This is a genomic window from Azospirillum oleiclasticum (genome assembly GCF_013423485.1).
GTDB classification, from domain to species: domain Bacteria; phylum Pseudomonadota; class Alphaproteobacteria; order Azospirillales; family Azospirillaceae; genus Azospirillum; species Azospirillum oleiclasticum.
The window spans coordinates 448,636-503,633 of record NZ_JABFFR010000001.1 but is presented as its reverse complement, the minus strand read 5'-3'; the positions used below and the strand labels follow the sequence as shown (position 1 = coordinate 503,633).

56 protein-coding genes and 1 tRNA gene (2 of these 57 only partly in view) are annotated in these 54,998 nt (G+C 68.7%); 15 read left to right on the top strand and 42 right to left on the bottom strand.

Translation table 11 applies throughout. From position 1 onward, the window contains the following. The 6 genes from HL658_RS02420 to HL658_RS02395 all read right to left on the bottom strand — a co-directional run. Positions 1 to 516, bottom strand: partial view of a protein phosphatase CheZ gene (locus HL658_RS02420; protein WP_180280284.1) — the 5' portion only. Its footprint begins 480 nt before the window's first position; the window shows 516 of its 996 coding nt (coding positions 1-516); its start codon is at positions 514 to 516; its stop codon lies beyond the left edge, outside the window. An 18-nt stretch (positions 517 to 534) separates the two neighbouring features. Continuing rightward, positions 535 to 900 (bottom strand): chemotaxis response regulator CheY, encoded by a 366-nt coding sequence (locus tag HL658_RS02415; RefSeq protein WP_180280283.1) that lies wholly within the window; start codon positions 898 to 900, stop codon positions 535 to 537. 283 nt (positions 901 to 1,183) lie between these two features. Continuing rightward, positions 1,184 to 3,220 carry a M24 family metallopeptidase gene (locus HL658_RS02410; RefSeq protein ID WP_180280282.1) on the bottom strand — a complete coding sequence of 679 codons (2,037 nt, stop codon included), beginning with the start codon at positions 3,218 to 3,220 and terminating at the stop codon, positions 1,184 to 1,186. Between the two features lie 115 nt (positions 3,221 to 3,335). After that, positions 3,336 to 4,229, bottom strand: coding sequence for a 50S ribosomal protein L11 methyltransferase (locus tag HL658_RS02405; RefSeq protein WP_246337240.1), 894 nt, complete (start codon positions 4,227 to 4,229; stop codon positions 3,336 to 3,338). Positions 4,230 to 4,346: 117 nt separating this feature from the next. After that, the gene (locus tag HL658_RS02400; RefSeq protein ID WP_180280280.1) at positions 4,347 to 5,744 is read right to left on the bottom strand and encodes a hypothetical protein; all 1,398 of its coding nucleotides are present in this window, start codon (positions 5,742 to 5,744) and stop codon (positions 4,347 to 4,349) included. A gap of 61 nt (positions 5,745 to 5,805) precedes the next feature. Next, positions 5,806 to 8,097 carry an ATP-dependent helicase gene (locus tag HL658_RS02395; protein ID WP_180280279.1) on the bottom strand — a complete coding sequence of 764 codons (2,292 nt, stop codon included), beginning with the start codon at positions 8,095 to 8,097 and terminating at the stop codon, positions 5,806 to 5,808. 507 nt (positions 8,098 to 8,604) lie between these two features. Here HL658_RS02395 and HL658_RS02390 point away from each other — a divergent pair. Beyond that, positions 8,605 to 9,291, top strand: a complete 687-nt coding sequence (locus HL658_RS02390) for a LuxR C-terminal-related transcriptional regulator (protein WP_180280278.1) — start codon at positions 8,605 to 8,607, stop codon at positions 9,289 to 9,291. 108 nt (positions 9,292 to 9,399) lie between these two features. Then, a complete protein-coding gene (locus HL658_RS02385) occupies positions 9,400 to 10,551 on the top strand; it encodes an EAL domain-containing protein (protein WP_180280277.1) in 1,152 nt (383 codons plus the stop codon). A 25-nt stretch (positions 10,552 to 10,576) separates the two neighbouring features. Here the strand turns inward: HL658_RS02385 and HL658_RS02380 are convergent, their stop codons facing one another. Beyond that, positions 10,577 to 11,137 (bottom strand): hypothetical protein, encoded by a 561-nt coding sequence (locus HL658_RS02380; RefSeq protein ID WP_180280276.1) that lies wholly within the window; start codon positions 11,135 to 11,137, stop codon positions 10,577 to 10,579. A gap of 191 nt (positions 11,138 to 11,328) precedes the next feature. Between HL658_RS02380 and HL658_RS02375 the strand changes: the two genes are divergently transcribed. Then, complete coding sequence (locus tag HL658_RS02375; RefSeq protein ID WP_180280275.1) at positions 11,329 to 11,769, top strand: YccF domain-containing protein; 441 nt, start codon at positions 11,329 to 11,331, stop codon at positions 11,767 to 11,769. A 59-nt stretch (positions 11,770 to 11,828) separates the two neighbouring features. Here the strand turns inward: HL658_RS02375 and HL658_RS02370 are convergent, their stop codons facing one another. Continuing rightward, on the bottom strand, positions 11,829 to 12,266 hold the full coding sequence (locus HL658_RS02370) for a CBS domain-containing protein (protein WP_180280274.1): 438 nt from the start codon (positions 12,264 to 12,266) through the stop codon (positions 11,829 to 11,831). Positions 12,267 to 12,678: 412 nt separating this feature from the next. On the opposite strand from HL658_RS02370, the gene HL658_RS02365 reads away from it, so the two are divergent. Further along, complete coding sequence (locus HL658_RS02365; RefSeq protein WP_180280273.1) at positions 12,679 to 13,038, top strand: hypothetical protein; 360 nt, start codon at positions 12,679 to 12,681, stop codon at positions 13,036 to 13,038. Between the two features lie 101 nt (positions 13,039 to 13,139). On the opposite strand, the gene HL658_RS02360 is transcribed toward HL658_RS02365, so the two are convergent. The 3 genes from HL658_RS02360 to HL658_RS02350 all read right to left on the bottom strand — a co-directional run bounded on the left by HL658_RS02360 (position 13,140) and on the right by HL658_RS02350 (position 15,177). Further along, a complete protein-coding gene (locus HL658_RS02360) occupies positions 13,140 to 13,553 on the bottom strand; it encodes a DUF3574 domain-containing protein (protein ID WP_180280272.1) in 414 nt (137 codons plus the stop codon). A 13-nt stretch (positions 13,554 to 13,566) separates the two neighbouring features. Next, positions 13,567 to 15,024, bottom strand: a complete 1,458-nt coding sequence (locus HL658_RS02355) for an NAD(P)H-hydrate dehydratase (protein ID WP_425485311.1) — start codon at positions 15,022 to 15,024, stop codon at positions 13,567 to 13,569. Between the two features lie 77 nt (positions 15,025 to 15,101). Continuing rightward, positions 15,102 to 15,177: transfer RNA gene (locus HL658_RS02350), tRNA-His, on the bottom strand. A gap of 281 nt (positions 15,178 to 15,458) precedes the next feature. Between HL658_RS02350 and HL658_RS02345 the strand changes: the two genes are divergently transcribed. The 3 genes from HL658_RS02345 to HL658_RS02335 all read left to right on the top strand — a co-directional run bounded on the left by HL658_RS02345 (position 15,459) and on the right by HL658_RS02335 (position 18,342). Next, on the top strand, positions 15,459 to 15,797 hold the full coding sequence (locus tag HL658_RS02345; RefSeq protein ID WP_029008550.1) for a P-II family nitrogen regulator: 339 nt from the start codon (positions 15,459 to 15,461) through the stop codon (positions 15,795 to 15,797). A 238-nt stretch (positions 15,798 to 16,035) separates the two neighbouring features. Further along, positions 16,036 to 17,445, top strand: coding sequence for a type I glutamate--ammonia ligase (gene glnA, locus HL658_RS02340; RefSeq protein WP_180280270.1), 1,410 nt, complete (start codon positions 16,036 to 16,038; stop codon positions 17,443 to 17,445). 99 nt (positions 17,446 to 17,544) lie between these two features. Then, positions 17,545 to 18,342 (top strand): hypothetical protein, encoded by a 798-nt coding sequence (locus tag HL658_RS02335; RefSeq protein WP_180280269.1) that lies wholly within the window; start codon positions 17,545 to 17,547, stop codon positions 18,340 to 18,342. Positions 18,343 to 18,382: 40 nt separating this feature from the next. Here HL658_RS02335 and HL658_RS02330 read toward each other — a convergent pair whose 3' ends face one another. Next, positions 18,383 to 19,033 carry a ribonuclease T2 family protein gene (locus HL658_RS02330; RefSeq protein ID WP_180280268.1) on the bottom strand — a complete coding sequence of 217 codons (651 nt, stop codon included), beginning with the start codon at positions 19,031 to 19,033 and terminating at the stop codon, positions 18,383 to 18,385. Between the two features lie 66 nt (positions 19,034 to 19,099). After that, a complete protein-coding gene (locus tag HL658_RS02325; protein WP_180280267.1) occupies positions 19,100 to 20,629 on the bottom strand; it encodes a sensor histidine kinase in 1,530 nt (509 codons plus the stop codon). Between the two features lie 146 nt (positions 20,630 to 20,775). Between HL658_RS02325 and aat the strand changes: the two genes are divergently transcribed. Continuing rightward, the gene (gene aat, locus HL658_RS02320) at positions 20,776 to 21,450 is read left to right on the top strand and encodes a leucyl/phenylalanyl-tRNA--protein transferase (RefSeq protein WP_180280266.1); all 675 of its coding nucleotides are present in this window, start codon (positions 20,776 to 20,778) and stop codon (positions 21,448 to 21,450) included. Here aat and HL658_RS02315 read toward each other — a convergent pair. The 10 genes from HL658_RS02315 to HL658_RS02270 all read right to left on the bottom strand — a co-directional run bounded on the left by HL658_RS02315 (position 21,414) and on the right by HL658_RS02270 (position 29,115). Further along, the gene (locus tag HL658_RS02315) at positions 21,414 to 21,806 is read right to left on the bottom strand and encodes a DUF2155 domain-containing protein (protein WP_211109638.1); all 393 of its coding nucleotides are present in this window, start codon (positions 21,804 to 21,806) and stop codon (positions 21,414 to 21,416) included. The genes aat and HL658_RS02315 overlap by 37 nt on opposite strands. Before the next feature lie 123 nt (positions 21,807 to 21,929). After that, the gene (locus HL658_RS02310) at positions 21,930 to 22,172 is read right to left on the bottom strand and encodes a hypothetical protein (protein WP_180280265.1); all 243 of its coding nucleotides are present in this window, start codon (positions 22,170 to 22,172) and stop codon (positions 21,930 to 21,932) included. A gap of 138 nt (positions 22,173 to 22,310) precedes the next feature. Further along, positions 22,311 to 22,811, bottom strand: a complete 501-nt coding sequence (gene mlaD, locus HL658_RS02305; protein ID WP_180280264.1) for an outer membrane lipid asymmetry maintenance protein MlaD — start codon at positions 22,809 to 22,811, stop codon at positions 22,311 to 22,313. A gap of 48 nt (positions 22,812 to 22,859) precedes the next feature. Further along, positions 22,860 to 23,252: an NADH:ubiquinone oxidoreductase subunit NDUFA12 gene (locus HL658_RS02300; RefSeq protein WP_180280263.1), complete on the bottom strand. Its 393-nt coding sequence runs from the start codon at positions 23,250 to 23,252 to the stop codon at positions 22,860 to 22,862. Between the two features lie 96 nt (positions 23,253 to 23,348). Beyond that, a complete protein-coding gene (locus HL658_RS02295) occupies positions 23,349 to 24,002 on the bottom strand; it encodes a LysE family translocator (RefSeq protein WP_180280262.1) in 654 nt (217 codons plus the stop codon). Then, entirely contained in the window at positions 23,999 to 24,925 is a 927-nt protein-coding gene (locus HL658_RS02290) for an LpxL/LpxP family acyltransferase (RefSeq protein WP_180280261.1), read from the bottom strand. Before HL658_RS02290 ends, HL658_RS02295 begins: the two co-directional genes overlap by 4 nt. Continuing rightward, entirely contained in the window at positions 24,925 to 25,908 is a 984-nt protein-coding gene (gene lpxK, locus HL658_RS02285) for a tetraacyldisaccharide 4'-kinase (protein ID WP_180280260.1), read from the bottom strand. Before lpxK ends, HL658_RS02290 begins: the two co-directional genes overlap by 1 nt. Beyond that, complete coding sequence (locus tag HL658_RS02280; RefSeq protein WP_180280259.1) at positions 25,905 to 27,185, bottom strand: 3-deoxy-D-manno-octulosonic acid transferase; 1,281 nt, start codon at positions 27,183 to 27,185, stop codon at positions 25,905 to 25,907. The genes lpxK and HL658_RS02280 overlap by 4 nt, the downstream gene beginning before the upstream one ends. A 125-nt stretch (positions 27,186 to 27,310) precedes the next feature. Further along, positions 27,311 to 28,309 (bottom strand): glycosyltransferase, encoded by a 999-nt coding sequence (locus HL658_RS02275; RefSeq protein ID WP_180280258.1) that lies wholly within the window; start codon positions 28,307 to 28,309, stop codon positions 27,311 to 27,313. Next, positions 28,306 to 29,115 carry a UDP-2,3-diacylglucosamine diphosphatase gene (locus HL658_RS02270; RefSeq protein ID WP_180280257.1) on the bottom strand — a complete coding sequence of 270 codons (810 nt, stop codon included), beginning with the start codon at positions 29,113 to 29,115 and terminating at the stop codon, positions 28,306 to 28,308. The genes HL658_RS02275 and HL658_RS02270 overlap by 4 nt, the downstream gene beginning before the upstream one ends. Positions 29,116 to 29,314: 199 nt before the next feature. Here HL658_RS02270 and HL658_RS02265 point away from each other — a divergent pair, with 199 nt between their 5' ends. Continuing rightward, positions 29,315 to 30,259, top strand: coding sequence for a diacylglycerol/lipid kinase family protein (locus tag HL658_RS02265; protein ID WP_246337239.1), 945 nt, complete (start codon positions 29,315 to 29,317; stop codon positions 30,257 to 30,259). A gap of 70 nt (positions 30,260 to 30,329) precedes the next feature. Next, positions 30,330 to 32,393: a M3 family metallopeptidase gene (locus tag HL658_RS02260; RefSeq protein ID WP_246337238.1), complete on the top strand. Its 2,064-nt coding sequence runs from the start codon at positions 30,330 to 30,332 to the stop codon at positions 32,391 to 32,393. A 37-nt stretch (positions 32,394 to 32,430) separates the two neighbouring features. On the opposite strand, the gene HL658_RS02255 is transcribed toward HL658_RS02260, so the two are convergent. The 5 genes from HL658_RS02255 to HL658_RS02235 form a co-directional block, all read right to left on the bottom strand. Further along, positions 32,431 to 32,715, bottom strand: a complete 285-nt coding sequence (locus HL658_RS02255; RefSeq protein ID WP_180280256.1) for a hypothetical protein — start codon at positions 32,713 to 32,715, stop codon at positions 32,431 to 32,433. A gap of 58 nt (positions 32,716 to 32,773) precedes the next feature. Further along, positions 32,774 to 34,114, bottom strand: coding sequence for an acetyl-CoA carboxylase biotin carboxylase subunit (gene accC, locus HL658_RS02250; RefSeq protein ID WP_180280255.1), 1,341 nt, complete (start codon positions 34,112 to 34,114; stop codon positions 32,774 to 32,776). An 18-nt stretch (positions 34,115 to 34,132) separates the two neighbouring features. Next, positions 34,133 to 34,573: an acetyl-CoA carboxylase biotin carboxyl carrier protein gene (gene accB, locus HL658_RS02245; RefSeq protein WP_180280254.1), complete on the bottom strand. Its 441-nt coding sequence runs from the start codon at positions 34,571 to 34,573 to the stop codon at positions 34,133 to 34,135. A 22-nt stretch (positions 34,574 to 34,595) separates the two neighbouring features. Beyond that, on the bottom strand, positions 34,596 to 35,066 hold the full coding sequence (gene aroQ / locus HL658_RS02240; protein WP_196242054.1) for a type II 3-dehydroquinate dehydratase: 471 nt from the start codon (positions 35,064 to 35,066) through the stop codon (positions 34,596 to 34,598). A gap of 66 nt (positions 35,067 to 35,132) precedes the next feature. Next, complete coding sequence (locus HL658_RS02235) at positions 35,133 to 35,924, bottom strand: substrate-binding periplasmic protein (RefSeq protein WP_180280253.1); 792 nt, start codon at positions 35,922 to 35,924, stop codon at positions 35,133 to 35,135. 157 nt (positions 35,925 to 36,081) lie between these two features. Here HL658_RS02235 and HL658_RS02230 point away from each other — a divergent pair, with 157 nt between their 5' ends. After that, the gene (locus HL658_RS02230; protein ID WP_180280252.1) at positions 36,082 to 37,614 is read left to right on the top strand and encodes a helicase HerA-like domain-containing protein; all 1,533 of its coding nucleotides are present in this window, start codon (positions 36,082 to 36,084) and stop codon (positions 37,612 to 37,614) included. Between the two features lie 35 nt (positions 37,615 to 37,649). Here HL658_RS02230 and HL658_RS02225 read toward each other — a convergent pair whose 3' ends face one another. From HL658_RS02225 to HL658_RS02215, 3 genes are all read right to left on the bottom strand, one after another. Beyond that, positions 37,650 to 38,165: a hypothetical protein gene (locus HL658_RS02225; RefSeq protein ID WP_180279853.1), complete on the bottom strand. Its 516-nt coding sequence runs from the start codon at positions 38,163 to 38,165 to the stop codon at positions 37,650 to 37,652. A gap of 64 nt (positions 38,166 to 38,229) precedes the next feature. After that, positions 38,230 to 38,442, bottom strand: coding sequence for a hypothetical protein (locus HL658_RS02220; RefSeq protein ID WP_180280251.1), 213 nt, complete (start codon positions 38,440 to 38,442; stop codon positions 38,230 to 38,232). Between the two features lie 211 nt (positions 38,443 to 38,653). Beyond that, complete coding sequence (locus tag HL658_RS02215) at positions 38,654 to 39,319, bottom strand: LuxR C-terminal-related transcriptional regulator (RefSeq protein WP_180280250.1); 666 nt, start codon at positions 39,317 to 39,319, stop codon at positions 38,654 to 38,656. Positions 39,320 to 39,711: 392 nt separating this feature from the next. On the opposite strand from HL658_RS02215, the gene HL658_RS02210 reads away from it, so the two are divergent. The 3 genes from HL658_RS02210 to HL658_RS02200 all read left to right on the top strand — a co-directional run bounded on the left by HL658_RS02210 (position 39,712) and on the right by HL658_RS02200 (position 41,953). Next, positions 39,712 to 40,362, top strand: coding sequence for a LuxR C-terminal-related transcriptional regulator (locus tag HL658_RS02210; RefSeq protein WP_246337237.1), 651 nt, complete (start codon positions 39,712 to 39,714; stop codon positions 40,360 to 40,362). Positions 40,363 to 40,449: 87 nt separating this feature from the next. Then, positions 40,450 to 40,884, top strand: coding sequence for a CBS domain-containing protein (locus HL658_RS02205; protein WP_180280248.1), 435 nt, complete (start codon positions 40,450 to 40,452; stop codon positions 40,882 to 40,884). A gap of 196 nt (positions 40,885 to 41,080) precedes the next feature. Continuing rightward, entirely contained in the window at positions 41,081 to 41,953 is an 873-nt protein-coding gene (locus HL658_RS02200; protein ID WP_180280247.1) for a calcium-binding protein, read from the top strand. Positions 41,954 to 41,956: 3 nt separating this feature from the next. Here the strand turns inward: HL658_RS02200 and HL658_RS02195 are convergent, their stop codons facing one another. From HL658_RS02195 to HL658_RS02155, 9 genes are all read right to left on the bottom strand, one after another. Then, positions 41,957 to 42,817, bottom strand: coding sequence for an IclR family transcriptional regulator (locus tag HL658_RS02195; RefSeq protein WP_180280246.1), 861 nt, complete (start codon positions 42,815 to 42,817; stop codon positions 41,957 to 41,959). A gap of 72 nt (positions 42,818 to 42,889) precedes the next feature. Further along, on the bottom strand, positions 42,890 to 43,267 hold the full coding sequence (gene hpxZ, locus HL658_RS02190) for an oxalurate catabolism protein HpxZ (protein ID WP_180280245.1): 378 nt from the start codon (positions 43,265 to 43,267) through the stop codon (positions 42,890 to 42,892). Then, entirely contained in the window at positions 43,260 to 44,663 is a 1,404-nt protein-coding gene (locus HL658_RS02185) for an AtzE family amidohydrolase (RefSeq protein WP_180280244.1), read from the bottom strand. Before HL658_RS02185 ends, hpxZ begins: the two co-directional genes overlap by 8 nt. Continuing rightward, complete coding sequence (locus tag HL658_RS02180) at positions 44,660 to 44,842, bottom strand: DUF4089 domain-containing protein (protein WP_180280243.1); 183 nt, start codon at positions 44,840 to 44,842, stop codon at positions 44,660 to 44,662. Before HL658_RS02180 ends, HL658_RS02185 begins: the two co-directional genes overlap by 4 nt. 50 nt (positions 44,843 to 44,892) lie before the next feature. After that, complete coding sequence (locus HL658_RS02175; protein ID WP_180280242.1) at positions 44,893 to 45,864, bottom strand: ABC transporter ATP-binding protein; 972 nt, start codon at positions 45,862 to 45,864, stop codon at positions 44,893 to 44,895. A gap of 12 nt (positions 45,865 to 45,876) precedes the next feature. Next, positions 45,877 to 46,860: an ABC transporter ATP-binding protein gene (locus tag HL658_RS02170; RefSeq protein WP_180280241.1), complete on the bottom strand. Its 984-nt coding sequence runs from the start codon at positions 46,858 to 46,860 to the stop codon at positions 45,877 to 45,879. Next, positions 46,857 to 47,756 (bottom strand): ABC transporter permease, encoded by a 900-nt coding sequence (locus tag HL658_RS02165; RefSeq protein WP_180280240.1) that lies wholly within the window; start codon positions 47,754 to 47,756, stop codon positions 46,857 to 46,859. Before HL658_RS02165 ends, HL658_RS02170 begins: the two co-directional genes overlap by 4 nt. Next, positions 47,753 to 48,766 (bottom strand): ABC transporter permease, encoded by a 1,014-nt coding sequence (locus HL658_RS02160; protein ID WP_180280239.1) that lies wholly within the window; start codon positions 48,764 to 48,766, stop codon positions 47,753 to 47,755. Before HL658_RS02160 ends, HL658_RS02165 begins: the two co-directional genes overlap by 4 nt. A gap of 51 nt (positions 48,767 to 48,817) precedes the next feature. Further along, complete coding sequence (locus HL658_RS02155) at positions 48,818 to 50,419, bottom strand: ABC transporter substrate-binding protein (protein WP_180280238.1); 1,602 nt, start codon at positions 50,417 to 50,419, stop codon at positions 48,818 to 48,820. Positions 50,420 to 50,792: 373 nt separating this feature from the next. Here HL658_RS02155 and atzF point away from each other — a divergent pair, with 373 nt between their 5' ends. Beyond that, positions 50,793 to 52,637, top strand: coding sequence for an allophanate hydrolase (gene atzF / locus HL658_RS02150; protein WP_180280237.1), 1,845 nt, complete (start codon positions 50,793 to 50,795; stop codon positions 52,635 to 52,637). 10 nt (positions 52,638 to 52,647) lie between these two features. Here the strand turns inward: atzF and pdxR are convergent, their stop codons facing one another. Beyond that, on the bottom strand, positions 52,648 to 54,126 hold the full coding sequence (gene pdxR / locus HL658_RS02145) for a MocR-like pyridoxine biosynthesis transcription factor PdxR (protein WP_180280236.1): 1,479 nt from the start codon (positions 54,124 to 54,126) through the stop codon (positions 52,648 to 52,650). Positions 54,127 to 54,201: 75 nt separating this feature from the next. Beyond that, positions 54,202 to 54,998, bottom strand: partial view of an ABC transporter permease subunit gene (locus tag HL658_RS02140; RefSeq protein WP_180280235.1) — the 3' portion only. Its footprint extends 70 nt past the window's final position; the window shows 797 of its 867 coding nt (coding positions 71-867); its start codon lies off the right edge, out of view — the gene reads right to left on this strand; the stop codon is at positions 54,202 to 54,204.

Here is a 54,998-nt window from a genome sequence, read left to right as displayed (position 1 = left end):
GCTCGTCCGCTGACCGGTCAGATCCTGGAAGGAGCAGGCGGTGAAGATGTTCGTCACCTCCGACTCGATGTCCGCGCACAACTCGTTCGCGGCACCGTCCGCCCGCAGGCGCCCGGCCAAATCCATCAACGCCTCAGCGGCGTTCAGGATCTCGAACGACGCTCGTTCCGTCGAGATGACGATCGCGTCGAGCTCGTTGGTGGCCGACAGGATCTTGTTGGACGCGCCGTCCGGCGGGCGCAACGCGGCAACCTCGCGCCGCGCCTGCTCGATGGAGGCCGCCATTTCCAAGAGTTCGCGCCGCAGCACATCCACATGCTTGGCCGCTTCCACCGTCTCCGTCTGGACCTTCCAGGACTGACGGAACTCGACGAGCATGGTGCGGACCTCTTCAGCGGCGGCACCGAGAGACCGCCTGTGGTAGCGCCTCAGAAAGGCGCGACCCTTGGCGGTCCGGGCTATCGCTTCCTCGATCTGCTCAAACTCTTCGTCCGTGAGCTGCGGCAGCGCGTCCAATACCGAGAACTCCCAATATCAGCCGCCGATCACGGACTGGATCTTCTGCTTCAGGGTATCGGCGTTGAACGGCTTGACAATGTAGTTGTTGACGCCCGCCTGCTTGGCGGCGATCACGTTCTCGGTCTTGCTTTCGGCGGTGACCATGATGAACGGGGTCGGGGCGAGCTTGGCATCCGCCCGGATTTCCTTGAGGAGCTGGAGGCCGGTCATCGGCTCCATGTTCCAGTCGGAGATCACCAGCCCGAACTTGCTCTCGCGAAGCTTCGTGAGCGCGGTGACGCCGTCGCCTGCCTCGTCGATGTCGGTGTAGCCGATCTGGGTCAGAAGGTTGCGGACGATGCGCCGCATGGTGGCGTAGTCGTCGACGACCAGGATCTTCATAGAAACGTCTCCGCATTCATCGGTTGCTATGGCCCATCCCCGCTTGCGGCGGCCCGGGCGCGAGAGCGATGCCGCATGGAAATCGACCGGATTGTGATGCCTCAACTCTTAACAAAAGTCATCCATTAGAGAGTTTCGACGCGAGTCCGTGAAGATCGCGTTATCCTGGCACGGCGTTCCGCCCTGTCACCGAATGGTCACCCGCCGGCACGCCGGCTCCACCACGAACGGATAGCAAAGCCGATCCAAGATTGCCAGAAACCCGCCACCGACGCACGCGCCTTCATCCGCCGCGTCGAGCCTGGTCCAGCGGTGCCGTGACCCGCCCCAGCCACGCCGCGGTATCGCCATCGACGAGCGGTGTCAGCTCATCCCGGACCCGCGCGTGGTAGGCGTCGATCCATGCAACCTCGACAGGAGAAAGCAAGGTCACATCGATCAGAGCGCGATCGATCGGCGCCAGCGTCAGCACCTCGAACCCCATCATCGGGCGCTCCGCGCCCACCGGATCCGGCGCCGGCTGCACGACCACCAGATTCTCGATGCGGATGCCGAAGGCGCCCGTCTTGTAGTAGCCCGGCTCGTTGGACAGGATCATGCCGGGCTGGAGCGCTATGGAATTCGGGATCTTGGCGATTCGCTGAGGCCCTTCGTGCACCGACAGGTAGCTCCCCACCCCGTGCCCGGTGCCATGGTCGAAGTCCAGCCCGGCCTGCCAAAGCGGAAGCCGGGCCAGCGTGTCGAGCTGCGACCCGGTCGTGCCCTTCGGGAAACGGGCGGTGGAGAGCGCGATGTGGCCCTTGAGCACCAGCGTGAAGCGCTGGCTCATCTCCGCCGTCGGGGTGCCGACCGCGACCGTCCGTGTGATGTCGGTGGTGCCGTCCAGATACTGCGCGCCACTGTCCACCAGATAGAGCGTCCCCGGCTCCAGAAGCCGGTCGGTCGCCTCCGACACCCGGTAATGGACGATGGCGCCGTTGGGGCCGGCCCCGGAGATCGTCTCGAAGGACAGGCCGCGGAAATGCTCGCCGCTCCGGCGGCTGGCGAGCAATGCCTCGGCGGCCGCGGTCTCCGTCACGCGCCCGCCCGGCGTCTCCTCGGACAGCCATTTCAGGAACCGCACAACCGCCGCCCCGTCGCGCCGATGGGCGGCGCGGGTGCCGTCCAGCTCCGTCGGGTTCTTGCAGGCCTTGGGCAGTGCGCAGGGGTCGCCATCACGCACCACCAGGGCGCCGGCCAGATGCAGACGGTCGAAGATGGCTGCCGCGGCGCTCGTCGGATCAGCCAGCACGCGCCGCCCGCCGCGGCCGAGTTCGTCCAGCGCCCCGGCGAAGGACTCCGGGGCGTGGACCGAGACCTGGTTGCCCAGATGCTCGTCCAACCCTGGCACCAGCTTGCGCCGGTCGATGAACAGGTCGACGCGCGCCTCGTCGTCCACGATCGCGAAGGCCAGCGGCAACGGCGTGCAGGCCACATCGCCGCCGCGGATGTTGAGCAGCCAGGCGATCGAGTCGGGGGCCGTCAGCACCGCCGCACCGATGCCGTTCCGCTTCAGGCGCTCCGCGATGTCGGCGCGCTTCTCGGCGGGGCTGCGGCCGGCGAAACACAGCGGGTGCGCCACGACGGGGGCCAGCGGCACCGGCGGCTGGTCCGTCCACACCGCATCCACCGGGTTGTCGGGACAGGGCACCAGCGCGATGCCGGCGCGCTCAAGCTGCCCGCGCAGCTTTTCCACCCAGCCAGGGGTGTGCAGCCAGGGATCGTAGCCGAAACGGCCCCCGGTCGGCAGCGCCTGGACGATCCAGTCGCCCAGCGGATCGTCGGTCAGGCTCCGGTAATCGTACAGCGCCTGCGGCACCTCGGCCCGCACCTGGATCGTGTAACGCCCGTCCACGAACATCGCCGCCCGCTCGTCCGTGACGGCGGCGAATCCGGCCGAACCGGTGAAACCGGTCAGCCAGGCGAGGCGCTGGGCACGCGGCGGAACATACTCGCCCTGATGCTCGTCCGCCCGCGGCACGACGAACCCGTCGAGCCCCACGCGCTTCAGCCTGGCGCGGAGCGCGCCAAGCCGGCCCACCGGATCGGGAGCGGAGACCGCCGCTCCGGCGGTGAGCGCGTCCTTCTCCTGCCTCAAGGTGTCGGCGAGCGGGGTGGCCGGGTCCACGCCCAGCAGGGCGAGCCACCCATCGGGATCCTCTCCCGGCGGGGCCGCCAGCACACCCTTCAGCAGCTCGCGCAACGCGGCCGGCGTCACCGAGATGCCAGCCTCCTCCAGCAGCGCGGTCAGGCGGCGGTCACCCTGGTCAGCCTTGGACACGGCTCAATCCCCAAGCAGTTCGATCGCCCACAGGCTAAGACGGCGGCGCCGCGAATCGCAAGCGCCGCACCCGGTCCACGGCCGAACGGGCGAGGACGCCCTCAGCGCACGCGGGTCAGCGCCCGATCACCAGCGTCGTCCAGTCGCCCACCGGGATGCGGGCGATCAGCCGCAGGCCCTGGGCGCGGTGGGCCTGGAGCACATGCCGCTCCTGCCGCGCCAGCAGCCCGGCCAGCACCGCCACCCCGCCCTTCGCCAGATGGCGGCGGAGCTGCGGCGCCATGCGGGCCAGCGGACGGGCCAGGATGTTGGCGGTGATCAGACGGTAGGGCTTGTGGCGGGCGACCAACGGTGTGCGGTAGCCGTCACCGCCCTGCGCGCGGATCCGTGCCGCGACCCCGTTCAGCCCGGCGTTCACCTTGGTGACGCGCACCGCCTCCGGGTCGATGTCGACGGCGGATACCGGAACCCGCCACGCCTTGGCGACCGCCAGCGCCAGGATCCCCGAGCCGCAGCCCATGTCGAGCGCGCCGCCACGCGGCCCGCGGCGCAGACGGTGCCGGCGCACCAGCCGGTCGAGCGCCAGCAGGCATCCCTTGGTGGAGCCATGCTCCCCCGTGCCGAAGGCGGTGGCGGCGTCCACCAGAAGCGCCACGGCCCCGCCGGGCACCTGCCCTTCGTGATGCGAGCCGTGCACGAAGAAACGGCCGGCGCGGATCGGCGGGAAGCCCTGGTAGCTGTGCGACACCCAGTCGATGGGCGGCAGCTCCTCCACGATCAGCAGCGGCTCCCCGATGCCCACCGCCCCCGCCAGCACCGCGACGCGGGCGGCAAGGCGGGCGCGATCCGGCTCGCCGTGCACGGTCGCCTCCACCAGCCACGCCCCGCCCTCTTCCAGCTCGAAGGTGGAGACGGCGTCGGCATGGTCGCCGATCGCGTCGGCGAAGGCGGGGGCGTGCGCTTCGGGAACGGTCAGCGCGATGCGCCAGAGCTTGTTCGTACTGGACAAGGGATCACCCACGCGGCCGGGAAACAGGTTGTGCGTGCACCGTCGGACAAGGCGGAGGACCCGCGGCGCCACGCCGTTACCGGACGCCGGCACCCGCATCGGCACCCCCGCCCTTTATCATTCCCGCCCGGCGAATCCAACCCAGTCCAAATCCCGCAGGGTCTCCACGCGCAGTCTGGCGATCTCGGGGTTGTGATTCATGTAGCGGGCGAGACATGGGGCGCTTTTCTCATCCAGCGCCAACAGGCAGGCCAAGCCTTCGCGCGTCAGGTCGTAATGGCGCTTGATGCCCGTCAGCATCGACAGGTTGGCGGGAACCATCGCCATGGCAAAGGCGACCGCCAGCCCGCCCATCCCCCGAGTCGTGACCACCGGATTCGGCAACCGCGTCAGCACGACCGTCCACAGACCGATCACGGCCACGGTGAAAAGCAGCGAGATGGTGATGTAACGGGACGCGGCACCATTGCCGACGAGCAAGGCGACGCTTCCGTCCGGCTCGATGGACGGAAGCCGCCCCAGCGCGGTGGCGAATCCGGAAATCCCGACAAAGGCCGCCAGCAGGATCCAAGGCAGCCATTCGGCCCGCCGGTCCCACGCGGAGGTCAGCAACCGCAACGAGCCCACCGCCATCAGGAGCACGAGCAGCCCGCCGATGAACGCTTTCTGAAGCTGCGATCCGCCCAGAAGCCCGCCGATCGACACCAGCACGAACTGCAACAACAGATCCGGCCGGCCGAGCATTTCCAGCTTTCCCGGAACTCCGGGGACAAACATCGGGTGCCAGTCGTGGAAATAGACCGCCGTCGCCACGGCACCCGCCGCCAGCCAACCGGCAAGGACGGGCCATCGGCCGGGTCGCGGGTGGAGCAGGATCATCACCGCGCCCAGCGGCCACAACAGGACACCACTCGCCAGGGAGTATTGGGCGAGCAGCACGGCGGCCACCGCGACACCCAGGCGCGGCACGCCCCGACCCGGACCGGCTGCATCCAGCGCGCGGGAGAGCGCATGCACCGACAGGACGATGCCGAACAGGGCGAGGTACCATTGCACCTGCCAGCCCCACAGCCAGTTCCCCTTTTGCGCCAGCGAGAAGACCGCGGCCGCAATCAGCAGCGCGACCAGCGCATGGGGCCGGGGCGGCAGGGCCACGAGGTTCGGCCACAGCATCCGCAGAAGGACGGCCACCGTGGCGAAGGCCAGCAGATGGTTGGTCCACAGCTCGGCCCGGATGTCCCAGCCGGTGACGACCGCCAGGGCCAACATGACCAGGCGCGGGAACAGCATGCGATGCTCGTTGTGCTGCGCCTGGAGCAGGTCCAGCGTCAACGATCCGTCCCGCATGGCGGCCAGGTAGGGAACGAGCTCCCACTCGTCGGCATAGGGGAAATTCAGCCCATAGCGGAGGATGACCGTCGCCGTGGCCGCCGCCGGGACCAGCACCGCGAGGGCAACGGCCGCCCAACGAACGGCCGATCGCCGCTCCGGATCACCAATGTCACCACCGGTCACGGAGACCGTCCCCGCTCATAGGAACGTCCGATTCTTCACGATCACGATCAACGGCAAGCATTCATCCCGCCTTCTCGGCCGGCATCACGAAGCTGTCCATGACCTTCTTGTTGCCGGACTGGTCGAAATCGATGGACAGCTTGTCCTGCTCGATGGCGACGACGGTGCCATAGCCGAACTTCTGATGGAACACCCGCGCCCCCTTGGCGTAGGGAGCGTCGGGGCGCGGGCGCGCCTCGACATGGTAGGCGGTGCCCTCCAGCGTGACGCCGCGCATCGGGGCCTGCCGCTGCGGTGCGCGGAAGTCGAATCGCGGCGACTCGCGGAAACCGCCGAACCCTGCCTGGCCGCCGGCGCCCGACGCTCCGGCGAACAACCCGCTCTGCGCCTCCGCCTCCACCGCGTCGCCCGGCAGCTCGTCGATGAAGCGGGAGGGGATGGCGCTCACCCAATTGCCGTAGAGCCGCCGGTTGGCGGCGTGGCTGACATAGGCGCGCTTGCGCGCGCGGGTCAGCCCCACATAGGCGAGCCGCCGCTCCTCCTCCAGCCCGGCGATGCCGGTCTCGTCGAGCGCGCGCTGATTGGGGAAGACGCCCTCCTCCCAGCCTGGCAGGAAGACGATGTCGAACTCCAGCCCCTTGGCGCCGTGCAGGGTCATCAGGGTCACCTGATCGACGCCGGCGGCCTCGGCGTTCTCCATCACCAGGGCGACATGCTCCAGGAAGCCGCCGAGATTCTCGAACTCGGCCATGGCGGTGATCAGTTCCTTCAGGTTCTCCAGCCGGCCCGGCGCCTCCGGCGTCTTGTCCTCCTGCCACATGCGGGTGTAGCCGGACTCGTCCAACACCATCCGGGCGAGGTCGGTGTGCGGCGCGGTCTGCGCCAGCGCCCGCCAGCGGTGGAAGTCCTGGAGCAGCGAGCGCAGCGTGTTGCGCAGCTTCGGCTTCAGCTCGTCCGTCTCGGTCAGCGCCCAGCCGGCCTCGGCCAGCGGGGTGCCGCGGAAGCGGGCGGTCTGGTAGAGGGTCTGGAGCGCCGCCGGGCCGATGCCGCGCTTCGGCACGTTGATGATGCGCTCGAAGGCGAGGTCGTCGTCGGGCTGGTGGACGACGCGCAGATAGGCCATGGCGTCGCGGATTTCCTGCCGCTCGTAGAAGCGCGGGCCGCCGATCACCTTGTAGGGCAGGCCCAGCGTGATGAAGCGCTCCTCGAACTCGCGGGTCTGGAAGCCGGCGCGTACCAGCACGGCCATGCTGCCAAGCGACACGCCCTTGCGCTGCAACGCCTCGATCTCGTCGGCGGCCCAGCGCGCCTCCTCCTCGCCATCCCACACCGCCTTGACCCGCACCGGCTCGCCGCCGTCGGCGCTGGTCCACAACGTCTTGCCGAGCCGTCCCTTGTTGTTGGCGATCAGACCGGAGGCGGCGGCCAGGATGTTGCCGGTTGAACGGTAGTTCTGCTCCAGCTTGATCACCGCCGCACCGGGGAAGTCGGCCTCGAAGCGCAGGATGTTGCCGATCTCCGCCCCGCGCCAGGCATAGATGCTCTGGTCCTCGTCGCCGACGCAGCAGATGTTCTTGCTGGCCTGGGCAAGGATGCGCAGCCAGAGATACTGGGCGACGTTGGTGTCCTGGTACTCGTCCACCAGGATGTAGCGGAACTTCCGGTGATACTCCGCCAACACGTCGGCGTGGCTCTGGAAGATGGTCAGATTGTGCAGCAGCAGGTCGCCGAAGTCGCAGGCGTTCAGCGTCCGCAGCCGGTCCTGATACGCTCGGTAGAGCGCGACCACCCGCCCCCCGGCCACATCGCCGCCGTCGCTCTCGGAAAGCCGGTCGGGGGTCAGGCCGCGGTCCTTCCAACGTTCGATCACGCCGAGGATCTGACGCGGCGGCCATTTCTTGGCGTCGATGTTGTCCGCTTCCAGCAACTGCTTGACCAGACGGATCTGGTCGTCGGTGTCGAGGATGGTGAAGTTGGACTTCAGCCCCACCAGCTCGGCGTGGCGGCGCAGGATGCGCGCCGCCAGGGCGTGGAAGGTGCCGAGCCACCAGCCCTCCGGCTCCACCCCCACCAGGGCGGCCACGCGTTCGCGCATCTCGCGCGCCGCCTTGTTGGTGAAGGTCACCGCCAGGATCTGGAAGGGCGCGGCACGCCGCGTCATGAGCAGATGGGCGAGCCGGGTGGTCAGCACCCGCGTCTTGCCCGTGCCGGCTCCCGCCAGGACCAGAACCGGCCCGTCCAGCGCCTCGACCGCGGCCCGCTGCGACGGGTTCAGGCCGTCGAGATAGGCGGCCGGGCGGGCCGGGGGCGGCGGGGCCGCGTCCATGCGGCTCAGCGGATCGTCATCGTACATGGCGGAACCGTCGGTGTCTGGCATGGAGGCTGTATAGCACGCCCGACGCCACGCCGAACCCCTGCCATACCGGGGCCGGCACGCCACCCCGACCAACGTCATAGATCCCGCATCGCCCCCTGACCCGCGTTCCTATCCCTTCGACCGATGGAAAGCCATAAGAACATCCCCTTTGTCACGAGATGTATCTGAATTGGCCCTTAGAAATGCCGCATTCTCCCCGACACTGTTCGACCGTGGCTACTGGTTTGCAGCATTGCTCCGTCCGTTCGACTTGAACCCCATGACCAATTCAGGATTTTGGCTTTGGGCATATGCCCAAATTGAGACAGTATTTCGCCATTCGTGAAATTCTCGTTCGCTCAATTCCGGGGTAAGGTCTCTCCAGATCGACGAGCACTGGGGAGGTTCCGGTCGGTTCCGAAATCTCCAGCGGTGAGCTGACAAACCCCACACGCGTCGTACGGCGCAACCCATGTGAACTCTGGAAGAAGGCGGGTAGCAACGATGACTCCGGTGAATGTCTACCTCATCGACTCCAACAAACTCTTCCGCGAAGGCATGAAGCGCCTGTTCGAAGGCACCCAGTTCAACGTTGTCGGCGAGTCGGGCACGATGCGCGATGTCGTGTCGGCGATCGACGCCGCGGCCGTGAAGCCGGAACTGATCCTCGTCGACGTGCCGAGCGGCGCCGACGAGGAGGTCGAGGCGATGCGGGCACTCCGCGCCGAGCATCCGGACATCCGGATGGTCATCCTGACGAACGACCTGTGCACCCGCCGCCTCTCCGGTGCGCTCGGCGCCGGGGCGGACGGCTATCTGATGAAGGACATCGCCTGCGAGGCACTGATGCAATCGCTGCGGCTCGTCATGATGGGCGAGAAGGTGTTCCCGACCCATCTCGCGGCCCTGCTGGTGTCCGGTCGCGCCGATGATTTCGGCCAGGAGGTTCCGGCCCGCCGCAAGGGCCTGTCGCAGCGCGAGGTGCAGATCCTCCGCTGCCTGCTGAGCGGCAACAGCAACAAGATGATCGCCAACCATCTGAACATCACCGAGGCGACGGTGAAGGTCCACCTGAAGAGCCTGCTGCGCAAGATCAACGCGTCCAACCGCACGCAGGCGGCCATCTGGGCCCTCAACAACGGCATCGGCGACCAGGCCGCCGACGCCCGCGCCATGGCCTCCATCGCCTGACCGGGAAGCGGTTACGCCGCCGGCCGGGCAGCCCGCCGGCGGCCTCTCAACCCCGCCTTGCGGCCATGGCCGACAGCGCGTAGATTCGGCGCGCTGTCGGAGCCTAGCATGTCCCAATTGGTCCTTGTCGCGGGCGACGTTATATTTCGTGAAGGTGACCCCGGCACCTGCGCCTACATGGTGGAGTTCGGGGAAGTCGAGATATCGACCGACGGGGGCACCCGTCTGTTGAGCAAGCTCGGCCCCGGCGACCTGTTCGGGGAAGTCGCGATACTCGACGGCGGTGTGCGCACGGCAACCGCCGTGGCGACCGGGGACACGCTGCTGACGACGGTGGCCGGCGAGGATCTGGCGAACCGGCTCGCCAACTCGGACCCGGTCGTGGTCCACCTCATGAAAACCGTGATCCGCCGCCAGATCCGGCAGAGCCGTGGCGATGTCGACACCGGGCTTTCGGCGTCACTGACCGATCGTGCCCTGCTGGAGCTTCGCCGCGAGCGGGAGATCCGTGAAGCCCTGGAACGTCGGGAGTTCGAGGCCTTCTTCCAGCCCATCGTCGGGTTGGAGGACCGTGTCCTGCGCGGTTACGAGGCGCTGGTCCGCTGGCGTCGCAGCGACGGGACTCTCGTGTCGCCCGCCGATTTCCTGCCGGTGGCGGAGCGGAACAACCGCATCCGCGAGATCGACCTGCAGATCCTGCATCAGGCCTGCAGGGCCGCGGTCGACTGCCTGCGCCGCTCGCCGCGGGCGGCGGCGTCCGACCTGTTCGTCACGGTCAACTTCGCCCCCCTCCATTTCCGCGACCATGCCATCGTCGATGAGCTGCAACGCGCCCTCACCGCCACCGGCCTGCCGGCCCGCCGGTTGAAGGTCGAGTTGACGGAGACGGCGCTGCTGGAAAGCAGCGACGCGACCATCTCGGTCATTAACGGCATCCGGGCGCTCGGCGTGCGGGTGTGCCTGGACGATTTCGGCACAGGCTATTCCAGCCTGGGCTACCTGCACCGCTTCCCGATCGACACGCTGAAGATCGACCGCTCGTTCGTGCTGGCGATGATGAACGGCGAGCGTGGGCGGAAGCTGCTCGTCGCGGTGCTTGACATGGCCCGGGCGCTCGGCTTCGACACGGTGGTGGAGGGCATCGAGGATGAACCGGTCGCGGTCGTCCTGGCCAAGATGGGGTGCGCGCTAGGCCAGGGCTATCTGTTCGGTCGGCCGATGGAACGGAGCCGGATGCTGGCGTCCCACCGTTCCCTCTGACGTCACCCGGCCGGCACGGCCGCTCTCAGTGCAGCGTGGCCCCGGTGGCCGGCAGCACCGCGGCGGCGATGTCGGCGGCCCGGCCATGGGGACGGTGCAGCGCGGCCTTCAACTCCCCCCACTCCGGCATGCCGCCGAGCTGCTGGAAGAGCTGAGCCGTGAAGGCGACGATGGCATGCTCCAGCGGCTCGTTGTCGGGGGCAAGGGCGTTGATGGCGAGGCAGGACTCGGCGGCGCTCTCGAAGATGGCGGAGGCCACCACGGCACCGGCCCCGACCGGCGGCAGCCGCACCGGAGGCGGCGGGTTGCCCGACAGACGCAGCGTCCGCAGGTTCTCCACCATGATCCGCGCCTGGATCGCATTGTCCATGGACGCCGCCATGGCGAAGCCGGCCTGATCGTCGATGGCCGCCCGCAGATGGCGCAGCGCGCTGACGAGCCCATGGGTGACGTCCGCCTGACCGGCCCGCTCGGCGGCCGCGGCGGCGGCGCTGTCGATGATGGCGGCGACCACAGGCGACAGCGGCCGCTGCCCTTCCTCGCCCGCGGCTTCGGCGGTGGCGGCTTCGGGAATTGCGCTGGTCATCGGGCCTCCCTCGACGCATGGCGGGACGTTCGGAGTAACAATGTCCCCCAACGTCATCTGTTGCGCGCGGGGCGCCGGTTCAAGATCATGACCGGCGTATCATAGGGCCCATCGGGGGCTGACCGGCGGTACGACCCTGTGAAGTCGGGGGCGGCATCCCCAAATCTCCGGTGAAACCGAAAGAGGGAGCCATGTCACCTTTGAATCTGCTGCTGAACGTCCTGTGGGTGATCTTCGGCGGCATCTGGATGGCCGCCGGCTGGCTGCTCGCCGCGGTCATCATGGTGCTGACCATCGTGGGCATCCCATGGGCCGCGGCGGCCGTCCGCATCGCCTGGTACACGCTGCTTCCGTTCGGGCAGCAGGCGGTGCGCCGCGACGAGCATCGCGGGCGCGAGGATATCGGGACCGGCCTGCTGGGCACGATCGGCAACATCATCTGGTTTGTCTTCGCGGGCATCTGGCTGGCGATCGGCCATCTGATCACAGCGGTCGGTCTGGCGATCACCATCATCGGCATCCCCTTCGCCTGGGCCCACCTGAAGCTGGCGGGGCTGGCGCTCTGGCCGATCGGGATGGAGATCGTGCCCAACGACGAGATCGAACGTCGACGCGCCTTCGGCCGTCCGTGACGCCGTGCGGACCCCCCGCCGCCCCGGCAGGGGCGGCGGGGGGTCCGCACGGCGTCCGCTCACATGACTTCGGTCAGGCTTTCCATCAGACGCGTCTCGCGATCGATATCGGCCAGTTCCTCGCCCATGAAGTCACGCATCGACACGATGCCGACGACGCGTCCGTTCTGCACGATCGGCAGGTGCCGCATGCCGTTGTCGTGCATATGGCGCAGCGCCTCATGAACGGTGGCGTCGGGTCCGATCGTCAGTGGATGGGGTGTCATCACCGCGGCGAGGCGCGTGCGATCGGGGTCGAGCCCGTCGGCCACCACCCGCTCGGTGAGATCCCGTTCCGTGAAGATGCCCGCGATGTGGCGATCCTCCGCTTCGGTGACCACGACCGACGCCACATGGGCCGCCTTCATGCACCCGGCGGCCTCGCGCACGCTGGCGTCGGAGGACAAGGCGACGACGACACGGTTGTTGAGCAATTCGCCGACGTTTCGGTGCATCATGGCCGCATTCCCTCTGGACGTTGTTGGTGGTGACGACACCCCTCCAGCCGGCACCGCGCCCGGTCTTTCCGGCTGCGTTTACTTCGCACTTGCAAAAAAACGTGTGCCACTCAAATCATCGGCGTTGTAATTATTCTTCGTAAGTTTTCCGATGACGAGATAGGAGAAGGCTATACTTCCCCTTCTCTTCTTGCGAGATCTTGTTTTGCATTATTTTGTCATGCTTGCCATGCTGTCGCAGCATGCGACAAATGCACCCATATCGGCAAATTTTGCCACCCATTGGCACGGAAAACGCAAATCACGGCCGGCCGCAGACAAGCTTTAACTTTTAATCAACTCTGTCTGGCCGATGATCCTCGCACACTGGTTGAACGGGGGATCCGGTCCCCCAGCCGAAGCGGATGAGCCGATGTCGTGGTTTTCGAAGATGGGCGGGCGCGGCAAGACCGGCGCCGCGCCCGCCGCCCGGGACGACAAGCCCAGGCCCGACCGCCCACCGAAAATCATGATCGACCGGCACGAGTACAATCCGGAGGAGTTCATCCTCGGCACGTTCCGGATCCGCCCCTACGACGGCGACCTGATCGCCAAGCAGCAGTTCGATTTCCGCATCGTGTTCGATCTGGGCGGCGAAACGGTGGATTTCGCCTGCCGGGGCATCGTGGTGCGTCTGGACGAGCAGGTCGGGCTGGTCGCCCGCTACCACCAACCGCAGCCTTTCTACCAGCGCAAGCTGATCGATTATCTGCGGGCCTGGAAGGGCCTGTAACTCCCCGCCAACCGGTCAGCCGCCGCCGGCGCACGGCGGCCCCCACCCCGATGACGACAACCAGGACGGTCGGCAGCACCGGCATGTTGGCGCCGCGGCGGTCAGAACGCCACGCAGGCCGTGCTGTAGACGCGCAGCACCGACTGCTGGTCGAATCGCCGCTTGTACGCATCGACCACAGCCGACAGGCGACCCGGCGCATCCCCCGGTGGGTGCGGCAGGACGACGGTCAGCACCTTTCCCGGCTCGCGCACGATCGGCGCGCCTGGATTGTCCCGCCATTGCCCCAGTGACTCCGTGACCGTGAATCCGTCTGGAAAACGCGGCGTGATCTCCTCGTCAAGGAAGCGGGCCCAGTCCGCGTCCGTCACACGAAGCCGGTCCCCCGCATTCAGGCCGAAGTAGAGCGCGGCCACGGTCGTAGCCTCCAGCCCGACCGGGCAGCCCGGCACCGGCGGAGAGGCGCAGCCGGCAAGCCCGGCGATGAGGCAGAGGGACAGCAGGGCGCGTCGCATGGTCGCCAGCCTATCAGCCCGCCTTCAACCGCGCCAGCACCCCCGGCAGCGTTTCCGGCAGATCCTCGGCGATCAGGCCGGGGCCGAGGGCCGATGCCGCCTCCCCATGCAGCCACGCGGCGGCGCAGCCGGCGTCGAAGGCGTCCATGCCCTGGGCCATCAGACCGAGCGCCAGCCCGGCCAGCACATCGCCGGCCCCGGCGGTGGCCAACTCCGGCGGCGCGTTCGCGTTGATGGCGGCACGCCCGTCGGGTGCCGCGATCACCGTATCCGGGCCCTTGAGCAGCACCACCGCGCCGCAGCGTTCCGCAGCGGCGCGGGCCCGATCCAGCTTCGATCCCGCCGACCCGCCGAACAGGCGGCTGAACTCACCCTCGTGCGGCGTCAGGAGACAGCGGGAATCGAGCCGCTCGAACAGCGCGTCGGGCTGTTCCGCGAAGGCGGTGAGCGCATCCGCGTCGATGACGCAAGGCTTCCCGGCCTCCCGCGCGGCCAGGACGTGCCCGCGTGTGGCCGCCCCCCCTCCGGCCCCCGGCCCCAGCAGCACCGCGTTCCTGCGTGCGTCGGCGAGCAGGGCCGCGAAGCCTGCGTCGTCCACCGGCTGCACGATCAGGCTGGGCGAACCCGCGGCGTAGATGGCGAACGCTTCCGGCGGGCAGGCGACGGTGACCAGCCCGGCCCCCACCCGCAGCGCCGCGCGCGCCGCAAGCCGCGCAGCACCCGTCATCACCCCACCGCCGCGAACCACGGCATGGCCGCGATGGTACTTGTGGCCATCCAGCCGCGGCCAGGGATAGCGATCGCTCCAGACGGCCGGACCGTTGCGGACGGTGCGCGGACGGATGTCGTCGAGAACGGCGGGCGGAATGCCGATGTCCGCCACCACCGTCTCGCCGCAACGCCCGCGGCCGGGAAGCAGCAGGTGACCAGGCTTAGGCCGGAAGAAGGTTACGGTGAGGGCCGCCGCCGGGGCAGCACCCAGGACACCGCCGCTGTCGCCGTGCACGCCGCTCGGCACGTCCACCGCCACGACCGTCAGCCCGTCCATCGCCCGCACCAGCGCCAGAGCCACCCCGTCGAGCGGCCGGGTGAGGCCGGCACCGAACAGGGCATCGACCACCAGGGGAGTCCCTTCCAGCAGCGCCGGAGTCGCGGGTTCGACCGGGCCGGTCCAGGCCGCCGCCGCCCCGAGCGCGTCGCCCCTTAGCGCCTCCCGCGATCCCAGAAGGCCGAGTCGCACCGGCCAGCCATCCCCGGCCAGGATGCGCGCGATCACGAATCCGTCGCCACCGTTGTTGCCCGGACCGCACAACACCGCCACCGGGCACGGCGGCCAGCGGCGGCGGATTTCATCGGCGACCGCGCGGCCGGCGTTGTCCATCAGCACGGATCCCGGCACCCCGCCCGCGATGGCGAGCGAGTCGGCACGGTACATCTCGGCGACGGACAAAATCTCGGCGTGGGGTTCCATCGACATGCGCTCCGCTGCAGCTGCGGGCGAGGCCCGCCGCAGCGGGAATTCGGCAGGAACAGGCCGGAAAGGGGGACTGGGGCGATGGATGGGACTCGAACCCACGACCACTCGGACCACAACCGAGGGCTCTACCAACTGAGCTACCACCGCCGCAGTGGGCCGTTGATATGCCGCAAAAGCCCTGACCGGTCAAGCACTCTTTCTCACCGTTGTTTGGCAGCGCCACACCGGCGACGGCTTGCACCAACTGCACAAACAATGTTCACTTCGCTGAATTCGTCGGCAAGCCCCTGCCCCGCCGGGCGGCAGTCGCTGCGCCTCGCCATGCCTCCAAGTGGACAGCGTGGTTGGCACGGGGTGTGCTAACCAGTGCGCGTCGGTGGAGCCCGGACGGTGCCTGCCGGCGTTGGCACCTCGTACACGAGAGACCCATGAAGAAGATCGAAGCCATCATCAAGCCGTTCAAGCTGGACGAGGTGAAGGAAGCGCTTCACGAAGTCGGCATCAAGGGAATCACCGTGACTGAAGCCAAGGGCTTCGGCCGCCAAAAAGGACACACCGAGCTTTACCGTGGCGCGGAGTACGTCGTCGACTTCCTGCCGAAGGTGAAGATCGAGGTGGTCATGGAGGATTCGCTGGTCGAACGCGCGATCGAGGCGATCCAGCAGGCGGCCCACACCGGCCGGATCGGCGACGGCAAAATCTTCGTCACCCCCGTGGAAGAGGTCATCCGCATCCGCACTGGTGAAAAGGGCGCCGACGCCATCTAGCTCCGTCCATTCCGGCAAGCGCCCGAGAAGCGCACCGGCACACGCCCCATCGCCCGCACGCGCGTCCCTGACATGGGCCGATCGCGGCGGAAAGGCGCGAACCGACGCCCGGTCTTTTCCGCCGCGTTGTGCGAACCGCCAAGGCGTGACATAACCTCCGCCGCGAGCGCCGTCACCCGCCGCATCCACGCCGGGCCCGACGCTGCGGGAACAACCCCTACCAGGTGAGAAGCAAGACATGTCCGACATCAGCAAGGTCTTCGATCTGATCAAGGAACACGACGTCAAGTACGTGGACCTCCGCTTCACCGACCCGCGCGGCAAGCTGCATCACACGGCGCAGCACATCTCGACGATCGACGAGGACGTGTTCGAAGACGGCATCATGTTCGACGGCTCCTCGATCGCCGGCTGGAAGGCGATCAACGAGTCCGACATGATCCTGCAGCTCGACGCGTCGACCGCGGTGATGGACCCGTTCGCGGCCCAGCCCACGCTGTCGATCCTGTGCGACGTCTACGAGCCGTCGTCGGGCCAGCCCTACGCCCGTTGCCCGCGCGGCATCGCGAAGGCGGCCGAGAAGTACACGGCATCGGCCGGCATCGGCGACACCGTCTATTTCGGCCCGGAGGCCGAGTTCTTCGTGTTCGACGACGTGAAGTTCCAGGTCGACATGAACAAGGTCTCCTACGAGTTCGACTCGGAGGAAGGCCCCTACACCTCCGGCAAGGACTATGAGGACGGCAACCTCGCGCACCGCCCGGGCGTGAAGGGCGGCTACTTCCCGGTTCCGCCGATCGACAGCGCCAACGACCTGCGCGCCGAGATGCTGAGCGTGCTGGCCGAGATGGGCGTGCCGGTCGAGAAGCACCACCACGAGGTGGCGGCGTCCCAGCACGAGCTGGGCATCAAGTTCGACACGCTGGTTCGCACCGGCGACAACATGCAGTACTACAAGTACGTGGTGCACAACGTCGCCCACGCCTACGGCAAGACGGCGACCTTCATGCCGAAGCCGGTGTTCGGCGACAACGGTTCGGGCATGCATTGCCACCAGTCGATCTGGAAGGAAGGCCAGCCGCTGTTCGCCGGTTCGGGCTATGCCGACCTGTCGGAGCTGGCGCTGTACTACATCGGCGGCATCATCAAGCACGCCAAGGCGCTGAACGCCTTCACCAACCCGAGCACCAACAGCTACAAGCGTCTGGTCCCGGGCTACGAGGCGCCGGTGTTGCTGGCCTACTCCGCCCGCAACCGCTCGGCTTCCTGCCGCATCCCGTACGTCGCGTCGCCGAAGGGCAAGCGCGTCGAGGTCCGCTTCCCGGATCCGTCGGCCAACCCGTACCTGGCCTTCGCCGCCATGCTGATGGCCGGCCTGGACGGCATCCAGAACAAGATCCATCCCGGCGAGGCGATGGACAAGAACCTGTACGACCTGCCGGCCGAAGAGCTGGCCAAGGTCCCGACCGTGTGCGGCTCGCTGCGCGAGGCGCTGGAGAGCCTGAAGGCCGACAGCGCGTTCCTGCAGAAGGGCGACGTCTTCACCGCCGACATGATCGACAGCTACATCGACCTCCGCATGGAGGAGGTGATGGCCTTCGAGACCATGCCGCACCCGATCGAGTACAAGATGTACTACAGCGTCTGATCCGGACGCCAAGGGCCGGACCTCCGGGTCCGGCCTCGCACGCGAAGACCTCTCCCAGGGCGACCCGGGGGAGGTCTTCGCGTATGGAGGCTCGGTCCGATGCTGCGCGAATCACTGGAATATCTGCTGACGCCCTGCCCACGCCACATCCGTGCGCTGGGCTACCTGTCGGAATCCGTGGCGCTCGGCGCCCGTTACCGGCGGCAGAGCCGGGTCTGGACGCCTCATGTGGCCGCGTGCCGGCGCTTCATCCTCGACGCGGCGGATCGGGTTCCGGCCGACGGGCGTCTGTTGGTGGCCGGGGCCGGTCGGCTGATCGAGCTTCCCCTGCACGAGCTTTCCGGGCGTTTTGCCGAGACCGTGCTGGCGGACGTCGTCCACCCCCTGCCCGTCCGCTTGGCGGCTTGGCGCGTCCCGGGAGTACGGCTGTGGTCGCTGGATGTCGCCGGTGTGTTGGGGCCACTGCACGCTGCTCTCACGGCCGGGGGTCCGCTGCCGGTGCCGCCGCCGGACGGGCTGTTCGACGGTCCGCCGTTCGACCTCGTGATTTCCTGCAATCTTCTGAGCCAGCTCCCGCTTCTGCCGCTCGACGCGATCGAAGCACGGCGGCCCGTGATCGATGAGGCGTCGCGGCACGTCTTCGCGCAAGCCCTGGTGCGCGCCCATCTGCGCTGGATGCGGCGGGCGGGGCGGGCGGCCGCTCTCTTCACCGATCTGGAGAGCGTGTGGCTGGACCGTGCCGGACGGGCCGTCGAGCGCGACTCATCCCTCTGGGACATCCCCTTGCCCCCGCCCGACCGGGCATGGGAGTGGGACATCGCACCGGCGGGCGAGCAGGACCGTGACCTTGCCCTGCGTCACCGGGTCGGCGCGTGGTTCGACGTGCCCAACGCCTGACCCTGCAAGGAAGGGCCGCAAGATCAGGGCCCCGGAACCATCACCGCACCGTCAGCGTCTGGTCGGGCTTGCAGCGATCCTCCACCTTGGCGCCGCAATCGCGGAAGACCAGGTCCTTGTCCATGCAGATCCGAATCTCATAGAGGCCCTGCCGGTCGCAGATGGTGGCGATGCGGGCGGGTGTCAGGTCGAAATTCACCTCGACGAAGCGCTTCTCGACCTGCTGCGCGGTGACGGCGGTTCCCGGCGTCGCGGTGACGAACTCCGGCGGGATGCGGACACGTTCCCAGGCGGCCATGGCGTCGGCGAAATAGAGATCGGCGGTGAGCCCGCTGCACGTGCCATGCTTCGTCCACTGGTGCTCGACCAGTTCCGGGGTGGGCATGATCTCCAGCATGGCATCGGCCACGCGCTTGGGGATGTTGCGGTCGCGGGTGCAGCGCTCCGGCCAGCCGCCGGCGTTCCATTGCGGCCACAGCCCGTGCAGGACAAAGCCGGCGCGTTCGCCGCCGGTCGCGCATTGCCGCGGGTCGGCGTTCTTGCCCTCGCGCGCGCAATAGGCGGGTGTCCAGCTCAGAGCGTAAAGATAATAATCGAACTCGCCGGGCTTCCCCCGCTCCTGCGCCAGGAGAGGGCCGCTGCCGGAAAGAAGAAGGATGGCAGCCACGGCTGCCGCGTGGATCCTGCGCATGAGCCGGTCCTGTTGCACTGACACCGGCGGTTCCATAGCACGGCGGCACGGTGCGGCGACAGGGGGTCAATGGACCGCGGCGGGTTCGGTGACGCTTGCGGCCGGCAGGACGCCGGCCCCCTCGTCCGGAAAGACCACCGTCAATGTGGTGCCGGAGCCCGGCTCGCTGTCCACCTCCACCCGGCCGCCATGCAGGTCGACAAGCGTCTTGACGATGGTCAACCCGAGCCCCGTTCCTTCGTGCCGGCGCGACAGCACCGGCGCCGCCTGCCAGAAGGGCTGGAAGATGCGTGTGGTGTCGGAAGGGTGGATGCCGATGCCGGTGTCGGTGACGAAGATGGCCACACCGGCGGTCACACGCCGGGAGCCGAGCACGATCCGGCCACCCTGGGGCGTGAACTTCACCGCATTGGACAACAGATGCATGGCGATCTGCTTCACACAGCGCGGGTCGGCGAACATGCGGGGCGCGTCCGGGTCCAGATCAAGACTGAGGGACAGGCCGGCGCCGTCAACCTGGGCACCGATCAGGCGCGCGCAGGACTCCACCAGCGGCCGCACCTCCAGCAGCTCCGGCTGTGGCTCCATGCGCCCGCTTTCCAGATTCGACAGGTCGAGAATGTCGTTGATGATGGTGAGGAGATGCTGACCGGATGCGTGGATCTCGTCGGCAAAGTCGGCGTGCACCGCCAGCGGCCCATGCTTCGGCGAATCCTCGCTGATGATCTGCGAAAAGCCGATGATGGCGTTCAACGGCGTGCGCAGTTCGTGACTGATCGTGGCGAGGAATTGCGATTTCGACCGGCTGAGATCCTCCGCCCGCTGGCGCGCCGCGACCAGATCCAGCATGAAGGCGTCCCGCTGCTTCAGCACGGCACGGTACCGCGCCAGCCACTCGTTCGTCCGCTCCACCAGGAAGCCGATCTCCGATCTCTCCTGACCCTTGGGAACGGTCAGGCGCTGGGCACCGATGGCTCCCGAATCCTCCGGCTGAAGGCGAGCCAGATCACGGGCGACGATCAGGATCGGGCGCGTGACCATACGCTGGAACATCAGCGTCAGGATCATGCCGAACAGCAGGTTGCTCAGCAAAGTCCCGAACGTCAGCGAGCCGATCCGTGTCAGGAGGGATTCGGCCACCGGCATCGGGTCGACGGTGATCCGCATGATCCCGCTGTGGAACGCTCGCGGCCGCCGGGCCTGACCATCGGCGATCAGCGGCAGCTCGAGCTGCCGCGGCTCTCCAAGCAGTTCCGTCACAAGCCAGCGCGGAATGGTTTCGGCGATCACCCTCTCACGCTTGGCGAGCACACGCCCGAAATCGTCGGTCACGCTGACCGCCACGATCGGATCGAAGACGAACAGGCCGGAAATGACCTCGTCGGCGAACTCGGCGTCGAGCTCGTAGGCGGCGATGGCGGCGGCGGAGCGGACGACGGCCGCCAATTCCGTCGCCGTGTTGACGAGTTCCTCCCGACGGCGGAGCGCATCGTAGAGCAGGTCGAACGAGGCGACGACCAGGCTGAGCCCGATGGCGATCAGCACGGTGTTCCTGGCCTGCCGGAAGGAAAGCCGCCTGAACAGGCTCTTCACCATCCCGAACCGTCCTCGATCTCCGCCACGCCGGACCATCCGGCTCGGCGGAGAGAGTGCCGCAGCAAAACTGAAAGAGGTATGAAGATTCGACCCGTCGCCACCTCGGGTGGCTTCGCGGCGTCGCCGGCTTTGGCTATAATCGCCCGATGAGGGAATTGTCAGCACCGCTTCTGCTGCGTGCCTACGCCGCCGGAATTTTCCCGATGGCGGAGAATGCGGACTCCGACGAGCTGTTCTGGTTCGATCCCGAGCGGCGCGGCGTTCTCCCCCTCGACGGGTTCCACGTTCCCAAACGTTTGCGGCGAACCGTGCGCAGCGGCCCGTTCGACGTTCGTGTCGATCACGCCTTCCGCAAGGTGATGGAGGCCTGTGCCGAGCCGGCCCCCGACCGCCCGAAAACCTGGATCAACCAGGACATCCTGCGCCTCTACACCGAACTGCACGACGCCGGGCACGCCCACAGCGTGGAGTGCTGGCGGGAGGGCCGGCTGGTCGGCGGGTTGTACGGGGTGGCGCTGGGCGGCGCCTTCTTCGGCGAAAGCATGTTCAGCCGCGAGCGCGACGCCAGCAAGGTGGCGCTGGTGCATCTGGTCGCACGGCTGCGGTCGGCCCGCTTCGTCCTTCTGGACACCCAGTTCGTGACCGCCCACCTCGGCCAGTTCGGAGCTGTCGAGATCCCGCGGCGGGAGTACCGCCGGCGGCTGGCCCTGGCGCTGACCGTGAACGGCGATTTCGGCGGTGTCGACCAGACGGCGGCGGTGGAGGCGTACCTCGCCGCGAGTGCTCAGGGGCTACCGCAGGACAGCACCCAGACGTCGTAGATCGGGTGCTCCATGGCGGACAGCGCCGGGCTGGATGCGAACATCCAGCCGCTGAAGGCCGCCTCCTCCTGCTCACCGGGCTTCACCTCGACCACTTCGAGGAAGGCAGCGGATTCCGGTGTCTCCACCGGCGGGTTTTCCCGGCAGGCGCGCAACGTGATGCGCAGGCTGCCGAAGGTCCTCGTTTCCCCCACCGCCAGCGTGAAGGTGGATGTGCGGGCGGTGATCTTGTCGAGCCCCTGCAGCTTCGCCGCCGGCTTGTCCAGCATCTGTGCCGGAACGGGCGCGGCATCAGCCGCGACCGTCCACCCCGCCACTGCCGCTGCCAGCGCGCCGAACAGAGCGGCTTCCCTCATCCACGATGTCGTCACGTGTCGCTTCCGCGTGTCTGCCTGGACCGGCTTTCTATATCGGCCCGGACCATGGCGTCCATAGGGCGGCTGGCGGCTGGTCGGACGGTCATGAGCGCGACGCGATGCTCAGTCGATCGTGGTCGGCTGGCCGACCGGGCGGTCCTCGGCGCGCTCATCTTCGACCTTCTGGACCGCGGTTCCGGCCCCGGCACCGGCGGCGGCACCCACGACCGCGCCGATCGGGCCGCCGATGACGGCGCCGGCTGCGGCACCGCCGAGCCCGCCGGAGGCCGCTTTCTCTTCCGTTCCGGTGCCGCAGGCGGCGAGCGCCAGAACGAGACCGGCAAGGGCGGCAATACGCGTGATCATGACTTGGTGCTCCCGATCAATCCCTGGATCGGTCAGCACAACGCGCAACCCCGATGGCGTGTTCCGGGGATCATCCGTTCGCCGTGGCGGCGAGCCGTCGGCATAGCCGCACGGCTGCCGTTCGGAGGCCTTGTGACCCTAGAGGCGCGGGGGCTGGCCGGCCGGCGCGGCGGAGGAGCCTTCGCCCTGCTTGCCGACATTCTGCAGGCTGAAGATCACCTGCCCGAGGAGCTGTTCGAGGCCGGGCGAGGACTGGGTGTATTCGATCCGCCCGCCTTCGGCGATCATCTGGTCGTCGCCACCCGGCTCGACCGCCAGGAACTTGCCACCCAGAAGGCTCTCCGACGCCACCATGGCGGAGGTGTCCTTCGGCAGCTTGATGCCGGGGTCGATCGACATGTGCACGAGCGCCTGATAGGTCGTGCGATCCAACGTCAGGGACGTGACGGTGCCAACCTTCACGCCGCTGATCCGCACGTCCGATCCGGCCGACAAACCGGCGATGCTGGAGAAGGCGGCGGTGACCGTGTAGCCCTCCACCTTGCGCAGATCGGCGCTCTTGTAAGCGAAAATGAGGAAGAAGCCGGCGACCACCAGAACGACGGCGCCGAGCACGGTTTCAATCATATTGCGGCGCATCGGGCGCTCCAGAACCAGCGGACGGGTGAGGATGGCGCAGGTCGCGAGTCAGGAGGGAGTCCAAGGTTCGTAGTCCCCGGTGGCGCGCACGCGGTGGCCACCCTGGAACACATGACCCGGCGGACGGTATGCCTGGGCCGATCCGGAGGGGTTCGGCACATGCTCCTGCTGCCAGGGACGGTGGAATGGGCTGTCGCGCTCCGGCAGCGGCTCCTTGGAGGTGTGGTGGAGCCAGCCGTGCCATTCCGGCGGAACCTTGCTCGCCTCCGGCTCACCGTTGTAGATCACCCAGCGCCGCTCGCGCATGCCCTTGCGAACGGACGTGTTGCGGTAATAGCGGTTGCCGAAGCGGTCGGAGCCGACCAATTCGCCCTTCCTCCAGGTCAGAAACTGGATCTGAAGGTTGGCCATCCACGTGATCAGGGAGATTTTCTCGCTCATCGTCGCTCGCGTTCGGGGCTTGTATGCCCTTCGGGTTGGTCCATCCGGAAGCGGGCGCACTATGACACCGGGTTGACCGCCCGTCCACTCCCGCGCTCACGCCGTGCTGCGCTGCGTCAGCAGCAGACGTAGGGCGAAACCGAGGAAGAGCGCCCCGGCGACGGCGTCGAGCACGACGCGCATGGTCTGGCTCGACAGTGCGCGGCGGGCGGCTCCCGACGCGGCGGCCGCGATGCCCGAGAGATAGATACCGCCAAGAACGGCATGAATGGCACCGAGCAGGACGATCTGGAGCGCCACATGCCCGAGTGCGGGTGCGACGAACTGCGGCACGAAGGCAAGCTGGAACAGGATGACCTTGGGATTCAGGAGATTGGTCAGCAGGGCCTGCGCGAACACCCGGCGGTCATTGGCCGACTCGGTCGGCATCAACCCGCCGGCGCCCGCGCGCCGCGCGTCCCACGCCGCTTTCAGCGCCTTCACACCGATCCAGGCCAGATAGGCGCCGCCGGCCCAGCGCAGCGTGTCGAACAGCCGCGGCGAGGCCGCGATCATCGCCGATACCCCCACGGCCGCCATCACAGCGTGCAGCAGGCTGCCCGCCGTGATGCCCAGAGCCGCCACGAGGCCGGCGCGCCGCCCGTCGTTGATGCCACGCGACAGCACCAGCAGCGAGTCCGGCCCCGGCGCCAGAACCAGCACCACCGCGGCCACGAGATAGAGGGAAAGAAGCTGCGGATCCAGGATCATCCGGGCCGTCCTTCGGTGGGAACCGGGACCGGAACAGCCGGCCAACGGCGATGAACCCACAGCCACTGCTCCGGCCGGTCGCGGATCCAGTCCTCGATCCGGTGGTTCATACGCTCCATCAGATCGTGCATGTCCGCCTTGGGATCCGGACCGGACGGCAGCTCGAGCGGCGGCAACACGGTGATGCGGAAACGGGCGCCCCCCATCCGCTCGATGCGCACCGGCACCAGCGGCAGGCGGAACTTCAGTGCGAACATCGCCGCCGCCGGCGCGGTCATGGCGCTGTGGCCGAAGAACGGCACGGCGACGCCGTCGTTCAGCTTCTGGTCGATCAGCATGCCGACATGGCCGCCCCGGCCGAGGACCCGCAGGATGGTGCGTGCCCCCTCCGCCCCCTTGGGAATGGCGGTGGCGCCGAAGGCGGCGCGGGTGCCGAGCAGGAGGCGGTCGACATAAGGGTTGTTGGGCGCGCGGTAGACCAGGGCGAGATCCAGCCCCACACGGTGGGCCGCGACGGTCAGCACCTCCCAGTTGGCCAGATGACCGGACACCATGATGCCGGCGCGCCCATCCGTGCGCAGGGCCTCGATGTGCTCGATCCCGACGATCTCGACGCGGTCCGACAAGGATGGCAGATGCGGGTATTCGGCGATGACCCGGCCGAGATTGTCCCACATGCCGCGGACGATGGCGGCGTGCTCCGCGGCGCGCTCGGGCAATGCGAGGGCGAGGTTGCGCCGGGCCGTGCGGGTGCCCGGAAGCCATGGTCCCACCGTCCGCCCGATCCAGCCGCCCAACGCCGACGCCGAATCGACCGGCAGCACCCGGAATACGCCGTAGAAGGCATAGACCACCGCCGCCTCCAGCGGATGCGCGACGCGGCGGATCAGCCAGCGGACCCAGGGAGGGCGGGGTCGCGCCATCACGCCGCCTCCCGCGGGGCGAGGATGCGGGCGAGCAGCCCGTCGAGCAGCGACGGGTTCTCCCACGACACGGACACGCGCACCACCTGGACCTGATCGCGCACCTCCGCCGGCAAACGCACGGCGTCCTTCTCCGTCGTCACGGGAATGGCGCCCGCGGCCTGCGCCAGCTCCAGAAGCCGCATCGCCTCCTCCGGCGCGTAGGGGTGATGGTCGGGAAAGGGGATGGCCGCGGCGACCACGGCGCCCAGGCGGCGCAGCGTCTCGAAGAACTTGGCCGGCCGGCCGATCCCGGCGAAGGCCAGCACCGTGCGGCCGCGCAGGTCCTGCGCTTCCGGCGCCGGCTCCAGCCGGGCGCGCAGGATGGGCAGGGCGCCGGCCGAGTCGGACACCCGGGTCTCGTCATGGCCGAGGATCACCAACGCGTCGGCGCGCGCGAGGCCGCGCGCCACCGGTTCGCGGAGCGGTCCGGCGGGGATCAGCCGGCCGTTGCCGAAGCCCGCCCCACCATCGACCACCACCAGCGACAGGTCCTTGGCAAGGCCAGGATTCTGGAAGCCATCGTCCATGACGATGCCCTCCGCCCCGTCCGCCACCGCCGCCGCCGCCCCGGCGGCGCGGTCGCGGGCGAGCCAGCAGGGGGCGCGGCGGGCGAGCAGCAACGCCTCGTCACCCACCGCGGCGTGGTCATGCCGTCCGGGATCGACCCGCAACGGCCCCCGTTCGCGGCCGCCATGGCCGCGGGTCAGGAAATGCGCCGCGATGCCGCGCCGTGCCAAGCCGTCCATGACGGCCAGCGCCACCGGCGTCTTGCCGGCCCCGCCGGCGACGAGATTGCCGACGCAGACCACCGGCACACCCGCCTGCACCGGCATCGCGGACCCCATGCGCAGCCGCCCGCCGAGGCCGTAGGCCATGCCCAGCGGTGCCAGCAGCGCCGCAAGGGCACCCGCCGGCCGGTACCAGAACCCCGGTGTCCTCATGCCGCTGCCCGGATTCCGGCGTCGCGCAGCAACGGATCGAGCGCGTCGAACACGCGGTCGATGGCGCGGCGGTTGTGCTCGGTCACGCCCATCGCCGCGGACACCAGCCGGGAGCGGAGCTCCCCATCCGCCAGCAGCCGCCCCGCCCCGTCAGCCAGGGCGTCGGGATCGGGCACGGGCATGGAGCCGCCGGCGGCTTCGAGCTGCCCGGCGATCTCCGCGAAATTCCACATGTGCGGGCCGTACAGCACGGCGCAGCCCAGCATCGCCGGCTCCAGCGGGTTCTGCCCGCCGTGCGGGACGAAGGACCCGCCCATGCACACCACCGGCGCCAGCCGGTAGAAGGCGCCCATCTCGCCCATGGTGTCGGCGACATAGATCGCATCGCCGGCTGCGGGCAGCGCCCCCTCCCCTCGCCGCGACACCGCCATCCCCCGCCCGCGCAGCAGCGCCAGGATGTCCGCGCCGCGATGGGCGTGGCGCGGCACCACCATGGTCAGCAACCCGTCGATGCGCCCGGCAAGGCTGCTGTGGACGGCCGCCGCGATCTCGTCCTCACCAGGGTGCGAGCTGGCGAAGAGCCAGACCGGACGCCCGCCGACCGCGGCGCGCAGCGCCGTCAGCGCCTCGTCCGCCGCCGGGGGCGGCTCGGCGGAGTATTTCAGGTTGCCCACGGTCGCCGCCGCGGCGCCGAGCCGGCGCAGCCGCTCCGCGTCCCCCTCGCTCTGCGCCAGCGTCACCCGGAAGGTCGACAACAGGCTGGACGCGAAGCCGGGGGCCAGCTGCCAACGCCGGAAGGACCGGGCCGACAGACGCGCGTTGATCAGAGCCGCCGGAATGCGCCGCTCGCGGATCGCGGTCAGCAGGTTCGGCCAGATCTCGGATTCCGTCCACAGCACGAGGTCGGGCCGCCAATGGTCGAGAAAGCGTGCCGCGGCGTCGGGCAGATCGACCGGCACATACTGGTGGAAGGCACCGGCCGGCAGGCGCCGGTCCATCAGTTCCGCCGAGGTCACCGTTCCCGTGGTCATCAGCACCGCAGGGCGCGCCGGAAGCTCCACCAGACGCCCGATCAGCGCCAGCACCGAATTGGCCTCCCCGACGCTGGCCGCATGTATCCAGACCAGCGGCCCGTCCGGCCGCGCCCGGTCGGGATGGCCCAGCCGTTCGCCGCGGCGGCGCGGGTCCTCCTTGCCGGCCTGGCGTCGCCGGTCGAGGTAGAGACGCACCGCGGGTCCGCCGAGGGTCGTCAGGCTGCGATAGAGCGTCTGAAGCATAGGCCGCCGATGGTGCGATTGGGTCACCGCGCCCGCATGGCGCGCGCGGCGGCGCGCACCCTATCACGGCGCTCCGTGCCCGCGCGATGGTCGCGTTGGCGCGGAACGCCGCGTGGGCGGACGGATCAGGTGAAGGGGCGGAGGTTGCTCAGGAACTGTTCCGCCGACGCCTTCCAGGAGAAGGTCAGCGCGTATTCCCGGCAGCGCTCGGGCGGGATCGTCAGCGCGGTTTCCACCGCGCGCTTCAAATCCACGTCCAGACAGCCGGCAGCCGAGCCGTCCATCACGTCCAGCGGCCCCGGCACCGGGTAGGCGGCGACCGGAACACCAGACGCCAGCGCCTCCAGCAGCACCAGCCCGAAGGTGTCGGAGCGTGAGGGGAAGACGAAGACGTCGGCCGCCGCGTAGTAGCGGGCGAGATTTTCCCCATGCTGCGCGCCGGCCCAGCGGACATTCGGGTATTTCTTCTGCAACTCTTCCCGTGCCGGGCCGTCGCCGACCACATATTTCGTGCCGGGAATGTCAAGCTTGAGGAAATCCTCCAGGTTCTTCTCGACCGCGACCCGGCCGACATACATGGAGATTGGCCGCGGGTCGGTCAGGAAGGACTTGTCGCGGGGGCGGAACAGCTCGGTGTCGACGCCGCGGGTCCACCGCCGGATGTTGCGGAAACCGCGGTCCTTCAGGGCCTTCTCGATCGACGGGGTGGCCACCATCACCGCCGAGGCTGGGTCGTGGAAGCGGCGGACGATGGCGTAGCTGAGCGCCAGCGGCACCGGAGCACGGTCCCGGATGTATTCGGGGAAGCGCGTGTGGTAGGCGGTGGTGAAGGGGATGTTCCGCTTCAGGCAGTAGCGCCGCGCCGCGTGCCCCAGCGGCCCCTCGGTCGCGATGTGGATGCAGTCCGGCCGCAACCCCTCGAGCATGCCCTTCAGCCGCCGGCCGGCACCGAGCGCCAGCCGGATCTCGGGGTAGGTCGGCAGGGGCACGGTGCGGAAACGGTCGGGGCCGATGACCTCGACGGTCTGCCCCATCTTCTCCAGCTCCGCGCGCACGGTGTCGATGGTGCGCACGACGCCGTTGACCTGCGGGTGCCAGGCGTCGGTGACGATCAGGATGTTCACGCCGCCGCCTTCGCCGCCGCTCCAGCCGACGGCTTGACCACCGTGCGCTGGCGCAGGACCTCGGCCCAATTGATGATCTCCAGCATCCCGCTGTCGTGCTCGACCAAAGCGGTGCAGGATTCGACCCAGTCGCCGTCGTTGCAATAGAGCACCCCTTCCATGGGGCGCATTTCAGCGTTGTGAATGTGCCCGCAGATGATGCCGTCCACGGCGCGCCGTCGCGCCTCATCGGCCAGCGCGGCTTCGTACTTGCCGATGTATTCGACCGCGCTCTTCGCCTTGTGCTTGAGATAGGCAGAGACCGACCAATAGGTAAAGCCCATTTTACGACGGACCCAGTTCAGGCCCGTGTTCACATTCAACAGCATGACGTAGGCGTGGTCGCCGATGAGGGCCAGCCATTTCGCGTACTTCACCACGGCATCGAACTGGTCGCCATGGGTGACCAGGAAGCGCTTGCCGTCGGCGGTGGTGTGGATGGCCTCCTCCATCACCTTCACACCACCGAACTGCAGACCGATGAAGTCGCGCGCACCCTCGTCATGGTTGCCGGGGATGTAGAAGACCTTCGCCCCCTTGCGCGCGCGCCGCAGGATTTTCTGGACGACGTCGTTGTGCGCCTGCGGCCAGTACCAGCTCTTCTTCAGACGCCAGCCGTCCACGATGTCGCCGACCAGATAGAGGTATTCCGAGTCGTTGTGCTTGAGGAAGTCGAGCAGCAGGTCCGCCTTGCACCCGCGGGTCCCCAGATGAACGTCCGAAATCCAGATGCTGCGGTAGCGGGTCACGTCTGATTCCTGGTCCATCCGTCTGCTCCGTCGCGTAGAGCCGAAATATGTGGGTCGATGTGGCACCGGTATACAGGCGAGAAATAATGATCGCAACATCTTGTTGACGCCGTTCGCTGCACGAATATATGACAATCTTAGTGAAGTTCACTGTCATATCTTTGACTTCTTGCTGAAACATTACTGAAACACTGCCATTATTCCTCAGGAGTCGCGCTTGAACGCTTTCCATGCCCTGGCACCCTCCCCCGAAGCGACGATGCCGGCGGTGCGCCGCCGTTTTCTCGTCATCCACAACCCGGTGGCGGGCCGGCGCCGGACACGCCGGCTGCGCACGATCCTCGACCTGCTGCACCAGCGGCACGCCGCAACCATCGAGTTGCGCGCGACCACCGGTCGCGGCGATGCGGAGACGATCGCCCGCGTGATCCCGCACGGCACCTTCGACGCCGTCATCGCCGCCGGTGGCGACGGCACCATCAACGAGGTGGTGAACGGCTTGGCGGCGCGCGGGACGGACGCCCCGGCGGTGCCGCTCGGGCTGGTGCCGCTCGGCACCGCCAATGTGCTGGCGGGGGAGCTGGGTCTTCCGGGTGGGACGGAGGCCCTGGCGTCCGCGCTGGCGTTGGGGCCCGTGCGCGACGTGCATCTGGGCGTGGCCAACGGCCGCTGCTTCACCATGATGGCCGGAGCGGGACTCGACGCGCAGGTGGTGGAGGCCGTCGATGTCCGGTTGAAGCGGCTGGCCGGCAAAGGCGCATACGCGGTGGAGACGCTGGCCCAGCTCGCCCGGCTCACCCGCGGAGCCTACACGGTGCGGGTCGGGGACAGGGCGTGGCGCGTATCGTCCACCATCATCGCCAACGGCCGCTTCTACGGCGGGCGATTCGTCTGCGCCCCGCATGCCTGCCTGTTCGACGACCGGCTGCACATTTGCCTGTTCCCCAGCCTCGGCCGCTGGAACGCGGCACGCTACATCTGGGGCGTCATGTCGGGACGGCTGCAGCACTTTCCCGACTACGAGATCGTCACCACCGACCGCGTCACCATCGAAGGGCCACCGGGCGACCCGGTGCAGGGCGACGGCGACGTCATCGCCCGCCTGCCAGTGGAGATCCGTCTGTCGCCCTGGCGACTCGGCATGATCGTCGCCGCACCTTGAATCGGACGCCCATCGCGCCGATGCTTCTCAATACGCTCCGCCAGCGGCGGGGCATCCGAACCGCAAGCCGATGGGCAGACGACGACCGATGACCGGCAACCCCTTCTTCGAAACCAGGACCACCCCCTTCGGCCTTCCCCCCTTCGACCGCATCCGGCCGGAGCATTTCCCGCCCGCCTTCGACCGCGGGATGGAGGAGGAGCTGGCGCTGGTCCAGGCGATCGCCGACTCGGCGGAGCCGCCGACCTTTGCCAACACGGTCGAGGCGGCGGAGCGCTGCGGGCGCCGGCTGGCGACCGCCACCGGTGTATTCTACAACCTGTATTCGAGCTGCACCAACGACGCGCTGGACGCCATCGCCCGCGACTACGCGCCGCGCTTCGCCCAGCATTACACCAGCATCGTCCACAACCCCGCCTTCTTCGCGCGGGTGGACGCGCTGTTCCGCCAGCGGCACGAGCTGGGGCTGGACACCGCGCAGATGCGTCTTCTGGAGCGCAACCATCTGGAATTCGTGCGCGCCGGGGCGGCGCTGGCGTCCGAGGCGAAGGCCCGCATGGCGGCCATCGCCGAGCGCCTGGCGACCCTGCACACCGAGTTCGGCCAGAACGTGCTGCACGACGAGAAGGCGTGGCAGCTTGTGCTGGAGGAAGGCGATCTCGACGGACTGCCCGGATTCGCCCGCGACGCGGCGGCGGAGGCGGCACGCGAGCGGGGGCTTGACGGCAAGTACGTCATCACCCTCGCCCGCTCCTCGGTCGAGCCGTTCCTGACCTTCTCCGCCCGCCGCGACCTCCGCCGCAAGGCCTACGAGGCGTGGACCGAGCGCGGCGGGCTGCCCGGCGATCACGACAACACGCCGCTGATCAAGGAGATCGTGGCGCTGCGCGCCGAGCAGGCGCGGCTGCTGGGCTTCCCCAGCTACGCCGCCTTCAAACTGGCCGACAGCATGGCGAAAGACGTGGACTCGGTGGAGCGGCTGCTGCTCCAGGTGTGGGAGCCGGCCAAGCGCAAGGCCGCGACGGAGAAGGCGGTGCTGGAGGAGCAGGCCCGCGCCGGCGGGCTGAACGAGCCGCTGGCGCGCTGGGACTGGCGCTTCTACGCGGAGAAGGTGCGGCAGGCCCGCTACGACCTCGACGAGGCGGAGGTGAAGCCCTACTTCGTGCTCGACCGCATGGTGCAGGCGGCCTTCGACACGGCCACCAAGCTGTTCGGCATCACCTTCCACGCCATACCGGACGCCCCGGTCTACCACCCCGACGTCAAGGTCTACGAGGTGCGCGACACCGGCGGCGCCCATGTCGGCCTGTTCCTGCACGACAACCTCGCCCGCTCCGGCAAGCGGTCGGGGGCGTGGATGAGCAGCTACCGAGACCAGGAGGCGCTGGACGGCCCGGTGTCGCCGATCATCGTCAACAACAACAACTTCGCCAAGGGCCAGCCGACCCTGCTGAGCTTCGACGACGCGGAGACGCTGTTCCACGAGTTCGGCCACGGGCTGCACGGGCTGCTCAGCCGCGTCCGCTACCGCTCGCAGTCCGGCACCAGCGTGCGCCGCGACTTCGTGGAGTTCCCGTCCCAGGTCTACGAGCACTGGATGTCGGCGCCGGAGACGCTGCGCAAATACGCGGTCCATCACGAGACCGGGGAGCCGATCCCGGAAAGCCTGCTGAACCGCCTGCTGGCGGCGCGCAACTTCAACCAGGGCTTCGCGACGGTGGAGTACACGGCCGCCGCACTGCTGGACATGGCGTTCCACACCGAGCCGGAGCCGGACGCCATCGACGTGCCGGCCTTCGAGCGCGCGGTGCTCGACCGCATCGGCCTGCCAGCGGAGATCGGCGTGCGCCACCGTCCGCCGCATTTCCAACATCTGTTCGCCGGCAGCGGCTACGCGGCCGGCTACTACGCCTATCTGTGGGCGGAGGTGCTGGACGCCGACGGGTTCGAAGCGTTCAGCGAATCCGGCGACCTGTTCGACCCGAAGCTGTCCGCCGGGCTGAAAGCCATCTACTCGGCTGGCGACACCCGCGACCCGATGGAGCTCTACGTCGCATTCCGCGGCCGCGAGCCGAGGATCGAGCCGCTGCTGAAGCACCGCGGCCTCGTGGAGGAAACGCCGAAGGCGGCGTGACCCGACGATGGAGGGGACCGGCTGGCTGGTCCCCTCGTCACCGCAGGCAGCGGTCGATGTCGTCGATGCGGCACACCGCCGGCACCACCACATGCGGGCGGGTGCGCAGGCGGTAGTCGCGCAGCTCCAGCCGGCCGACGCGCTCCAGCCACGCGACGGCGTTGCGCACCGTGCGTTCGTCGGCGTCGAGCTGCTGTCCGATATGGACGAAGGACACGGCCGCGGCCCCAGGGTCCAGCAGCCGGTTGCGGCAGAGAACAGCCACCCGTTCCGCCAGGGCGGCCAAACCATCGTTGCGCGGAAACTCGACGAGCACGCCCATCCGACACCTCCTCGCAGGGGCCACGTTCCGACGCGGCCCCTGAAAGGTAAGATATCGGTTATTTCCGTGCCATCAACTGTTCGAGCCAGTGAATGTCGTACTGGCCGTTGATGAAGTCCGGCTCCGCGATGATGCGGGAGTGGAGCGGCAGCGTGGTGTCGATGCCGCCGATCACATACTCCTCGATCGCCCGGCGCAGCCGCATCAGGCACTCGTTGCGCGAGGTGCCGTGCACGATCAGCTTGGCGATCAGGCTGTCGTAGTGCGACGGCACCCGGTAGCCGTCGTAGAGCGCCGAATCCACCCGCACGCCAAGCCCGCCCGGCGCGTGGTAGCCGGTGATGGTGCCGGGGGACGGGGTGAAGGTCTCGGGATTCTCCGCGTTCACCCGGCACTCGATCGAGCAGCCCTGGAAGCGGATGTCCTCCTGACCGTAGCCCAGCGGGGCGCCGGTCGCCACCCGGATCTGCTCGCGCACCAGATCGATGCCGGTGATCATCTCGGTGATGGTGTGCTCGACCTGGAGCCGGGTGTTCATCTCGATGAAGTAGAACTGCCCGTCCTCGTACAGGAACTCCATCGTGCCGACGCCGCGGTAGCCGATGGCGGCGGCGGTGCGGGCGGCGAGGCTGCCGATGTAGGCGCGCTCCTCGGCGTTCAGCGCCGGGCTCGGGGCCTCCTCCACCACCTTCTGGTGGCGGCGCTGCACGGAGCAGTCACGCTCGCCGAAATGCACGCAGGCGCCATGCGTGTCGCCGAGAAGCTGGATCTCGATGTGACGGGGCTTGCCGAGATACTTCTCGATGTAGACCTCGTCGTTGCCGAAGGCGGCGCGCGCCTCGCCGCGGGCTAGCTGGTAGGCCTCGCGGAGCTGCTCGGGGTTGCGGGCGACCTTCATGCCCTTGCCGCCGCCGCCGGCCGCGGCCTTGATCAGCACGGGGTAGCCGATCTCGCGGGCGACGACAGCCGCCTCCTCCAGCGTCGGCACCGGCCCGTCGGAGCCGGGGACGCAGGGCAGCCCGAGGTCGAGCACGGTGCGCTTGGCCGTCACCTTGTCGCCCATGACGCGGATGTGCTCCGCCGTCGGGCCGATGAAGGTGAAGCCATGCACCTCCACCATCTCGGCGAACTGCGCGTTCTCGGCCAGGAAGCCGATGCCGGGGTGGATGGCGTCCGCCCCGGTGATGGCCGCGGCCGACAGGATGGCGGGAATGTTGAGATAGCTGTCGCGCGCCGAGGCCGGGCCGATGCACACGCTCTCGTCGGCCAGACGCACATGCATGGCGTCTGCGTCGGCGGTGGAGTGCACGGCCACGGTCTGGATGCCCATCTCGCGGCAAGCGCGGTGGATGCGGAGCGCGATCTCGCCGCGATTGGCGATCAGGACCTTTTCGAACATCGGATCAGCACTCCGGCCTTACTCGATGATCAACAGGACTTCGCCGAACTCCACCGGCTGGGCGTCGCCCACATGGACCGCCGTCACCGTGCCGCCGCGCGTTGCCTTGATCGGGTTCATCACCTTCATGGCCTCGATGATCAGCAGCGTCTGGCCCGGCTTCACCGTGTCCCCGACGCGCACGAAGGGGGCGCCGCCCGGCTCGGCCGCGATGTAGGCGGTGCCGACCATCGGCGAAATCACGGCACCCGGATGGTTCGCCGGCTTGGCCGCCGGAGCGGGTGCGGCGGTGATCGCCGGGGCCGGGGCGACGACCGGAGCGACCGCGGTGGCGGTCACGCCGCGGGTCACGCGGATGCGCTTCTCGCCCTCGGCGAACTCGATCTCGCTCAAGCCGGTTTCGCGCAGAAGATCCGCGAGCTTGCGGATCATGTCGCCGTCGATGTCGAAGCTGCCCATGTGCCTTGGAATCCCGTATCGATCAATCGCGGTCGAGAAGCTGCGTCATCGCTTCGAGCGCCAGCAGATAGCCGGTCGGCCCGAATCCGCAGATCATCCCCTTCGCCACCGCCGAGATGTAGGAATGGTGGCGGAAGGCTTCCCGCTTGTAGATGTTGGAAAGATGGACCTCCACCACGGGCAGCTCCGCAAGGATCAGCGCGTCCATGATGGCGACGGAGGTGTGGCTGTAGGCGCCCGCGTTGATGACGATGCCGTCATGCTCCGTGCGCGCCTGCTGGATCCAGGAGACGAGTTCGCCTTCATGGTTGGACTGGCGGAAATCCACGGACAGCCCGAGCTGCTCGGCCCGTTCGTGGCACGCCGATTCGAGGTCGTCGAGAGTCATGGACCCGTAGATGTGCGGCTCCCTCACCCCCAGCATGTTGAGGTTCGGCCCGTTCAGGACCAGCACCGACCCGTCCGTCGCCACCTGGCGGCACCCCTTCTCCATGATTCCGGAACGGGGGGTTTATAGCACGGCAATGCACGAGGGCAATGGCGTTGGCGGTCTGCCCCCTCAATACCCCAGGTACCTGTTTCCCACCGTGTCGCGGTAAGGCTCCACCGCGGCGCGGGCGATGTCGTCGATGCGACCGGTGGTGGACAGGATGCCGAGGCACCGGTTGAAGTCGTCGCGCAGCCGTTCGTTGCGGAAGACCACCGTGTAGGGGGACGGGGGGAAGATGGCGGTGAACAGCACGGCCTGATTCGGATCGAAAGGCAGATGCTGGCCGCTGCCGGCCCGCTCGCGGAGTTGCCGGTTGTACTCGGCGAAGATCAGCCCGTCGCCCAGCACCGCGTCCACCCGCCCGGCGAACAGCAGGTTGGAGTGGACCATCTGGTCGGCGCGCTCCCGCAGGTCGGCGAAACGATCGGCGATCTCGCGCAGGCCGGGCAGGATCTCCGTGCCACCCGCGAAGGTGACGACGCGCTTCCCGACCAGGTCGGCCAGGCTGTTGATGGCCAGCCCGCTGGAGGTCAGTACGGACGCGCCGTTCTGATAACGCGCGTACACGTCCGACGCCCACCCCGGCAGCCGCATGCCCGGCGGCACGACGGCCACGGCATCGGCTGCGCCGGTGCCGTAGTCGCTCCAGTGGCGGCCCATGGGAACCACACGGAAACGCACGCCATGCCCACAGGCGGCCAGCGCCTCGCGGATGATCAGCGCATCGCGCCCGGTGCCGTCCGCGTGGAACATCGGCGGCAGTTCGGGGGCCACGACGACGAGCTGGTCGGCCGAGGCCGGGCTGGCGGTTGCGAGCACTGCGAAGGTCCACAGGGCGAGGGCTGCACAACGTTTCCGCATCGTTTCGCCCGCTCCTGCCCGCACACTGGCCTGGGCAAAAACGCTAACACCCGCTGCGCGTGACACCAAGCGACGGGGTGCGACAAATCTTGCCGAAACCCCACCATCATCCTCACATAGATGCGCGAGATGCACAGCGAGCAGGGGGTTTGCGTCCATGAGCGGCATCGTTATCGGCACCAGCGGCACGGGCAAGGCACGGAAGCCGGCCACCCTGCTCGCCCGCTACGCCAACCGGCACGGGCTGATCGCCGGAGCCACCGGCACCGGCAAGACGGTGACGCTCCAGACCGTGGCGGAGGGCTTCTCCGCGATGGGCGTTCCGGTCTTCCTCGCCGACGCCAAGGGCGACCTCGCCGGCATCGCCGCCCCCGGCACGGCCAAGCCGGCCTTCGTGAAGCGGTTGGAGGGCATGGATCTGCCGGCGGATGGCTGGGCCGCCTGCCCCGCCCTGTTCTGGGACGTGTTCGGCCAGCAGGGGCATCCGGTGCGGGTGCCGGTGTCGGAAATCGGGCCGCTGCTGTTCGCCCGGCTGCTGAATCTGAACGAAGTGCAGACCGGCGTCCTGACCATCGCCTTCAAGCTGGCCGACGACGAGGGCATGCTGCTGCTCGACCTGAAGGACCTGCGGGCGATGCTGGCCCACGTCGCGGAGCGCGCGAAGGAACTGACCACCGAATACGGCATCGTCAGCCCGCAGTCGGTCGGCGCTATCCAGCGCGGCCTTCTCACGCTGGAGCAGGAAGGTGCCGCCGGCTTCCTGGGCGAACCAGGGGTGGACCTCGCCGACCTGATGCGGGTGGACCGCGACGGGCGCGGTGTGGTCAGCGTCCTGGCGGCCGACGCCCTGCTGAACCGCCCGCGCCTCTACGGCACCTTCCTGGTCTGGCTGCTGGCCGAGCTGTTCGAGACGCTGCCGGAAGCCGGCGACCTCGACCGCCCGAAGCTGGTGCTGTTCTTCGACGAGGCGCATCTGCTGTTCGACGATGCGCCGGAGGCGCTGACCGACAAGATCGAGCAGGTCGTGCGCCTCATCCGCTCCAAGGGCGTCGGCGTCTATTTCGTGACGCAGAACCCGCTGGACATCCCCGAGCGCATCCTGGGCCAGCTCGGCAACCGGGTGCAGCACGCGCTGCGCGCCTTCACCCCGCGCGACCAGAAGGCGGTGCGCGCCGCGGCCGAGACCTTCCGCCCCAACCCGCGGCTGAACACCGCCGACGCCATCATGGAGCTGGAGGTGGGCGAGGCTCTCGTCAGCTTCCTCGACGCCAAAGGTGCGCCGACGGTGGTGGAGCGCACGCTGATCCGCCCGCCCGCCTCCCGCGTCGGCCCGCTGACCCCGGCCGAGCGCGCAACGCTGATGCGGACGAGCCCGGTAGCCGGCGTCTACGACAAGCTCATCGATCGCCATTCCGCGTACGAGATGCTGCGGCGGCGGGAGGAGAGTGCGGCGTCGCCGGAGAATGAGGCGCCGGCACCGTCCGGTGGCTACCGCCGTCCCGATCCCTTCCAGCCGCCGGAGCCCGCTTCCGGCCCGTGGGAAGCTCCGCGCCCGAGCCGGCGCCGCACAGCGGCGCGTCCGCCCGCGTCGGTGGCCGAGGAGATCGTCGGCGCCATGGCGAAGGAGTTCGGCACCCAGGTCGGGCGCAAGCTGGTGCGGGGGATCCTCGGGTCGTTCCTGCGGCGGTAGGTCGTCCGCCGGCCGAGCGTCAACCGCCGGTCAGGTCACACGGTGACCGACACCCGTGCGCCGCCGGAGTTGCCGCCCGAGGCGGCGAAGCCGGCGGACACCGCCGTGCCGGCCGCAGCGCCGTAGCCGCCGCCCGCGCCCAATCCGCCGGTCCCGGTACCGACCGTGCCGGTGGTGGTGGTGCCGGTGGTGGACGCCGAGCCGGAGTTGCCCGCGTCGCCGGTGCTGCCTGTGGACACGCGCTCATACCCGGAGGGGCTCTCGCCCGACGACGGGCCGCCGCCACTGCGGCCACCGGCGCGGCGGTATTCCTCGACCACTTTTTCCGCGGGGATCTGGTCGCGCGTCTCGCCGGTGTCGGCGTCGCGAAAGAACAACACGGCCAGCTTGGCCGCCTGGTCGTAGCGGACGACGGGGCTGATGTAGATGCCGGCCTGGGTCTTGGGCGTTTCGGCCTGCCCGCCTCCGGCCTCGGCCTGCGGCTCCGGCGCCTGTGCCGTGGGGGCCGCAGGGCGGGTGACAGCAAAGCTGCCGACAGCTTTGATCTCCATCGGAGTCACCCGCTTGTTGTTGCCCCCGTCCCTGACCGTAAAGTGCGCGCGGATACCCGCGCGGTCACACCACGATGTTCAGGTTCTGCCCACGCGTCGCCGTGGTGTTGCCGCCCGAGGTGGGCTGTGTGGTGGTCGCCTCCTGACGCCGACGGGTTTCCTCCTCCGCCTGGCGGGTGCTCTCGGCCTCATCGGTCTGCGGCGCGGACGTGGGGCCGCTGCCCAGGGCCGAGGTGTAGGGGGAGAAGCCGGTGCCCCCGATGCTGCCGACGCCCATGACACTCCTCCTGAAACGCTTGTTGCGGGGCCTGATACCCCTTTCGATGATAGTAGGCAAAAACTGCCCAGCTTTCAAGGCCAGCCGGCTGCGACGGATTCGATTCGAACCGGTTCCCTCTTCCCGTGGCCCTCCGGACGCCGCCCGGTTGCGATGTCGCGCGGGTGACAGCCCCGTCGACGGACGCCCTGAACGGGGCAATCGCCCGAGCTCACGCGTTCATCAGTGGCGCCAAACCGTTCTGGATGGCCCACACGGCGGCCTGGGTGCGGTTCTGGGCGTTGATCTTCCGCATCACGTTCTTGAAATGCATCTTCACCGTGGATTCCGTGATGTGCAGGTGCCGGGCGATGGCTTTGTTCGACTGGCCCGCCAGCAGGCAGCGGAGGATCTGCACCTCCCGCTTGGACAGGTCGTTGCTGGATTGCGGCAGACGGGCCGCGGACGACGGAACCGGCCGGTCGTTCACACCGGCGATCAGCAGGCTCGCCACATGCGTGGGATAGACCACCTCCCCCAGCATGACGAGTCGCAGCGACCGCAGCAGCGATTCGCTCGACATCGCCTTGTTGAGGTACGCGTCCGCCCCAGCCTTCAGGGCAAGCGCCAGGGATCGGTCGCCCGTGCCGTCCGACAACACCACGATGCGCGCTCCGGTCGCGCTGCGGATGCGCGCAAGCCCGTCAAGATCCTCCCCCGTGTCATGGATCGCCAAAATGACAAGATCGGGGTCCGCCCCCTGCTCAATCATCGACTGCGCTTCGGTGGGATTCACCGCATAATGGCCGATCCGGAAAGGACCGCTACTGATCAGGGTTCCCAAGGCGGCGGAAAACAATCGGTCATGATCAACGAGCATGACGTTCCATGTTTCCATAGCTGTTCCTCCGGCATACCTCTTCCGATTTTTCCAATCTTTCAAGGCGTGAAAAGAAAATTAGAGACATTTTACAGAGAGATCGCTGGCGCGTTCTGCAAAAGCAGGCTTTACGCTCAGCCGTTTATTGATTTATACGGATGATGCATGTCACCCGCAACAAGCATAAGGCTAATACCGGAACAACCGTGGCGATGTGCAAAAAAGCGGACCACCCGAAATCTCCATGGGTCGATATTGGCCGGAATTTCGGTGGAAGTGACGCCGCGGCTGTTCATGATTGTACCCCGTCAACCGGGGATCGATGCCGGTTCCGTGGGTGAAGCAAGGTCGGGAAGACAATGGCATTTCAACTCCAGACACGCGGAAACGAGCGGATATCCCAGAAGAACATGAAGAAGTTTTTGGTGGTCGACGACCACCCGATCGTGCGGCACGGCTTCGCCCTGTCCGTCCGGGAGATCCATCCCGGCGCCGAGGTTCTCGAGGCCGGCTCGCTGGCCGACGCGACCGACATCGTCGCGCGGACACCCGACCTGACGCTCGTCCTGTTCGACCTTCAGCTCGGCCAGGGCCACGGACAGGACGGCGTGAGGCACATGGTGGAGGCGCTGGGGGACACGCCGCTGCTGGTGATCTCCGGGTCCGACGAGGTGGCCGACATCGTGGACAGCGTGCGGCTGGGGGCGCGTGGCTACATCCTGAAGACCAGCTCCACCGAGGTGCTGGAACACGCCATCTCGCTGGCCCTGACCGGGGAAACCTTCCTGCCGCTGCCGCGCGCCGTGTTGGCCGGCACCGTCACGGCCCAACCCACCCGGCCGAGCGGGCAGCTCGTCGACCGTCTGACCGGGCGCCAGCGCGACGTGTTCCAGCTTCTGCTCGCCGGCAACTCGAACAAGGAAATCGCGCGTGAACTGGGCGTGCTGGAAGGCACCGTGAAGGTTCACGTCCGCGCCATCATGCAGAAGCTGGGCGTGCGCAACCGCACCCAGGTTGCGGTGGTGGCCGCGCGAAGCGGCTGCTTCCCCGAAAGCGAGTAGGCCACACTGCAAGGTTGATCAATGATCCGCTTGGCGGCATGATCGTGGGACCCGAAAGAAACACCAAGACAAGGGGGAGACCACGTCATGCCGAACCGGCCCATCCGCACCATCATCCAGAATCAACGTGTACATACAGTCCCGACGAACGCCAGCGTCCGCACCGCCGCCCACATCATGAAGGAGAACAAGATCAGCTCCGTCATGGTGGTGGACGGCGACCGGCTTGCCGGCATCTTCACCGAACGCGACGCGCTTTTCCGTGTGTTGGCCGGCGGTCTCGACCCGGACCGCACCACCATGGCCCAGGTGATGACCAGCGACCCCATCACCACGACCGCCGACCGGCCGCTGGTGCACGCGCTGCATCTGATGCAGGAGGGTGGATTCCGTCACATCCCCGTGGTCGACCGGGGACGGCCCGCCGGCATGGTGTCGATGCGCGACGCCATGGGCATCGAACTCGCCCGCTTCGAGCGTGAACTGTCGGAAAAGCAGGCGATCGCCGAAATCCTCGCGTAGCACGATCGCCCGGCACAGGCTGGGTTCCGACCCCGGCCTGTGCCCGCATCATCGGCCATTGAACGCTCCCGCATCGGCCATGCGCGTCGAGTATGGCTGAAGCACTGTGCCGGGCGGTTGCCCGTCGCTGTCCCCAAGCGCACGATCAGGGTCAAGCAACATCGCCGCAACTTGCCGACAACGGACAGGTGGCGTCATGACCCTGACCTACTTCAACCGGGCCTATTACCTTCAGGCTTACGCCGATGTCGCCGCCGATCCGTATTTCTCCTCCCGTCCGGAGGAGCACTATGAGCGGTTCGGGCGAATTGAAGGACGCAATCCGAACGCTGCGTTCGATGAGGGCGGCTACCTGTCCCTGAACGCGGACGTTGCAAGGGCCAAGGTCAACGGTGTGATCGCGTCCGGTTACGACCACTGGATCGCCAACGGTCAGTTCGAGCAGCGTTCCCCGGGGATCGTCACCTACCCGTCGCTCACCTACACAACGGAGTCCGGTTACCTGTCGGCGAACCCCGATGTGGCGGCCGCGGTCGCGCGCGGCGACTTCGTGTCCGGGTTCCAGCACTGGGTGCAGTATGGCCAATCCGAGGGGCGCGGCTCAAGCGGCGGTTTCCTGTACAACGGCGATACGACCGCCAACAGCTACACCAGTTTCCACCGTGTGCCCTTCACGCTCCAGGGCAACGAGGGTGACGACACCCTGACCGGGGGCAGCGGCTATTTCGCGAGCGCGTTCATGGGGTCGGACGATGTGATGCTGGGCGGTGCCGGCAACGACACCATCACCGGTGGTGGCGGGAACGACACCATGAGCGGCGGTCCCGGTGCCGACGTCTTCGTCTTCGCCACGCCCAGCTTTGGCGGGGATGTGGACGTCATCACCGATTTCGATCCGGGCGTCGATCGCGTGCGCCTGCCATCCAGCGTGACGCCCGAAAGCCTGACGATCACCGCGTCGGGCTCCGACCTCCTGGTGTCCTACAACCTGGCGGGGCCGGGCGCGCCCAACTCGTCGCAGCAGATCCGCCTTACCGGCCTGTTCGGGATGCTGGCGGGCATCGGCTGACCACTATTCCGCCGCATCCACCGTGGCCGGCTCCGTCTCGGCCGCGGTGTCGCCGCCGGCCAGCACGGCGGTGAGCTGCTCCGCCGCTTCGCGCAGGACCGGCAGGCATTCTCCGACCCGCTCGCGGGGCAGGCGGGCCTGCGGTCCCTGCACGGCCAGCCCGGCAATCACCCGGCCGCGCGCGTCGCGCACGGGCACCGCGATGCAGAAGACGCCGATAATGAACTCCTCGTCGTCGACGGCGTAGCCTTGGGCGCGGATGGTCGCCAGCTCCTCCCGCAGGCGGTCGGCGTCCATGATGGTGTTGTTGGTGAGCTTCAGGAATCGGGTCGCGGAGATCACCCGTTCGCGCTGCGCCTCCGGCAGGTTGGCGGTGAACAGCTTGCCCATGGCGGTGCAGTAGAGCGGCACGCGCGAGCCGACGCCGAACTGCAGCCGCAGCGGCCAGTGCTCCGCCTCCACGCGGTCGAGATAGACGACCTCGTTGCCCTCCAGCACGCCGATGTTGGTGGTTTCCCCCAACTGCGAGCTGACGCCTCGCAGCACGGATCGCACCGGAGCCTGGACGACGGAGGAGCGCAGGATCGCCAGCGCCAGTTGGGTCAGCTTGGGACCGACCGTCACCGCGCGCCGGTCGATGCTGCGGGCGAGCAGTCCGCGTTCCAGCAGCGTGTTGACCAGCCGGTGCGCGGTGGGCTTGGGCAGTTCCAGCGCCTCGGCCACGTCGCGCACGGCGACCGGCCGGCCGGCCGTCGCCACCTCCTCCAGGACGGAGAGCATGCGGTCGGCCGCGGCCCGGCGTTCGCCGCCTTCATTCTCGACTTCGGTGGCGTCGTCCGTCTGGGTCTGTTGCCGCCCCGCCATGCCGCCCTCGCCAAATCTCACCAGATGATACCAACCGTATCATCAATTGCGGCGCACCGGCAACCACACACGTCACCCTATCAGGGACACATGGGCGGCCACCACCCGCCAACCCTCCGGGGTCCGCATCCAGGTCTGACTCTGGCGCCCGGTGCGCGGGTTGCCCGCGCGCCGGAACTCGGTGTTGGCCGTCGCCATGTCACGGCCGTAGGTGGTGATCACGGTGTTGAAGATCTCCCGCGCCAGACCCGCCGCTGACCGGCCGGCGCGGAAGGCCTGGATGGCGGCGTAGCCGTAGAGGTTCTCGGTGGCCCCGAACCGCAGCGTATGGGGGCTGTCCCAGAACAGCGCGTCCAGCACCGCGACGTCGTTGGTCACCAGCGCCTGCTCGTAGCGGGCGAAGGCGGTGGTGACCTCGGCGACCACCTCGGGGATGTTGATCTCAAGCATCGGCGAAGGCCTTGGCGACGGGGGCGGACACCACGCCGGCGGCCTCCAGCGCGGCCCCGACCCTCAGCACCAGATCTTCCCGCCAAGGGGCGGCGATGACCTGGACGCCGATGGGCAGCGAGCCCGGCCGGTGCACCGGCACCGCCAGGATCGGCAGCCCGATGAAGGACAGCGGCTGGGTGTAGAGCCCCATGTTGGCGCGGACCGGCAGCCGCTCTCCATCCAGTTCGAAGAATTCGGTGCCGATGGGCGGGGCGACCACCGGGGTGGCGGGGGCGAGGATGACGTCCACCGTCTGGAACAGCTCGAGCACCCGCGCCCGGTACCAGCGGCGCAGCCGCTGTGCCTGGAGCACCCAATGGGCGGGCACCAGGGCGCCGGCCAGGAAACGGTCGCGCGTCATCGGGTCGAAGTCGGTGGCGCGCGTCTTCAGGTCCGGCAGGTGCAGGTTGGCGCCTTCCGCCATGGTGATCAGGAAGGCGGCCGCGCGGGCGCGTTGCGCCTCCGGAATGGTGACGCTGCGGGTGGCCCCGAGCGCCCCGGCGACCGCGGCCATGGCCGCCTGCCCCTCGTCCGACAGACCCTTGCGGAACCAGCCGTCGGCGACGGCAACGCGCAGGCCCCCGGCCCCCTCCGCCAGTTTCGGCAGCACCGGATCGGCCGCGGGCGTGCTGCACGCGGGATCCTCAGGGTCGGGGCCCTGCATGGTGTCGTAGGCGGCGGCGATGTCACCCACCGAACGGGCGAAGGGGCCCAGATGGTCGAAGCTGGACGCGAACAGGTAGGAGCCGGTGCGCGTCAGCCGCCCGTAGGTCGGTTTCAGGCCAAAGATGCCGCAGAGCGAGGACGGCACCCGGATGGAGCCGTTGGTGTCCGATCCCAGCGTCAGCGGCACCAGCCCGGCCGCCACCGCGACCGCCGACCCGCCGGACGATCCGCCGGCCAGCCGCGTCGTGTCGTGCGGGTTGCGGCAGGGGCCGTAATGGCTGTTCTCCGTGGTGAAGCCGTAGGCGTACTCGTCCATGTTGAGGGCGCCGACCAGCACCGCCCCGGCCGCCTCCAGCCGCTCCACCAGCGCGGCGTCGCGGGTGGCGGGCGTGCGGTCACGGTTGATCTTCGAACCCGCCAGCGTTGGCAGCCCCTTCACATCGAACAGGTTCTTCACCGCGAAGGGGGCACCGGCCAGCGGTCCCGGATCGCCACCGGACGCGATCACGCGGTCAATGTCGGCGGCGCGGGCCAGCGCCCGGTCGGCGGTGACGGTGGTGAATCCGTTGACCGCCGCGTCATTCGCCTGGATGCGGTGGAGGGCTGCGCGCACCGCCTCCACCGCCGACACGCGCTTGGTCCTGACAGCGGCGGCGATATCCCGAGCGGAGGCCGATGCGCCGATCATGGGACGTACACCGGGGCGACCTCGTCGGTGTCCGACAGCGGCAGGTCGAGGACGAGCGCCGCCATGCCCGCCACCCGCTCGAAATTCATGATCACGCCCGGCCGGTGCGCCGGGTCGATCGGCAGGCCGATCACGGCCGCCGCCTGATCCACATAGGCGGGGATGTCGATGTCGGGCATGGGTGTCTCCCTGTGGTGTTGTTGGGAAGGCGGGGTCGGAAAGGGGGCGTCTACCCTGCCACCGCCTCCGCATAATGGCACGCCGCCACGCGCCCGCCACCCAGCCCGCGCAGCACCGGCATCTCCGCGGTACAGCGGTCGGTGCCGATCGGGCAGCGGCCATGGAAGCGGCAGACGGTCGGGTTGGGGTCGATCGGGCTGCGCGGCTCGCCGGTCAGGTGGATGCGGCCCGCCGCATGGCCGGGGATGGCGGACAAGAGCGCACGGGTGTAGGGGTGGGCGGGGTTGCGGAACACCGCCTCGGCCGGTCCGGCCTCCACCACCTTGCCCAGATACATGACGATCACCCGGTCGCAGATCAGCCGGACGACGTTCAGGTCGTGGCTGACGAACAGGTAGCTCATCCCCAGACGTGTCTTCAGATCGTCGAGCAGCCGCAGGATGACCACCTGCACCGACACGTCCAGCGCCGCCGTCGGTTCGTCCAGGATCAGCAGCTTCGGTTCCACCGCGACCGCGCGGGCGATGCCGACGCGCGCCTTCTGCCCGCCGGAAAGCTGGTGCGGCAGGCGCGACAGCAGCTCCCGCGGCAGGCCGCAGAGCTCCGCCGTCTCCTCCACCTTGGCGGCCAGCGCCGCACCCGACAGGCGCTTCAGGCGGCGCAGCGGGTCGGCGATGGCGTCGAAGGCGGTGTAGCGCGGGTTCAGGCTGTCGCCGGCGTCCTGGAACACCATCTGGATGTCGGCGCGTTCCGGCTTGCGGCCGAACTTGCGGGCGGGGATGGTGGCGTAATCCGCGCCATCGAAGCGGATGCTGCCCTCGTTCGGGTCGAGCAGGCGGGACAGCAACCGCACCAGCGTGGACTTGCCGCAGCCGCTCTCCCCCACAAGCCCGACCGTCTCCCCCCTGCCCACCGTCAGGCTGATGCCGTCCACGGCGTGCAGGAGCGAGGGCTTGCGGAACGGCTTCTTGTTGACCGGGAAGCGCTTGACGAGGTCGGTGACGGCGAGCAGCGGCTCCATGGCTCCGGTCCCCTACGACAGCGGGTGGTGGCAGGCTGTGAGGCTGTGCGCCGCGACCAGACGCGGCAACGGCGCCTCGCAGTCGGCGGCGCGGCGCTCGCAGCGGGCCGAATAGCGGCAGGCCGGCAGCGGCGCCTTGCGCAGGTCGGGCAAGCCACCGGGGATGGCGGTCAGGTCGGCCAGCGAGCGCCCCTCGCCCGGCGTCGCCCCGATCAGGCGGCGGGTGTAGGGATGGCGCGGGTTCGCGAAGAGCTGCGCCGTGGGCGCCGTCTCCACGATGTGGCCGGCGTGCATGACGACGATGCGGTCGGCGATCTCCGCCGCCAGCCCCAGATCGTGGGTGATCAGGATGGTCGCCATGCCGCGCTCGCGCGACAGGTCGCGGATCAGGTCCATGATGGCGGCCTGGGTGGTCACGTCCAGCCCCGTGGTCGGCTCATCGGCGATCAGCAGGGCCGGCGAGCAGGCCAACGCCATGGCGATCATGACGCGCTGGCACATGCCGCCCGACAGCTCGAACGGGTAGGCCTTGGCGCGACGTTCCGGATCAGGGATGCGCACGGCGGCCAGCATCTCCACCGCCTTCGCCTTGGCGGTCTGGCCGGTGGCGCCGCCATGGCGCAGCAGGATGTCGGCGATCTGCTTGCCGATCGGGCGGATCGGGTTGAGGGCGGCCCGCGGGTTCTGGAAGATCATCGACAGCTCGCGCCCGCGCAGCTCCCGCAGGACCTTTTCCGGCTGCGACAGCAGGTCGAGCCCGCCGAACACCGCCCGGCCCTTCGTCACCTTGGCCGCGGGGTCGGAGATGCCGAGCAGGGCGAAGGCGGTGACCGACTTGCCGGACCCGCTCTCCCCCACCAGCGCGATGGTCTCCCCCTTGTCGAGCGCGAAGCCCACATCCTCCAGCGCGAAGACGGTGCCGTTGCGGGTGCGGAACTCGACCGACAGCTCCTCGACCGACAGCAGCGGGATGTGGGTGACGGGTGCGTCGGTCATGTGCGCCTCCGCGGGTCGATCAGGTCGCGCAGACCGTCGCCCATCAGGTTGAAGCCGAACACCGCGATCATCAGCGCCAGACCGGGGAACAGCGCGATCCACCATTCGCCGGACACGATGAATGCCGCCCCCTCCGCCACCATGATCCCCCACTCCGCATCCGGCGGGCGCACGCCCAGCCCGATGAAGGACAGGCCGGCGGCGTTCAGGATGGCGTAGCCCATGGTCAGGCTGCACTGCACCGCCATCAGCGGCAGGATGTTGGGCAGCACGTGGCCGAGCAGCACGCGCGGCTCCGAATTGCCGGCGAGACGGGCGGCCTCCACATAGCCGGCGTTGCGCCGGATGTTGGCTTCCGCGCGCGCCACGCGGGCGTAGAGCGGGAAGTTGATGATGGCGGTCGCCAGCACGATGTTGGTCACCGTGTTGCCGAGCGCCGCCACGATCCCCATGGCGAGCACGAAGAGCGGGAAGGCCATGATGGTGTCGACGATCCGGCTGACGATGCGCTCGGTCCAGCCGCCGTAGAAGCCGGCCGCGGTGCCGGCCAGCGTCCCCATCAGGAAGGCCAGCACCACAGAGGCCAGCGCGATGCCCATGTCGAGCCGCGTCGCCACGACCACCCGGCTGAAGATGTCGCGGCCCAGCTGGTCGGTGCCGAACCAGAACTCCGCACTCGGCGGTTCCAGCGCGCGGGCGGTGTTGCTGGCCAGCGGGTCGTGCGGCACCAGCGCCGGCCCGAACACCGCCGCCAGCACCAGCAGCCCGAACAGGCCGAAGGAGAAGGCGGTGACCGGGTTCTCGCCGATCACGTAGCGGGCGTGGCGCAGGAAGGCGGCGGTCCCGGTGGAGCGCCGGGGCTTGTCGGCGGGAAGGCCGGCGGCGACGGTCGTCATGCATCGATCCCCACGCGCGGGTCGATCACGCCATACAGGACGTCGATCAACAGGTTGAGGAAGACGTAGAGCAGCGCCATCGTCATCACGAAGCCCTGCACCGGCGCGTAGTCGGACGCGATCAGGCTCTCGATGGCGTAGGAGCCGATGCCGGGCCAGGAGAACACCTTCTCCACCAGCACGTTGGCGCCCAGCAGGAAGGAGAAGACCATGCCCAGCGTGGTCACCACCGGCAGCACCGCGTTGCGGAAGGCGTAGGTGACGACCACCGTGTGCGAGCGCAGCCCGCCGGCCTTGGCTGTGCGGATGAAGTCGCTGGACAGCACCGCCAGCATCGACGCGCGCGTCATCCGCGCCAGCGGCGCCAGCGCGAAGACCGCCAGGGTCGAGGCCGGCAGGATGAGCTGACCAAGCGCCGCCACGAACAGCTCCAGATCGCGGGCAATCAGGCTGTCGATCAGGTAGAAGCCGGTGACGTGGTCGGGCGGCGAGAAATAGATGTCGAGCCGCCCCAATGGCGGCGGCGCCCAGCCCAGCTTGTAGTAGAAGACGTAGACGAGCAGCAGCCCGGTGAAGAAGGTGGGCAGCGACACACCGGCCGTGGTCACGACGCGCGACAGGTGGTCGATCCACGACCCCTGCTTCACCGCCGCCAGCACCCCCAGCGGCACCGCCACCAGCACGGCGACCACCAGCGCCAGCAGCGTCAGCTCCGCCGAGGCGGGCAGCCGCGTCACCAGCTCCTGCATCACCGGCTGGCCGGTGGTCAGCGAGTTGCCGAGATCGCCGCGCACGAGATCGCCGATGTAATCGATGAACTGCTCCCACATCGGCCGATCAAGACCCAGCTTCTGCCGGATCTCCTCGATCGCCTGCGGCGTCGCCGCCGGCCCGGCAAAATAGGCCGCCGGGTCTCCCGGCAACGCGCGCGACAGCAGAAAGGTCACCACGATCACCCCGAGAACGCCGGGAACGGCCGCGGTCAGGCGCTGCGCGATCAACTGGAGCATGGAGGTCTCCCCGTCGCAATGCCCCCTCCCCGGCGGGGAGGGGGTGTCACGTCATGCCTTCGCCAACTGCCGGTAGTCGAGCTGCCGGTGGAACCAGTAGCGGTAGCCGGTGATGTTCTTCTGCATCGCGACATTCAGGTAGGGCTGGTAGAGCGGGATGCGCGGCACCTCGTCCCAGGCCTTCTTGATGAAGCCCTGGACGGCGGCCTCGTACTTGGCCTTGTCGGTCTCGAAGCGGGCGGCGTCGATCAGCGCGTCCATCGCCTTGTCCTGGTAGGACATGGTGTTGAACACCGCGTTCTGGCTGTGGTACGCCCAGAAGAAGAAGTAATCGGGGAAATTCAGCCAACCGCCGAAGGTGTTGGTGTAGAGCGGCATCTGCTTCTTCAGCAGCTCGTTGCGCCAGTTGGCGCCGGGCACCTTGGCGATGGTGGTCTTGATGCCGATCTGGGCGAGGCTTTCCTGGATCAGCACGCACATCGGCTCGTTGACACCGGCAAGGCCGAGGTCGAAGGACAGCGTGGTCTCCAGCCCGTTGGGGTAGCCGGCCTCCGCCATCAACTGCTTGGCCTTGTTGATGTCGGTGACGTAGGGGGCGGGCTGCGGCCAGGAGGCGTCGGTCACACCCTTGCCGCCGAACATCGGGATGCCGCGGCCGAACATCACCGCGTCCATGATCTGCTGGTACGGGATGGCATAGGCGACGGCCTGCCGCACCTTGATGTTGTCGAAGGGCGGCTTGGTGACGTTCAGGCCGACATACTGCAACGCATTTTCGACCGGCGTGCCGATCACGGTCAGCGACTTCGCCGCGGCCAGCTCGGCGAAATCCTTGTTCGGCAGGTCGAAGGAGATGTCGGCGTCGCCACGCTCCAGCAGCGCGCGCCGGTTGCCGGCCGACGGCACCTGACGCCACACCACGCGGCGGATCTTCGGCAGCGGGCCGGACTTCCAGTCATCGAAGCGGGCGAAGATCAGCTCCTGCCCCGGTGCCCAGCGCTCCACCTTGTAAGCGCCGCCGCCGGCCGCGTTGTTCTTCAGCCACTCCATGGCCCAGGGGTCGGCGTCGGTGGCGTTCTTCTTCGCCAGCCCGGAATTGAAGACCGCCGGAACCGGCACCGCCAGATCGGGCATGGTCAGCTTGTCGGCGCGCAGGAAATCGACGCGGAAGGTGTGGTCGTCCACCACCACGAACTGCTCCGGCTTCTCCAGCGAGCCGGCCTTCATCTGGAAGGTGGGGAAGCCGCCGACGGTGACCGCGCGGTCGAAGGACCATTTCACGTCCTTGGCCGTCACCGGCGTACCGTCGTGGAACTTGGCGTCCTTGCGCAACTTGAAGGTGACGGAGTTGGGGCCGAGGTCCCACTCCTCCGCCAGTTCCGGCTTCAGGGCGCTGTAATCGTAATGATCGTTGCCGTTGGCGTCCTTCTTGACGCCGAAGGTCATCAGGCGGTCGTAGAGGTTCCACGACGCTTCGTAGGCCGGGCGGTTGGCGCCGACGCCGTGGATGTCCAGGCTGTTCGGGTGGTTCTCGGAGATGGTGAGCAGCACATCGCTGCGCCCTTGCGCCTTGGCCGGCCGGATACCGGCGGCGATGGCCGCACCGCCGGCGGCAACCGCCGCGCCCGAGGCCAGGAATTCGCGTCGTTTCATTGTTTCAGTCCCTCCGTCCGTTCGCGAAGCGGCCTTGTGCGCCCCGGCGGTGCCCTGTCGTTGGCCCCCTCCTTGGCAATGCGCGTGCCAAACGCCGCCTGTCCGGCAAAGCCCTTGAAAGCCGCGGATCCCGGCCCCACGGTCGAGGAGCGCGGCGTCGGCCAAGAATGCGCAGCCCGTAGGCAGAACGTCCGATCGTAGTCAAACAGACTATTTTTTAGTCATACTGGGCGGTCGTGCGAACCGCCGAGATGCGCCAGACCCGCAAAAACTCTTTGTTCCATACGGGATTGCGCCGCGGCACGATGAGTGCAATCGTGCATGCAACCGGGGCCGACGGATCGGTCCACCGAAGCGCGGAGGGGTGTGGGGAATGGATGGGATCGGCATGACGGCGTCGCCGAAGCAGACGGAGCTGTCGCTGGACATGGCGACGCTGGCGGCCGGCTACCGCAGCGGCGCCCTGTCGGTGGCGGAGGTGGCGGAAACGGTGCTGGCGCGCATCGACGCGGCCGGTGACGACCGCGTGTGGATCGCGCGGGTGGACGACGAGGGCTTGCGCGCCCGCGCCTGCGATCTCGACGCCCGCGGGCCGGAAGGGCTGCCGTTGTTCGGCATCCCCTTCGCGGTGAAGGACAACATCGACGCCGAGGGGCTGGCGACCACCTGCGCCTGCCCCGCCTACGCCCGGCTGCCGGAGGCGTCGGCCACCGCCGTGCGCCGGCTGCTCGATGCCGGCGCCCTGCTGATCGGCAAGACGAACCTGGACCAGTTCGCCACCGGGCTGGTCGGCGTGCGCTCCCCCTACGGCGTGCCGCGCAACCCGTTCGACCCGTCGGTGGTGCCGGGCGGCTCCAGCTCCGGATCGGCGGTGGCGGTGTCGTCGGGGCTGGTGTCCTTCGCGCTGGGCACCGACACGGCCGGCTCGGGCCGCGTGCCGGCGGGCTTCAACAACATCGTCGGGCTGAAGCCGACCAAGGGCATGATCCCGACCACCGGCGTGGTGCCGGCCTGCCGCTCGCTGGACTGCGTATCGGTCTTCGCGCTGACGGTCGAGGACGCGGTCGCCGCCTGCGCCGTCGCCGCCGGGCACGACGCGGCGGATCCCTTCTCCCGCACCGCGCCCGCCGGCTTCGACCTGCGGCCCGGCCGGCCGCCGGAGCGCTTCCGCTTCGGCGTGCCGCGGGCCGACCAGCTCCGCTTCTTCGGCAACGCCGAGGCGGAGCGGCTGTTCGCCGAGGCGGTGGCGCGGATGGAGACGCTGGGCGGCACCGCCGTCGAGTTCGACTTCGAGCCTTTCGCCGCGGCGGCCTCCCTGCTCTACGCCGGCCCCTGGGTGGCGGAGCGCACGCACGCCCTGCGCGCGATGCTGGAGCAGCAGCCGAACGCCATCCACCCGGTGGTCCGCCGCATCGTCGAGGGCGGGCGCGGCTATTCCGCGGTGGACGCCTTCGACGGTCTCTACAAGCTGGAGACGCTGCGCCAGCGCGCGATGACGGCGTGGACCGGCTTCGAGGTGATGCTGGTGCCGACCAGCGGCACCATCTACCGCGTGGCGGAGGTCGAGAGCGACCCGATCGGGCTGAACTCCAACCTCGGCTACTACACCAACTTCGTGAACCTGATGGACCTGTCGGCGCTGGCTGTGCCGAACGGTTTCCAGGCCGACGGGCTGCCCGCCGGTGTCACGCTGATCGCGCCGGCCTGGCACGACGGGTGGCTGGCCGGGCTGGGTGCGGCGTGGCAGCGGACCATGGACCTGCCGCTCGGGGCGACCGGCGCCCGGTTGCCTATACCGGCATCCGCCGCCCCGCCCGCTGCCGCTCATCCGGTTCTGCCCATCGCGGTGTTCGGCGCGCATCTGTCGGGGATGCCGCTGAACGGCGAGCTGCTGGCGCTGGGTGCGACGCTGCGCGGGGCGGTGCGCACCGCCCCCATCTACCGCCTGCACGCCCTGCCCGGAACCCCGGCGCGGCCGGCGCTGGAACGGGTGGAGAGCGGCGGCGCGCCCATCGAGGCGGAGGTGTGGAACATCCCCACCGCCGCGGTCGGCGCCTTCCTCGCCCGTGTCCCCTCCCCGCTCGCCATCGGCACGGTGACGCTGGAGGACGGCAGCACGGTCCACGGTTTCGTCGCCGAGGGCATCGCGGTCCGCCATGCGGAGGACGTGACGCACTTCGGCGGCTGGCGGGGCTATGTGGGGTCGCTGAAGGGCTGAGCGGGGGGCGTTACGCCCCGACCGCCGCGGCCAGTGCCGCCACGCCCGGTTCGATGCGGTCGACGGGGATGGAGGAGAAGCCCATGCGGAAGCAGTGGCGCGGCGGGTCCTCGGCCATGAAGAAGACGTCGCCGGGCTCGATCAGCACGCCATGGGCGCGGGCGCGGACATCAAGTTCGCGCGCGTCCAGGCCGGGCGGCCCCTCCACCCACACGCTCGACCCGCCGGGGCCGCCGGACGCCCGGAATGCCGGCAGATGGCGGTCGAGAGCGGCACGCAGGGCCAGCGCCCGCTCGTTGAGCGCGCGGCCCAGCCGGCGCAGCAGCGTGCCGTGGTGGCCCAGCGTCAGGAACAGCGCGGCGGAGCGCTGGTTGTTGGCCGGCGGGTGGCGCAGCATCAGGCGGCGCAGCGCGCGCGCCTGCCGGATCAGCGGCTTCGGCCCGACGATGTAGCCGAGCCGCAGGCCGGGGGCCAGGGTCTTGGACAGGCTGCCGACATAGACGACGCGGCCGTTGCGGTCCAGGCTCTTCAACGCCGGAATGGGGCCGCTCTCGCGGCCCGTTTCGCACTCGTAGTCGTCCTCGATCAGCACCATGTCGCGGTCGTCGGCCAGCGACAGCAGCGCCTTGCGCCGCTCCAGCGACAGGGTGGCGCCGGTCGGGCACTGGTAGCTGGGGGTCAGGAACACCACGTGGCAGCCGGCCATCACGCCGCCCGGCACCAGCCCCTTGCCGTCAACCGGCAGCGGGCGGACATGCGGCGTCTTGATGGCGAAGATGTTGCGGGCATCCGGATATCCCGGATCCTCCATCCCCACCACGCAGCGGGAATCCACCAGCAGCTCGGCCAGCAGGAACAGCGCCTGCTGGGCGCCGATGGTCACCATGATCTCGTCGTCGTCGGCCCACACCCCGCGCTTGGGCAACACGCGGGTGCGCAGCTGTTCGATCAACAGCGGGTCGTCGCCGTCGATCAGGTCGGGCGCCCAGTCCTTCACCTCCAGCACGCCGAGCGCCTGCCGGCTGCACTCCCGCCAGTCGGCGATGGGGAACAGCGACGGGTCGAACTGGCCGTAGAGGAAGGGATAGGGGTAGCGCTGCCAGTCCTTGGGCTTGGTGATGTTGCGCTGGTCGGTCAGCCGGATGGCGAGCCGCCCGGCCCAGTCCGGGCCGCCGCCGTCACCCTCATGCCGGTCCGGCGGGCCGCCGGCGGGCACCGTCTCCCCGTTCACGTAGTAGCCGCTGCGCTCGCGGGAGACCAGCACCCCCTCGTCCACAAGCTGCTGGTAGGCAAGGATCACCGTGTTGCGCGCGACCTTGAGCTGCTCGGCGAGTTCGCGGCTGGACGGCACGGGCGCGCCCGGAACCAGATGGCGCTCCGCTATGGCGCTGACGATCATGCGGCGGATCTGCGCCTGGAGCGGTCTGACCTGCCCCCCCTGGCGTTCGAACAGCCGCGCCCACATCACATTCTCGACCCGCGCCGCCATGCGCTCCGCACCCGTCCCCTTGTCTTACCGGATTGTTTCCACGCGGGACGGCGGCGGGTCAACCGCCAGGGCGGCCTACACCCGCCCTTTCCATGGCACCATCCGGCGTTCGATCCACCGCATGCCGAGGTCGATGGCGAGCGCGATGATGCCGATGACCAGGATGCCCATGATCACCACGTCGGTGACCAGGAAGTTGGACGCGTTCAGCACCATCTGACCCAGCCCCTCGGTGGCCGCGACCATCTCGGCCGCGACCAGCGTGGTCCAGCCGAAGCCCATGCCGATGCGCATGCCGGTCAGGATCTCCGGCAGGGCCGCGTGCAGGATCACGTGGAACACCGTCTGGCTGCGGCTGGCACCCATGGAGCGGGCGGCGTTCAACTGCTCCGCCGTCACCGAGCGCACGCCGGCCCGCGCGCTCAGCGCCAGCGGCGCGAAGATGGCCAGGTAGATCAGGATCACCTTGGACAGCTCGCCGATGCCGAACCAGATGACGATCAGCGGCAGATAGGCCAGTGGCGGCAGCGGCCGGTAGAACTCGATCGGCGGGTCGAAGATGCCGCGCGCCACCCGGCTGATGCCCATGGCGATGCCGACCGGGATCGCCGTCACGCAGGCCAGCAGGAAGGCGCTGAACACACGGAACAGGCTGGCCATGGTGTGGCCCAGCAGCGTCGTCTCGCCATAGGGCTCGAACAGCGTCTCGACGAAGCGCTGGATCACCGCCTCCGGGGTGGGGAGGAAGATCGGCGGGACCCACCGCATGTGCGACGCGATCCACCACAGCGCGATCAGCGCGAGCGTCGAGATGGTGCTGATCACGGCGGTGCTGCCGCCCTCCCCCGCCACCGGGCCGCCGTCGGACTTCA

Bases quoted from the DNA above. Each gene is read 5' to 3' on its own strand.
- HL658_RS02415 (WP_180280283.1), bottom strand. From the start codon at position 900: ATGAAGATCCTGGTCGTCGACGACTACGCCACCATGCGGCGCATCGTC.
- HL658_RS02395 (WP_180280279.1), bottom strand. From the start codon at position 8,097: ATGTACGATGACGATCCGCTGAGCCGCATGGACGCGGCCCCGCCGCCC.
- HL658_RS02390 (WP_180280278.1), top strand. From the start codon at position 8,605: ATGACTCCGGTGAATGTCTACCTCATCGACTCCAACAAACTCTTCCGC.
- HL658_RS02385 (WP_180280277.1), top strand. From the start codon at position 9,400: ATGTCCCAATTGGTCCTTGTCGCGGGCGACGTTATATTTCGTGAAGGT.
- HL658_RS02380 (WP_180280276.1), bottom strand. From the start codon at position 11,137: ATGACCAGCGCAATTCCCGAAGCCGCCACCGCCGAAGCCGCGGGCGAG.
- HL658_RS02375 (WP_180280275.1), top strand. From the start codon at position 11,329: ATGTCACCTTTGAATCTGCTGCTGAACGTCCTGTGGGTGATCTTCGGC.
- HL658_RS02370 (WP_180280274.1), bottom strand. From the start codon at position 12,266: ATGATGCACCGAAACGTCGGCGAATTGCTCAACAACCGTGTCGTCGTC.
- HL658_RS02365 (WP_180280273.1), top strand. From the start codon at position 12,679: ATGTCGTGGTTTTCGAAGATGGGCGGGCGCGGCAAGACCGGCGCCGCG.
- HL658_RS02360 (WP_180280272.1), bottom strand. From the start codon at position 13,553: ATGCGACGCGCCCTGCTGTCCCTCTGCCTCATCGCCGGGCTTGCCGGC.
- HL658_RS02355 (WP_425485311.1), bottom strand. From the start codon at position 15,024: ATGGAACCCCACGCCGAGATTTTGTCCGTCGCCGAGATGTACCGTGCC.
- HL658_RS02345 (WP_029008550.1), top strand. From the start codon at position 15,459: ATGAAGAAGATCGAAGCCATCATCAAGCCGTTCAAGCTGGACGAGGTG.
- glnA (WP_180280270.1), top strand. From the start codon at position 16,036: ATGTCCGACATCAGCAAGGTCTTCGATCTGATCAAGGAACACGACGTC.
- HL658_RS02335 (WP_180280269.1), top strand. From the start codon at position 17,545: ATGCTGCGCGAATCACTGGAATATCTGCTGACGCCCTGCCCACGCCAC.
- HL658_RS02330 (WP_180280268.1), bottom strand. From the start codon at position 19,033: ATGCGCAGGATCCACGCGGCAGCCGTGGCTGCCATCCTTCTTCTTTCC.
- HL658_RS02325 (WP_180280267.1), bottom strand. From the start codon at position 20,629: ATGGTGAAGAGCCTGTTCAGGCGGCTTTCCTTCCGGCAGGCCAGGAAC.
- aat (WP_180280266.1), top strand. From the start codon at position 20,776: ATGAGGGAATTGTCAGCACCGCTTCTGCTGCGTGCCTACGCCGCCGGA.
- HL658_RS02315 (WP_211109638.1), bottom strand. From the start codon at position 21,806: ATGAGGGAAGCCGCTCTGTTCGGCGCGCTGGCAGCGGCAGTGGCGGGG.
- HL658_RS02310 (WP_180280265.1), bottom strand. From the start codon at position 22,172: ATGATCACGCGTATTGCCGCCCTTGCCGGTCTCGTTCTGGCGCTCGCC.
- mlaD (WP_180280264.1), bottom strand. From the start codon at position 22,811: ATGCGCCGCAATATGATTGAAACCGTGCTCGGCGCCGTCGTTCTGGTG.
- HL658_RS02300 (WP_180280263.1), bottom strand. From the start codon at position 23,252: ATGAGCGAGAAAATCTCCCTGATCACGTGGATGGCCAACCTTCAGATC.
- HL658_RS02295 (WP_180280262.1), bottom strand. From the start codon at position 24,002: ATGATCCTGGATCCGCAGCTTCTTTCCCTCTATCTCGTGGCCGCGGTG.
- HL658_RS02290 (WP_180280261.1), bottom strand. From the start codon at position 24,925: ATGGCGCGACCCCGCCCTCCCTGGGTCCGCTGGCTGATCCGCCGCGTC.
- lpxK (WP_180280260.1), bottom strand. From the start codon at position 25,908: ATGAGGACACCGGGGTTCTGGTACCGGCCGGCGGGTGCCCTTGCGGCG.
- HL658_RS02280 (WP_180280259.1), bottom strand. From the start codon at position 27,185: ATGCTTCAGACGCTCTATCGCAGCCTGACGACCCTCGGCGGACCCGCG.
- HL658_RS02270 (WP_180280257.1), bottom strand. From the start codon at position 29,115: ATGGACCAGGAATCAGACGTGACCCGCTACCGCAGCATCTGGATTTCG.
- HL658_RS02260 (WP_246337238.1), top strand. From the start codon at position 30,330: ATGGGCAGACGACGACCGATGACCGGCAACCCCTTCTTCGAAACCAGG.
- HL658_RS02255 (WP_180280256.1), bottom strand. From the start codon at position 32,715: ATGGGCGTGCTCGTCGAGTTTCCGCGCAACGATGGTTTGGCCGCCCTG.
- accC (WP_180280255.1), bottom strand. From the start codon at position 34,114: ATGTTCGAAAAGGTCCTGATCGCCAATCGCGGCGAGATCGCGCTCCGC.
- accB (WP_180280254.1), bottom strand. From the start codon at position 34,573: ATGGGCAGCTTCGACATCGACGGCGACATGATCCGCAAGCTCGCGGAT.
- aroQ (WP_196242054.1), bottom strand. From the start codon at position 35,066: ATGGAGAAGGGGTGCCGCCAGGTGGCGACGGACGGGTCGGTGCTGGTC.
- HL658_RS02235 (WP_180280253.1), bottom strand. From the start codon at position 35,924: ATGCGGAAACGTTGTGCAGCCCTCGCCCTGTGGACCTTCGCAGTGCTC.
- HL658_RS02230 (WP_180280252.1), top strand. From the start codon at position 36,082: ATGAGCGGCATCGTTATCGGCACCAGCGGCACGGGCAAGGCACGGAAG.
- HL658_RS02225 (WP_180279853.1), bottom strand. From the start codon at position 38,165: ATGGAGATCAAAGCTGTCGGCAGCTTTGCTGTCACCCGCCCTGCGGCC.
- HL658_RS02220 (WP_180280251.1), bottom strand. From the start codon at position 38,442: ATGGGCGTCGGCAGCATCGGGGGCACCGGCTTCTCCCCCTACACCTCG.
- HL658_RS02215 (WP_180280250.1), bottom strand. From the start codon at position 39,319: ATGGAAACATGGAACGTCATGCTCGTTGATCATGACCGATTGTTTTCC.
- HL658_RS02210 (WP_246337237.1), top strand. From the start codon at position 39,712: ATGAAGAAGTTTTTGGTGGTCGACGACCACCCGATCGTGCGGCACGGC.
- HL658_RS02205 (WP_180280248.1), top strand. From the start codon at position 40,450: ATGCCGAACCGGCCCATCCGCACCATCATCCAGAATCAACGTGTACAT.
- HL658_RS02200 (WP_180280247.1), top strand. From the start codon at position 41,081: ATGACCCTGACCTACTTCAACCGGGCCTATTACCTTCAGGCTTACGCC.
- HL658_RS02195 (WP_180280246.1), bottom strand. From the start codon at position 42,817: ATGGCGGGGCGGCAACAGACCCAGACGGACGACGCCACCGAAGTCGAG.
- hpxZ (WP_180280245.1), bottom strand. From the start codon at position 43,267: ATGCTTGAGATCAACATCCCCGAGGTGGTCGCCGAGGTCACCACCGCC.
- HL658_RS02185 (WP_180280244.1), bottom strand. From the start codon at position 44,663: ATGATCGGCGCATCGGCCTCCGCTCGGGATATCGCCGCCGCTGTCAGG.
- HL658_RS02180 (WP_180280243.1), bottom strand. From the start codon at position 44,842: ATGCCCGACATCGACATCCCCGCCTATGTGGATCAGGCGGCGGCCGTG.
- HL658_RS02175 (WP_180280242.1), bottom strand. From the start codon at position 45,864: ATGGAGCCGCTGCTCGCCGTCACCGACCTCGTCAAGCGCTTCCCGGTC.
- HL658_RS02170 (WP_180280241.1), bottom strand. From the start codon at position 46,860: ATGACCGACGCACCCGTCACCCACATCCCGCTGCTGTCGGTCGAGGAG.
- HL658_RS02165 (WP_180280240.1), bottom strand. From the start codon at position 47,756: ATGACGACCGTCGCCGCCGGCCTTCCCGCCGACAAGCCCCGGCGCTCC.
- HL658_RS02160 (WP_180280239.1), bottom strand. From the start codon at position 48,766: ATGCTCCAGTTGATCGCGCAGCGCCTGACCGCGGCCGTTCCCGGCGTT.
- HL658_RS02155 (WP_180280238.1), bottom strand. From the start codon at position 50,419: ATGAAACGACGCGAATTCCTGGCCTCGGGCGCGGCGGTTGCCGCCGGC.
- atzF (WP_180280237.1), top strand. From the start codon at position 50,793: ATGGATGGGATCGGCATGACGGCGTCGCCGAAGCAGACGGAGCTGTCG.
- pdxR (WP_180280236.1), bottom strand. From the start codon at position 54,126: ATGGCGGCGCGGGTCGAGAATGTGATGTGGGCGCGGCTGTTCGAACGC.